Annotated in this window: 53 protein-coding genes and 4 pseudogenes (2 of these 57 cut by a window edge); 26 read left to right on the plus strand and 31 right to left on the minus strand. The window is 60.0% G+C overall.

The genetic code is table 11. The annotated features are described in order from the left end of the window. Both CES87_RS02235 and CES87_RS02240 read right to left on the minus strand, forming a co-directional pair. Window positions 1-992, minus strand: partial view of a class I SAM-dependent rRNA methyltransferase gene (locus CES87_RS02235; protein ID WP_017341306.1) — the 5' portion only. 205 nt of this gene lie to the left of the window's left edge; only the first 992 of its 1197 coding nucleotides appear in the window; the start codon lies at window positions 990-992; its stop codon lies off the left edge, out of view. Between the two features lie 162 nt (window positions 993-1154). After that, a complete protein-coding gene (locus CES87_RS02240; protein WP_128604774.1) occupies window positions 1155-1694 on the minus strand; it encodes a type 1 glutamine amidotransferase domain-containing protein in 540 nt (179 codons plus the stop codon). Window positions 1695-1897: 203 nt separating this feature from the next. Between CES87_RS02240 and CES87_RS02245 the strand changes: the two genes are divergently transcribed. After that, a complete protein-coding gene (locus CES87_RS02245) occupies window positions 1898-2713 on the plus strand; it encodes an HDOD domain-containing protein (RefSeq protein ID WP_178081365.1) in 816 nt (271 codons plus the stop codon). A gap of 25 nt (window positions 2714-2738) precedes the next feature. Further along, window positions 2739-3551, plus strand: a complete 813-nt coding sequence (gene mutM, locus CES87_RS02250; RefSeq protein WP_128604776.1) for a bifunctional DNA-formamidopyrimidine glycosylase/DNA-(apurinic or apyrimidinic site) lyase — start codon at window positions 2739-2741, stop codon at window positions 3549-3551. 191 nt (window positions 3552-3742) lie between these two features. On the opposite strand, the gene CES87_RS02255 is transcribed toward mutM, so the two are convergent. The 5 genes from CES87_RS02255 to CES87_RS02275 form a co-directional block, all read right to left on the minus strand. After that, on the minus strand, window positions 3743-3994 hold the full coding sequence (locus CES87_RS02255; protein WP_003195146.1) for a YfhL family 4Fe-4S dicluster ferredoxin: 252 nt from the start codon (window positions 3992-3994) through the stop codon (window positions 3743-3745). A 181-nt stretch (window positions 3995-4175) separates the two neighbouring features. Further along, entirely contained in the window at window positions 4176-4655 is a 480-nt protein-coding gene (coaD, locus tag CES87_RS02260; protein WP_128604777.1) for a pantetheine-phosphate adenylyltransferase, read from the minus strand. A 115-nt stretch (window positions 4656-4770) separates the two neighbouring features. Next, window positions 4771-6366 carry a GMC family oxidoreductase gene (locus CES87_RS02265; RefSeq protein WP_128604778.1) on the minus strand — a complete coding sequence of 532 codons (1596 nt, stop codon included), beginning with the start codon at window positions 6364-6366 and terminating at the stop codon, window positions 4771-4773. A gap of 128 nt (window positions 6367-6494) precedes the next feature. After that, window positions 6495-7040, minus strand: coding sequence for a twin-arginine translocation pathway signal protein (locus tag CES87_RS02270; protein ID WP_128604779.1), 546 nt, complete (start codon window positions 7038-7040; stop codon window positions 6495-6497). Between the two features lie 27 nt (window positions 7041-7067). Beyond that, window positions 7068-8498 (minus strand): coniferyl aldehyde dehydrogenase, encoded by a 1431-nt coding sequence (locus tag CES87_RS02275; RefSeq protein WP_128604780.1) that lies wholly within the window; start codon window positions 8496-8498, stop codon window positions 7068-7070. Between the two features lie 147 nt (window positions 8499-8645). Between CES87_RS02275 and CES87_RS02280 the strand changes: the two genes are divergently transcribed. After that, on the plus strand, window positions 8646-9317 hold the full coding sequence (locus CES87_RS02280; protein WP_128604781.1) for a TetR/AcrR family transcriptional regulator: 672 nt from the start codon (window positions 8646-8648) through the stop codon (window positions 9315-9317). 49 nt (window positions 9318-9366) lie between these two features. Beyond that, a pseudogene (locus tag CES87_RS02285) lies at window positions 9367-10220 on the plus strand (sulfurtransferase). A 101-nt stretch (window positions 10221-10321) separates the two neighbouring features. On the opposite strand, the gene CES87_RS02290 reads toward CES87_RS02285, so the two are convergent. From CES87_RS02290 to CES87_RS02310, 5 genes are all read right to left on the minus strand, one after another. Beyond that, window positions 10322-11164 carry an AraC family transcriptional regulator gene (locus CES87_RS02290; RefSeq protein WP_128604782.1) on the minus strand — a complete coding sequence of 281 codons (843 nt, stop codon included), beginning with the start codon at window positions 11162-11164 and terminating at the stop codon, window positions 10322-10324. A 3-nt stretch (window positions 11165-11167) separates the two neighbouring features. Further along, the gene (locus tag CES87_RS02295) at window positions 11168-12181 is read right to left on the minus strand and encodes a hydrolase (protein WP_128604783.1); all 1014 of its coding nucleotides are present in this window, start codon (window positions 12179-12181) and stop codon (window positions 11168-11170) included. Window positions 12182-12244: 63 nt separating this feature from the next. Next, the gene (gene rsmD, locus CES87_RS02300; protein WP_128604784.1) at window positions 12245-12859 is read right to left on the minus strand and encodes a 16S rRNA (guanine(966)-N(2))-methyltransferase RsmD; all 615 of its coding nucleotides are present in this window, start codon (window positions 12857-12859) and stop codon (window positions 12245-12247) included. Continuing rightward, on the minus strand, window positions 12859-14349 hold the full coding sequence (locus tag CES87_RS02305) for a pitrilysin family protein (RefSeq protein WP_128604785.1): 1491 nt from the start codon (window positions 14347-14349) through the stop codon (window positions 12859-12861). Before CES87_RS02305 ends, rsmD begins: the two co-directional genes overlap by 1 nt. Beyond that, window positions 14342-15697, minus strand: coding sequence for a pitrilysin family protein (locus CES87_RS02310; protein WP_128604786.1), 1356 nt, complete (start codon window positions 15695-15697; stop codon window positions 14342-14344). The genes CES87_RS02305 and CES87_RS02310 overlap by 8 nt, the downstream gene beginning before the upstream one ends. A 344-nt stretch (window positions 15698-16041) precedes the next feature. On the opposite strand from CES87_RS02310, the gene ftsY reads away from it, so the two are divergent. The 4 genes from ftsY to rpoH all read left to right on the plus strand — a co-directional run bounded on the left by ftsY (window position 16042) and on the right by rpoH (window position 20217). Beyond that, window positions 16042-17562, plus strand: a complete 1521-nt coding sequence (ftsY, locus tag CES87_RS02320) for a signal recognition particle-docking protein FtsY (protein ID WP_128604787.1) — start codon at window positions 16042-16044, stop codon at window positions 17560-17562. Continuing rightward, window positions 17559-18230, plus strand: coding sequence for a cell division ATP-binding protein FtsE (ftsE, locus tag CES87_RS02325; protein WP_128604788.1), 672 nt, complete (start codon window positions 17559-17561; stop codon window positions 18228-18230). The genes ftsY and ftsE overlap by 4 nt, the downstream gene beginning before the upstream one ends. Beyond that, window positions 18227-19249 carry a permease-like cell division protein FtsX gene (ftsX, locus tag CES87_RS02330; protein WP_128604789.1) on the plus strand — a complete coding sequence of 341 codons (1023 nt, stop codon included), beginning with the start codon at window positions 18227-18229 and terminating at the stop codon, window positions 19247-19249. Before ftsE ends, ftsX begins: the two co-directional genes overlap by 4 nt. 113 nt (window positions 19250-19362) lie before the next feature. Continuing rightward, window positions 19363-20217, plus strand: coding sequence for an RNA polymerase sigma factor RpoH (gene rpoH, locus CES87_RS02335; RefSeq protein WP_047534555.1), 855 nt, complete (start codon window positions 19363-19365; stop codon window positions 20215-20217). Window positions 20218-20395: 178 nt separating this feature from the next. Here rpoH and mtgA read toward each other — a convergent pair whose 3' ends face one another. Continuing rightward, window positions 20396-21118: a monofunctional biosynthetic peptidoglycan transglycosylase gene (gene mtgA, locus CES87_RS02345; RefSeq protein WP_128604791.1), complete on the minus strand. Its 723-nt coding sequence runs from the start codon at window positions 21116-21118 to the stop codon at window positions 20396-20398. 74 nt (window positions 21119-21192) lie between these two features. Between mtgA and CES87_RS02350 the strand changes: the two genes are divergently transcribed. The 4 genes from CES87_RS02350 to trmB all read left to right on the plus strand — a co-directional run bounded on the left by CES87_RS02350 (window position 21193) and on the right by trmB (window position 23435). Further along, entirely contained in the window at window positions 21193-21573 is a 381-nt protein-coding gene (locus CES87_RS02350) for a DUF423 domain-containing protein (RefSeq protein WP_128604792.1), read from the plus strand. A gap of 71 nt (window positions 21574-21644) precedes the next feature. Beyond that, the gene (thiS, locus tag CES87_RS02355; RefSeq protein ID WP_178081361.1) at window positions 21645-21845 is read left to right on the plus strand and encodes a sulfur carrier protein ThiS; all 201 of its coding nucleotides are present in this window, start codon (window positions 21645-21647) and stop codon (window positions 21843-21845) included. Between the two features lie 60 nt (window positions 21846-21905). Further along, window positions 21906-22700, plus strand: a complete 795-nt coding sequence (locus tag CES87_RS02360) for a thiazole synthase (RefSeq protein WP_096514398.1) — start codon at window positions 21906-21908, stop codon at window positions 22698-22700. A gap of 9 nt (window positions 22701-22709) precedes the next feature. Continuing rightward, on the plus strand, window positions 22710-23435 hold the full coding sequence (gene trmB, locus CES87_RS02365; protein ID WP_128604793.1) for a tRNA (guanosine(46)-N7)-methyltransferase TrmB: 726 nt from the start codon (window positions 22710-22712) through the stop codon (window positions 23433-23435). A 121-nt stretch (window positions 23436-23556) separates the two neighbouring features. Here the strand turns inward: trmB and CES87_RS02370 are convergent, their stop codons facing one another. The 9 genes and pseudogenes from CES87_RS02370 to CES87_RS02410 form a co-directional block, all read right to left on the minus strand. Beyond that, window positions 23557-23880: a DUF3392 domain-containing protein gene (locus CES87_RS02370; RefSeq protein ID WP_128604794.1), complete on the minus strand. Its 324-nt coding sequence runs from the start codon at window positions 23878-23880 to the stop codon at window positions 23557-23559. Window positions 23881-23902: 22 nt separating this feature from the next. After that, window positions 23903-25108, minus strand: coding sequence for a radical SAM family heme chaperone HemW (gene hemW / locus CES87_RS02375; RefSeq protein ID WP_128604795.1), 1206 nt, complete (start codon window positions 25106-25108; stop codon window positions 23903-23905). Then, the gene (gene rdgB / locus CES87_RS02380) at window positions 25105-25701 is read right to left on the minus strand and encodes an RdgB/HAM1 family non-canonical purine NTP pyrophosphatase (RefSeq protein ID WP_128604796.1); all 597 of its coding nucleotides are present in this window, start codon (window positions 25699-25701) and stop codon (window positions 25105-25107) included. The genes hemW and rdgB overlap by 4 nt, the downstream gene beginning before the upstream one ends. Further along, on the minus strand, window positions 25698-26132 hold the full coding sequence (locus CES87_RS02385) for a DUF4426 domain-containing protein (protein WP_128604797.1): 435 nt from the start codon (window positions 26130-26132) through the stop codon (window positions 25698-25700). Before CES87_RS02385 ends, rdgB begins: the two co-directional genes overlap by 4 nt. Window positions 26133-26157: 25 nt before the next feature. Beyond that, the gene (metW, locus tag CES87_RS02390; RefSeq protein ID WP_008063505.1) at window positions 26158-26778 is read right to left on the minus strand and encodes a methionine biosynthesis protein MetW; all 621 of its coding nucleotides are present in this window, start codon (window positions 26776-26778) and stop codon (window positions 26158-26160) included. A gap of 7 nt (window positions 26779-26785) precedes the next feature. Then, window positions 26786-27924: pseudogene (locus CES87_RS02395) on the minus strand (homoserine O-acetyltransferase). Between the two features lie 193 nt (window positions 27925-28117). After that, window positions 28118-28705: a YggT family protein gene (locus CES87_RS02400; RefSeq protein WP_128604799.1), complete on the minus strand. Its 588-nt coding sequence runs from the start codon at window positions 28703-28705 to the stop codon at window positions 28118-28120. A 24-nt stretch (window positions 28706-28729) separates the two neighbouring features. Continuing rightward, window positions 28730-29548, minus strand: coding sequence for a pyrroline-5-carboxylate reductase (gene proC / locus CES87_RS02405; protein ID WP_128604800.1), 819 nt, complete (start codon window positions 29546-29548; stop codon window positions 28730-28732). A 24-nt stretch (window positions 29549-29572) separates the two neighbouring features. Further along, a complete protein-coding gene (locus tag CES87_RS02410; RefSeq protein ID WP_128604801.1) occupies window positions 29573-30259 on the minus strand; it encodes a YggS family pyridoxal phosphate-dependent enzyme in 687 nt (228 codons plus the stop codon). A gap of 195 nt (window positions 30260-30454) precedes the next feature. Here CES87_RS02410 and CES87_RS02415 point away from each other — a divergent pair, with 195 nt between their 5' ends. Continuing rightward, entirely contained in the window at window positions 30455-31489 is a 1035-nt protein-coding gene (locus tag CES87_RS02415) for a type IV pilus twitching motility protein PilT (protein ID WP_128604802.1), read from the plus strand. Between the two features lie 112 nt (window positions 31490-31601). Here CES87_RS02415 and CES87_RS02420 read toward each other — a convergent pair whose 3' ends face one another. Next, window positions 31602-32222, minus strand: a complete 621-nt coding sequence (locus tag CES87_RS02420) for a C40 family peptidase (protein WP_128604803.1) — start codon at window positions 32220-32222, stop codon at window positions 31602-31604. Between the two features lie 249 nt (window positions 32223-32471). Between CES87_RS02420 and CES87_RS02425 the strand changes: the two genes are divergently transcribed. Further along, window positions 32472-32903 (plus strand): NINE protein, encoded by a 432-nt coding sequence (locus CES87_RS02425; protein ID WP_128604804.1) that lies wholly within the window; start codon window positions 32472-32474, stop codon window positions 32901-32903. 82 nt (window positions 32904-32985) lie between these two features. On the opposite strand, the pseudogene CES87_RS02430 reads toward CES87_RS02425, so the two are convergent. The 7 genes and pseudogenes from CES87_RS02430 to gshB all read right to left on the minus strand — a co-directional run bounded on the left by CES87_RS02430 (window position 32986) and on the right by gshB (window position 39007). Then, window positions 32986-34256 (minus strand): annotated as a pseudogene (locus CES87_RS02430) (dihydroorotase). Beyond that, entirely contained in the window at window positions 34253-35257 is a 1005-nt protein-coding gene (locus tag CES87_RS02435) for an aspartate carbamoyltransferase catalytic subunit (RefSeq protein ID WP_128604805.1), read from the minus strand. The pseudogene CES87_RS02430 and the gene CES87_RS02435 overlap by 4 nt, the downstream one beginning before the upstream one ends. Window positions 35258-35284: 27 nt before the next feature. Beyond that, window positions 35285-35788: a bifunctional pyr operon transcriptional regulator/uracil phosphoribosyltransferase PyrR gene (pyrR, locus tag CES87_RS02440; protein WP_128604806.1), complete on the minus strand. Its 504-nt coding sequence runs from the start codon at window positions 35786-35788 to the stop codon at window positions 35285-35287. A 94-nt stretch (window positions 35789-35882) separates the two neighbouring features. Beyond that, the gene (gene ruvX, locus CES87_RS02445; RefSeq protein WP_128604807.1) at window positions 35883-36320 is read right to left on the minus strand and encodes a Holliday junction resolvase RuvX; all 438 of its coding nucleotides are present in this window, start codon (window positions 36318-36320) and stop codon (window positions 35883-35885) included. Then, window positions 36320-36892, minus strand: coding sequence for a YqgE/AlgH family protein (locus tag CES87_RS02450; RefSeq protein WP_128604808.1), 573 nt, complete (start codon window positions 36890-36892; stop codon window positions 36320-36322). The genes ruvX and CES87_RS02450 overlap by 1 nt, the downstream gene beginning before the upstream one ends. A gap of 197 nt (window positions 36893-37089) precedes the next feature. Continuing rightward, entirely contained in the window at window positions 37090-37989 is a 900-nt protein-coding gene (locus CES87_RS02460; RefSeq protein WP_128604810.1) for an energy transducer TonB, read from the minus strand. A gap of 64 nt (window positions 37990-38053) precedes the next feature. After that, entirely contained in the window at window positions 38054-39007 is a 954-nt protein-coding gene (gshB, locus tag CES87_RS02465; protein WP_128604811.1) for a glutathione synthase, read from the minus strand. 332 nt (window positions 39008-39339) lie between these two features. On the opposite strand from gshB, the gene pilG reads away from it, so the two are divergent. The 6 genes and pseudogenes from pilG (at window position 39340) to CES87_RS02495 (ending at window position 49486) form a co-directional block, all read left to right on the plus strand. Continuing rightward, complete coding sequence (gene pilG / locus CES87_RS02470; RefSeq protein ID WP_128604812.1) at window positions 39340-39744, plus strand: twitching motility response regulator PilG; 405 nt, start codon at window positions 39340-39342, stop codon at window positions 39742-39744. 57 nt (window positions 39745-39801) lie between these two features. Then, the gene (gene pilH, locus CES87_RS02475; RefSeq protein ID WP_096514418.1) at window positions 39802-40167 is read left to right on the plus strand and encodes a twitching motility response regulator PilH; all 366 of its coding nucleotides are present in this window, start codon (window positions 39802-39804) and stop codon (window positions 40165-40167) included. Window positions 40168-40177: 10 nt separating this feature from the next. Continuing rightward, window positions 40178-40711, plus strand: coding sequence for a chemotaxis protein CheW (locus CES87_RS02480; protein WP_128604813.1), 534 nt, complete (start codon window positions 40178-40180; stop codon window positions 40709-40711). 129 nt (window positions 40712-40840) lie between these two features. Next, window positions 40841-42900: pseudogene (locus CES87_RS02485) on the plus strand (methyl-accepting chemotaxis protein). Window positions 42901-42963: 63 nt separating this feature from the next. After that, window positions 42964-49023 (plus strand): Hpt domain-containing protein, encoded by a 6060-nt coding sequence (locus CES87_RS02490; protein ID WP_128604814.1) that lies wholly within the window; start codon window positions 42964-42966, stop codon window positions 49021-49023. Continuing rightward, window positions 49016-49486 (plus strand): chemotaxis protein CheW, encoded by a 471-nt coding sequence (locus tag CES87_RS02495; RefSeq protein WP_128604815.1) that lies wholly within the window; start codon window positions 49016-49018, stop codon window positions 49484-49486. Before CES87_RS02490 ends, CES87_RS02495 begins: the two co-directional genes overlap by 8 nt. A 151-nt stretch (window positions 49487-49637) precedes the next feature. On the opposite strand, the gene CES87_RS02500 is transcribed toward CES87_RS02495, so the two are convergent. Next, a complete protein-coding gene (locus CES87_RS02500) occupies window positions 49638-49997 on the minus strand; it encodes a DUF6124 family protein (protein WP_128604998.1) in 360 nt (119 codons plus the stop codon). 684 nt (window positions 49998-50681) lie between these two features. Here CES87_RS02500 and CES87_RS02505 point away from each other — a divergent pair. The 6 genes from CES87_RS02505 to mdcE form a co-directional block, all read left to right on the plus strand. Beyond that, a complete protein-coding gene (locus tag CES87_RS02505) occupies window positions 50682-51716 on the plus strand; it encodes an RHS repeat-associated core domain-containing protein (protein WP_128604816.1) in 1035 nt (344 codons plus the stop codon). A 201-nt stretch (window positions 51717-51917) separates the two neighbouring features. After that, complete coding sequence (gene mdcA / locus CES87_RS02510) at window positions 51918-53588, plus strand: malonate decarboxylase subunit alpha (RefSeq protein ID WP_128604817.1); 1671 nt, start codon at window positions 51918-51920, stop codon at window positions 53586-53588. After that, window positions 53588-54463, plus strand: coding sequence for a triphosphoribosyl-dephospho-CoA synthase (locus CES87_RS02515; protein WP_128604818.1), 876 nt, complete (start codon window positions 53588-53590; stop codon window positions 54461-54463). The genes mdcA and CES87_RS02515 overlap by 1 nt, the downstream gene beginning before the upstream one ends. After that, a complete protein-coding gene (locus tag CES87_RS02520) occupies window positions 54463-54762 on the plus strand; it encodes a malonate decarboxylase subunit delta (protein ID WP_077048439.1) in 300 nt (99 codons plus the stop codon). Before CES87_RS02515 ends, CES87_RS02520 begins: the two co-directional genes overlap by 1 nt. Then, complete coding sequence (locus CES87_RS02525) at window positions 54755-55606, plus strand: biotin-independent malonate decarboxylase subunit beta (RefSeq protein WP_128604819.1); 852 nt, start codon at window positions 54755-54757, stop codon at window positions 55604-55606. Before CES87_RS02520 ends, CES87_RS02525 begins: the two co-directional genes overlap by 8 nt. Then, a protein-coding gene (mdcE, locus tag CES87_RS02530) for a biotin-independent malonate decarboxylase subunit gamma (RefSeq protein ID WP_128604820.1) crosses the window boundary here: on the plus strand, window positions 55603-55848 show its 5' portion. 558 nt of this gene lie beyond the right edge of the window; only the first 246 of its 804 coding nucleotides appear in the window; its start codon is at window positions 55603-55605; its stop codon lies off the right edge, out of view. Before CES87_RS02525 ends, mdcE begins: the two co-directional genes overlap by 4 nt.

Below are 55848 nucleotides of genomic sequence, written 5' to 3' on the forward strand. Positions count from 1 at the left end.
TCCTTGCTGAGCAGGCGCATGGCTTGCTCGTTCAGGCGACGGTAGGCGCCTTCACCGTTTTTCATGTCTTTCTTGCGTTTGATGAACGCCGGCGGGTCGGCCACGATCACGTCGAAACGTTCTTCGCTGGCTTTCAGCTCTTTGAGGGCTTCGAAGACGTCGCCTTCGATGCAGGTCATTTTCTCGGCAAAACCGTTCAGTGCGGCGTTGCGCTCGACGCCGTCGAGGGCGAAGGCCGATGCATCGACGCAGAACACTTCGCTGGCGCCAAACGCAGCCGCTTGCACGCCCCAGCCGCCGATGTAGCTGTACAGGTCCAGTACGCGTTTGCCTTTGGCATATGGCGCCAGGCGTGCGCGGTTCATGCGGTGGTCGTAGAACCAGCCGGTTTTCTGGCCCTGAATGACCGGCGCTTCGAATTTCACGCCGTTCTCTTCCAGCGCCACCCACTCCGGCACCAGGCCGAACACGGTTTCGACGTAGCGGTTGAGGCCTTCGGCGTCACGGGCAGCGGAGTCGTTCTTGAACAGAATGCCGCTTGGCTTGAGCACTTGGGTCAGCGCCGCGATCACGTCGTCCTTGTGGGCTTCCATGGTCGCCGAAGCGATCTGGACCACCAGAATGTCGCCGAAACGGTCGACCACCAGGCCCGGCAGCAGGTCGGAATCGCCGTAAACCAGACGATAGAACGGCTTGTCGAACAGGCGATCGCGCAGTGACAGGGCCACGTTCAGGCGATGCACCAGCAGCGACTTGTCCAGCGGCAGCTTGATGTCGCGCGACAGCAGGCGGGCGCAGATCAGGTTGTTCGGGCTCATGGCGACGATGCCCAACGGCTTGCCGCCGGCGGCTTCGAGAATCGCCTGATCGCCGGCCTTGAAACCGTGCAAAGGGGTCGCCGCTACATCGATTTCGTTGCTATAGACCCACAAATGACCGTTGCGCAGACGGCGGTCGGCGTTGGCTTTGAGGCGCAGGCTAGGCAGGGACATGACGTCGCTCCGGAAAAAAGAGCGGGAGTATAGCGTGTTGAGGCTAGTGGCGGGCCGGGTGGGCGATGAAACGCAACAGACGCCTTCGCGGGCAAGCCCTGCTCCTACGGGACACACCATCCCCGTAAGAGCGGGGCTTGCCCGCGAAGGCAGTTTCGAACGCTACGCCGATAACATCTCGATCAACTCACGATTGAAAGCCGGGATGTCATCCGGCTGACGGCTGCTGATCAGTTTCCCGTCCGTGACAACTTCCTTGTCGACCCAGTTGGCACCGGCATTCACCAGATCATCTCTGAGTGTTTTGTAGCTGGTCATTGTCTTGCCGTTGACCAGCCCAGCCGAAGCCAGCAACCAGCCGCCATGGCAGATCACGGCGATCGGTTTGCCGGCAGAGGTGCCCATCCTGACCAGATGCTGGGCATCCTGATCAATGCGGATGGTGTCGGAGTTCTGAACACCGCCGGGCAGGACTACGGCATCGTATTCCTCGACGCTGGCCGACCGGAACGTGCGGTCTACCTTGAAGTCATCCGCCGGTTTATCGTGGTTCCAGCCAGTGACCTGACCTTCCTTCGCAGAAAGTATGTCGACCTGAGCGCCTGCCTGCTCCAGCGCTTCTTTCGGGCCGGTCAGTTCGACTTGCTCGAAACCATCGGTCACCAGCATCGCAATGCGCTTGCCATTCAAGGAAATGGACATGGATAAACTCCTGACTCGTGATTGATTCGCCCGTGGGCATTACAGAGTCCGAAGCCGGGGCTTGAATGAAAGTTCCTGTCAAATGCTCGCTGGCATGTCGGATCCAACTTTTAGAAGCTAGAATCCCGCCTTGCCCAGAGTGTGTACTTATGTCCCAAGAGTTGACTCCCGAACAGATCCAGCAATCCCTGCAAGGCATCAGTGTGCCGTCCCAACCGCAGATCATGGTGGATCTGCAGATGGAGCAATACATGCCCGATCCGGATCTGGATGTGATCGCGAAGCTGATTTCCCAGGATCCGGGTCTTTCCGGATCCTTGTTGAAAATCGTCAACTCGCCGTATTACGGTTTGACCAACAAGATCGCCTCGATCCAGCGCGCGGTGAATCTGCTTGGCAGCCGGTCGATCATCAACCTGATCAACGCGCAGTCGATCAAGGGCGAGATGAACGACGAAACCATCGTCACGTTGAACCGCTTCTGGGATACCGCTCAGGACGTGGCAATGACCTGCCTGACGCTGGCCAAGCGCATCGGTGCTCAGGCTGGCGACGAAGCGTACGCCCTGGGCCTGTTCCACGACTGTGGTGTGCCGCTGATGCTCCAGCGTTTTCCCAACTACATGACGGTGCTGGAACAGGCCTATGCCAACGCCGGTCCCGATTGCCGGGTGGTGGACACCGAGAATCAGGCGTTCAACACCAATCATGCAGTGGTCGGGTATTACACGGCCAAGTCCTGGCGCCTGCCGGACCACGTCACGGCCGCGATCGCCAATCATCACAATGCCCTGGCGATCTTCAGCGATGAGTCCTCGTGCAACAGCTCGCTGAAGAACCTGCTGGGGATACTGAAGATGGCCGAGCACATTTGTGCGTCTTATAGGGTGTTGGGTAACCAGACCGAAGACCATGAATGGGACAGCATCGGGCCTCTGGTGCTCGATTATGTCGGTCTCTCGGATTACGATTTCGAAACCCTGAAGCAGACAATCCGAGACCTCGGCACCCATCGCTGAATGCCGGACCGATTCGAGAACCGCCATGCCTGAACTCCCGGAAGTCGAAACCACCCGCCGCGGCATTGCCCCGCACCTGGAAGGCCAGCGCGTCAGCCGGGTGATCGTGCGTGATCGTCGGCTGCGCTGGCCGATCCCCGAAGACCTCGATGTACGTTTGTCCGGCCAGCGCATCGTGCTGGTGGAACGGCGCGCCAAATACCTGCTGATCAATGCCGAAGTCGGCACCTTGATCAGCCACTTGGGCATGTCGGGAAATTTGCGTCTGGTGGAAGTCGGCCTGCCGGCGGCCAAGCACGAGCACGTGGACATCGAACTGGAGTCGGGCCTGGCCCTGCGCTATACCGACCCGCGCCGGTTTGGTGCGATGCTCTGGAGCCTCGACCCGCTCAACCACGAATTATTGATTCGCCTGGGGCCGGAGCCTCTGACCGACCTGTTTGACGGCGACCGTTTGTTCCAGCTGTCCCGCGGGCGTTCGATGGCGGTCAAGCCGTTCATCATGGACAACGCGGTGGTGGTTGGCGTCGGCAACATCTATGCAACCGAAGCGTTGTTCGCCGCGGGTATCGACCCGCGTCGCGAGGCCAAGAGCATTTCCCGGGCGCGATATCTGAAACTGGCGATCGAGATCAAACGCATCCTGGCTGCCGCCATCGAGCGTGGCGGCACCACGCTGCGGGACTTCATCGGTGGTGACGGTCAGCCGGGCTACTTTCAGCAGGAACTGTTCGTGTATGGCCGCGGTGCTGAACCTTGCAAGGTCTGCGGCACGGAGTTGCGGGAAGTGAAACTCGGGCAGCGCGCCAGCGTCTTTTGCCCGCGCTGCCAGAGCTGAAACCCCGACGGTCTATGCGTTCGTGTGGTGTCCAGGGTGTATCGGGGAGGGGTTTTAGCCGCGGGAGTGAAGGTAATTACATGTTCGCTTTGTTTGAAGGCCTCATCGCGGGCAAGCCCGCTCCCACAGTCACCGCTCTCCCTGTGGGAGCGGGCTTGCCCGCGAAGGCGTCCGCCCAGACGCCAAATGAATCAAGCCTTACCGGTAATCTTCCGGTACTTCTCCATCAACTGCTCTTCAGTCTCCGGATGGGCTTCGTCCAGTGGAATGCAATCTACCGGGCAGACCTGTTGGCACTGCGGTTCGTCGTAGTGGCCGACGCACTGCGTGCACAGGTTCGGGTCGATCACGTAGATCTCTTCGCCTTGGGAAATGGCGGCGTTCGGGCACTCGGGTTCGCAGACGTCGCAGTTGATGCAATCGTCGGTGATGATCAGGGACATGCTAACTCCAGCCTGGGCGGCAGGCCCAGGCGTAATAAATCAATGCGCGTAATTGTGCCGCATTGGCGCTGTAGGAGCCAGCTTGCTTGCGATGGACGAGAGGGTACCGCGTTCATGCAGGCAGCCCGCGTCTTCGTTGACGTCCATCGCGAGCGAGCTCGCTCCTACACAGTTGCGGGGATTACTTCTTGAAGCGTTCGGTCAAGGCATCCGCCACCACAGGGTGTACGAACTTGGCGATATCGCCGCCCAGGGCTGCAATTTCACGGACCAGCGTCGAGGAAATGAACGAATAACGCTCGGATGGGGTAAGAAACAGACTTTCCACATCCGGGGCCAGTTGCCGGTTCATGTTGGCCAGCTGGAATTCGTACTCGAAGTCCGACACCGCGCGCAAACCACGCAGGAACACGTTGGAGTTCGTCTCTTTGGCAAAATGCGCCAGCAGTGTCGAGAAACCGACGACTTCAACGTTCGGCAAATGTTTAGTGACCTCGCGGGCCAGCTCCACACGCTGTTCCAGAGGAAACAACGGGTTTTTCTTCGGGCTGGCGGCGACGGCAATGATCACGTGATCGAACAGGCGCGAGGCGCGTTCGACCAGATCGCCATGGCCCTTGGTAATAGGGTCGAAGGTACCTGGGTACAACACTCGGTTCATCGCGGCGTCCTGGCGGGAGTGCGTTGGGGAGTCGGATGGTATCGCAGCCTTACCGGTCGGGAAAGTCGCCTGTTGGGTAAGAAAGCACTATTGACGATGGGAATGTTCGCCGTTTTCATGGGTTTTTTAAACGTCCGGCGAGAGAAGTCGCCAGTTGCGCCGTCAGCCCGTAGACCGACAACTGCGGGTTTGCGCCAATGCTGGTGGGGAAAAGCGAGCCGTCATGAATCGACAGATTGCCCAGCTGATGATGCCGGCCGAGGCTGTCGGCCACGGCGTTTTTCGGGTCTTCGCCCATGGCACAACCGCCCATCACATGGGCGCTGCCCAGCCGCGTGCGGTACAACTCCAGGCTCAGGCTGTCGATCAGCGTGCGCGCTTCGCCCAGGGTTTTCACATAACGCGCATCGGCGTGCATCGGCATCACGGCCTTGGCGCCACCGGCGAACTGGATCTCGGCCATGCTGTGGAATGCCCGGCGCAAACCGTCCCAGACATAGAGTGAAACCTGGTAATCGAGTACCGGCGTGCCGTCACCGCGCAGCTCAACGCTCCCGCCGGGGCTGTCCGGATGAAAACCGTCGCGCAGCAGCGCGAGCATGGCGTGGGTGTGCGGCAGGTTGGACATATGTTGCGCACTTTCCTCACCGAAGCCACCGAGCAGTGTTGCCGCCAGCGCCGGGTGCAGCGGTGGAACCTCCAGTTTGTAGGCCATTTTGCCGGTGGTGCCGTCCAGCCATTGGAAATGGTCGGAGTAAATTGACTGCGGCGCACCGTAGAAAGGGTTGATCACCTCGTCGAACAGCCCTGCGGACATGTTCACCACATGCAGAAACGTCCGTTTGCCCAGCCGTTTGTGCGGATCCGGTGCGTCGGAACGCAACAGCAGCGCGGGGCTGTTGATCCCGCCGCCGGCCAGCACGTAATGCCGTGCCTTGACCGTAATGCTGCGGCCGGTGGGTTCAACGCAGCGTTCGTCCATTGCCACGCATTGCAGTCCGGTGACCTTGTCGCCGCTGATGATGAGTTTTTCGGCGCGGGCCAGGTAGAGCAGTTCGCCACCTTTTTCCAGTGTGGCCGGAATGGTCGTGACCATCATCGATTGCTTGGCGTTGGTCGGGCAGCCCATGCCGCAGTAGCCGAGGTTCCAGCAACCGCGCACATTGCGCGGGATGACATGCCAGCTGTAGCCGAGCTTTTCGCAGCCCTTGCGGATCACGTCGTTGTTGGCGTTGGGCGGAACCATCCACGGCGCGACGCCCAGGCGCTGTTCCATTTTTTCGAACCAGGGCGCCATGTCGGCCGGGGAGTGACCCTTGACGTTGTGCTCCTTGGCCCAGTGCTCCAGGGTAGGCTCCGGGGTGCGGAAACTGGAGGTCCAGTTGATCAGCGTGGTACCACCCACAGCCCTTCCCTGGAGAATGGTGATCGCGCCATCCTTGCTCATGCGGCCGATGCCTTCCTGATAAAGGCTGGTGTAGGCCTGGTCTTCGAGCAACTTGAAATCGCTGCTGGTCTTGAGCGGGCCTTCTTCGATCAGCAGTACCTTGTAGCCGGCTGCGCTGAGGATTTCGGCCGTGGTCCCGCCACCGGCACCGCTGCCGATGATCGCTACATCCGCTTCGAGGGTCAGGTTCTGGGTCAGTTGCGAGCCGTCGTGGGTTTTCCAGCCACGGGCCATGCCTTCGCGGAACGGGTCGGGTACGGGCATCTTCAGGTTCTCTTATTGTTTTAGGTTCGGTGGTGAGGCAGCTGACGCCTTCGCGAGCAAGCCCGCTCCCACAGGGTTACGCGGTCAATGTGGGAGCGGGCTTGCTCGCGAATGGGGCGCCGCAATTCTTAAACGGTTGGCGGCCCGGGATACCCGCAATGCGCCCACGATTCCCTGCGTCCGTACCAGGCCATCATCACCAGTTGCAGCAATGAGCTGTGACCCATGCGCAGCAGGCTCAGCGAACTGTTTTCCCAGCGCTTCAGAAAATGCCGGATCTCATCGACGCTGGCGTTTTCCCAACTGCCCCAAATGCCGGTCAATGGCCCACGGGTCACCGCCATGCCCAGGACATCGAACAATTGCCGGGTCAACTTGAGCATTTCCGGCGACAGGTGATTCAGACTCTCATCCAGACCTTTCAGGGTGCCCTCGACAGAACCAGGCAAGCGTTCGGCGGCCACGGCACCGTCGAGCATCACCGGGATCAGCGCCCGCAGAAACAGCAGATCGGCGCTGCGCAGCGCCGCGAAACCGCTGGCGGAAATGTTCGACGAACAGCCGCTGAGACTGGCGCCTAACCCGGCAGTGGCGAGAAAGGCGCTGGCGCCCAGGCTGAATTTGAGCAGGCCGCGCCGTGACAGCGCGGGAGTATCGGACAGGCTTGGGCTCATTATTGTTCTTACCCAGGGTGATGATCGTTAGCGGATGAACAGCTTCTGGATCAGCTTCTGAATGGATTTGCCGTACGGCGGATAGATCAGTTTCGCCGCGTTGAAGCGCTGTTTGATCAGCACACCCTTGGCCTTGCTGAAGGTCAGGAAGCCTTCATGGCCGTGGTAATGGCCCATGCCCGAGGCGCCGATACCGCCGAAGGGCATGTCGTCCTGGGCCACGTGCAGCAGCGTGTCGTTCAGGCACACACCACCGGAATGGGTTTCGTGCAGTACACGGTTCTGCTCGCGCTTGTCGTAGCCGAAGTAATACAGCGCCAATGGACGAGGGCGCTGGTTGATGTAGGCAAATGCCTGATCAAGACCCTTGTAGGGCACGATTGGTAGCAGCGGGCCGAAGATTTCGTCCTGCATCACCGTCATGTCGTCGCTGACATTGAGCAACAGGCTATGCCCCATGCGGCGTCCCTGGCCTTGTTCGAACAGTGGAATCAACAGCGCGCCTTTGCTGGTGGCGTCGCTGAGGTAGCCGTTGAGTCGCGCCAGTTGTCGGTCATTGATGATCGCGGTGTAGTCCGGGTTGTCAGCCAGCGTCGGATAAAAGCCGCGAACCGCCTGACGGTAGGCCTCGACGAACGAACCGACACGGTCTTCCGGCACCAGGACGTAATCCGGAGCCACGCAGGTTTGCCCCGCGTTGAGGGTCTTGCCGAAAGCGATGCGTTCGGCGGCATCCTTGAGCGGCACGTCATTGGACACAATGGCCGGTGACTTGCCACCCAGTTCCAGGGTGACCGGTGTCAGGTTTTCCGCCGCCGCGCGCATCACGTGCTTGCCGATGCTGGTGGCGCCGGTGAACAACAAATGATCGAAACGCAGCTTTGAAAAGGCCACGCCGATATCGGCCTCGCCCAGCACTACGCAAACCAGGTCTTCGGGAAAGATGCGCCCAAGCAGCTCCTTGAGCAGCAAACCGGTGACAGGGGTCGATTCGCTCAGCTTGAGCATCACCCGATTGCCTGCCGACAACGCGCCGACCAGAGGCCCGATGGCCAGGTACAGCGGGTAGTTCCACGGCACGATCACCCCTACCACGCCCAGCGGCTGGTAAACCACTTTGGCCGAGGCCGGCTGGAAGGCCACGCCGACCTTGCGCCGTGACGGACGCATCCAGCCTTTGAGGTGCTGGCTGGCGTAATGAATGCCGTGCAGGCTGGGCATCAGCTCGGCGAGCAGCGTTTCATCGGCGCTGCGGTGGCTGAAGTCCTGGCTGATAGCGTCGATCAGGGCCTGACGTTCGCTGTTGAGCAGGTCGCGCAATGCCTTGAGCCATTGCTGGCGCTGGGCGGCGGGTGGCATCGGGTTGGCGGCGTAGGCGGCGCGTTGCGCGTCAAACAGGGTTTGGAGTTCTGCCAGAGGTTGCTGCAGATCTTGCAGGTAGGAGATATCAGCAGTCATGGTCAGCTCCGGATTTTATTGTATTTAGGCACTTTTTAGAGTCTATGCTCTATACAGTCAAATGACATCCTGGCGCAGCTTTGTTTTATCTGAATCCGGATAGGTCGTAAGATGCCCGTCAACGCACTCTGAATTTAAGCTCAAGCCATGGCCCCAAGAATAAAAACCAGCGAGCGTATCGTGCAGAACAGCCTCGAACTGTTCAATCAGCAGGGCGAGCGCAGCATCAGTACCAACCACATCGCTGCCCACATGGAAATTTCTCCGGGCAACCTGTACTACCACTTCCCTAACAAGCAGGCGATTATCGCCGTGCTGTTCAGTGAGTACGAAAGCCTGGTGGACAGCTTCCTGCGCCCGCCTCAGGGGCGGGCGGCAACAGTGGAAGACAAGCGCTTCTACCTCAAGGAATTGCTGGCGGCGATGTGGCGCTACCGGTTTTTGCATCGCGACCTTGAGCATCTGCTTGACAGCGATCCGGATCTGGCCGGGCGCTATCGGCGCTTTTCCCAGCGTTGCCTGATCCAGGGCACGCACATCTACGAAGGCTTCGTCGACGCTGGCATCCTGAAGATGGACCGGGTGCAGATTGAATCCCTGACCCTCAATGCCTGGATCATCCTCACCTCCTGGGTGCGTTTTCTGTGCACCACGCGGGAAAATTCCAGCCACCTCAGCGAGCAGGCAATCAAGCGCGGGGTCTATCAGGTGCTGGTACTGGAGGCCGGGTTCGTCACGGATCAGGCGCGAGAGGCGGTCAAGGCATTGTTCGAAGAGTTTTACGTGCCGCTGGCCCAGGCGCTTGAAGAAAAGCTGTGAACTAGAAAGTGAAGTAGGATCGACACCCGGTAAATCACAGGAGCCCGTTATGCCCATTGCGCAACTGATCAGCCCGCAAGCGTTGGACCTGAAAAAGGAACAGCCGGGGCTGGTGATTCTGGATTGTCGTTTTGCCCTCGAAGACCCGGATTACGGCCAGCGCAGCTATGCAGAAGGCCACATCGCCGGGTCGGGTTTTGCCGATCTTGAGCGTGATCTCAGCGGGAAAGTTGTCAAGGGTGTGACCGGGCGTCATCCGTTGCCCGAGCCGGCCAACCTGATCGAGCGCCTGCAAGCCTGGGGCATCAACAACGACAGTGAAGTGGTTTTGTACGACGACGGCCCAGGTGCCTACGCCGCGCGGGCCTGGTGGTTGCTGACCTGGCTGGGTAAGCGTGATGGCGTGTTCATCCTTGATGGCGGGCTCAAGGCCTGGCATGCGGCGGGGTTGCCTCTGAGCCTTGATTCGCCTTCGATCACCCGCGGCGCTTTTACCGGAACCGCTGACGCTTCGTTGTTACTCAGTGCCGAGCAGTTGCAGAAACGTCTCGGCCAACCTGCACTGACCTTGCTTGATGCCCGCGCCTTGCCGCGTTTCAAGGGCGAAGTTGAGCCGATTGACCCGATTGCCGGGCACATTCCTGGCGCGCAATGCGCGGCGTTTACCGACAACTTGGGCAGCGATGGGCGTTTTCTGCCGGCTGATCAGCTCAAACAGCGGTTTGCTGCGAAACTGAGTGATCGATCCCGAATGATCTGGTGGCGTATTGCGGTTCCGGCGTGACGGCTTGCCATAACCTGTTTGCGTTGTGCCTGGCGGGTTATCCGTTGGGGGCGTTGTATGCCGGGTCGTGGAGTGAGTGGATCAATGATCCTGCGCGCGGGATCGCCACCGGCGAGTAAACGCAATTTAAATGTGGGAGCGGGCTTGCTCGCGAAAGCGGTGGGTCAGTTGACATCAAAATTGACTGACCACCGCTTTCGCGAGCAAGCCCGCTCCCACATTAGAGGTGTGTTGTTAGTGATTGCCGGGCGTTTCGATACGCCCCCGGCCCCACGCCATACACCTGCTTGAACTGCCGACTCAGATGACTCTGGTCCGCAAACCCCAACTGCGTCGCAACCTCCAGCGGCAAACACCCTCCCTTCAATAACGCCCGCGCGCGTGCGATGCGCTGTTGCATCAGCCAGGTGTGCGGCGGCATGCCGGTGGCGCGGCGGAACACCCGGGCGAAGTGAAACGGTGACAGATTCACCGCTGTGGCCAATTCTTCCAGCGAAGGCGGCGCCGCCAATTTCGCGTGCAGCAGCTCCTTGGCCAGCGTCACCGCCCGATGTTCCTTGCCTGGTTTGCCGGCCTCTGCAACCGCTGCATGACGCTGCAATAACGACAGCATCAGTTCCCGCCAGGTCGTCTGCTGTTGCAGGGCCGTGGCCGGGCTTTCCAGTAAACGATGCAATTGGCAGAAACCGTTCACTAGGTCCGGGTCGCGGTACAACGTGGCCCCGAACGCCGGCAGGTGGTGGGTCGACAGTTCTAGTTCGGCCAACAGCGACAGAATCTGCCCGCTGTCCGGATAAAACGCCCGATACAGCCAACCGTCCTCCGTGCCCTTGTGGCCAGTGTGCAGTTCGTCAGGATTGATCACCAACGTGCCACTGCCCGCCAGATGCTCGGCGCCGCGATAGCGGTATCGCTGGGCACCGGCCATGATCATGCCGATCACGTAGCCGTCATGCACATGGGGCGCGAAGCGGTGCTCGATGTAGCGTGCCGACAGCAATTCAACCCCTGTCAACGGCGCCGTTTGCCAGAAGTGGATCGATTCGCCCTGATCGACATCCATGGGCTAGCCGAGCTCCACGAAGCCTGGCCCCACAGTGGCCAGCCATTGGGGAATGCGCCGTTCCAGGTAGTAACCAGGTTGCCTGACCGTACCGTCGACAAATCCGACATGCCCGCCTCTGGCCTGCAATTCGAGTTGCGTACATGTGGACAATTCATCGGCTTGCGGCAGGCTGTAGGGAAAGACGAAGGGATCGTCGGCCGATTGAATGATCAGGGTCGGCGTGCGAATTTCCCCAAGAAAGTAACGGCTCGACGCGCGGCGATAGTAGTCCTCGGCATCGGCGAAGCCATTCAACGGCGCGGTTACCCGGCCATCGAAATCCCAGAACGTGCGCAAATTCTCCAACGAGCCGAGAGCCGCCAGTGCCGCGAGGCCTTCCTCGCGCCCATCATGCTGGAATTGGCGCTGCTTGTTCTTGATGTAGGCCAGCATCTCGCGCATGAAATGCGCCTGATAGACCTTTGAAAATCCCTGACCGATGCGATCGGCGCACTGGTCCAGTCGAAACGGCACCGACACCGCCACCGCGCCGAGCACGCCACTTTCATTGCCCGTCTCGCCCAGATGCTTGAGCAGGACATTACCGCCCAGGGAGTAACCCACCGCATACAGCGGCGCGAGCGGCCGTTTGGCCCGCAGGTGTTTGATGGTTTCGGCCAGGTCTTCGCTGGCGCCGGAATGGTAGCTGCGCGGCAATAGATTGGGTTCGCCGGAGCAGCCGCGCCAGTTCAGCGCGACGCTGGCCCAGCCCCGGTCACCCAAGGCTTTTTGCATCCCGGCCACGTAAGGCGAATTCGATGAACCAGTCAATCCGTGCAGCACCAGCACCAAAGGCGCATCGACGCTGTGCGGGCCGTGCCAGTCGAGGTCGAGGAAATCGCCATCCTCAAGCCACAAGCGTTCACGCTCACGTTGGATATGGGTGGTTTTGCGCCACAGCGGTCCCCACAAGGTTTGCAAGTGCGGGTTGCCGAGGCCGAAGGCGGGGGTGAAGCGTTCTGACGGATGGGACACGATTGTTCTCGGAGCAGTGGCGCACGCCCGGGTTGAGGCGCGCGCCTTGTTCAGGCCGGTCGATTAACCGGCGATCTCTGCCATACGTTGCCACAACGAATAATAGACCCGCCCGGATTTTTGCTCCCGGTGCAGGCGCCAGTTACCTGGCAGGCCGAGCGTCGACGGCGCGGTTTCGCTTTCGGTGTACACCCAGGCATCCTCGGCCAGCCATTGGCGCTCTTCGAGCAGCTTGCAAACGGCGGGCAGCAGGTTCTGGTTGAACGGCGGGTCGAGAAACACCAGGTCATAAGTTGTTGCTGTCTGGGTTTCCAGATAACGCAGGGCATCGGCGGTCTGAACCTGGCCAGTGGTGCAACGCAGTGTGCCCAGGTGTTCCTTGAGGCTGGACACCGCAAGGCTGCTGGCATCCAGCGCCTGGCCCATGGCTGCGCCACGGGACAAGGCTTCAAGAAACAGCGCGCCGCTGCCGGCGAACGGGTCGAATACCTTGGCGCCGGCAACGTAAGGCGCGAGCCAGTTGAACAGGGTTTCCCGCACCCGGTCCGGCGTCGGACGCAGACCCGGGGCATCGGGGAAGCTCAGCTTACGGCTGCGCCATTCGCCGCCGATGATGCGCAGTTGATTCACGCCGTTATGGACGTTGTGAACGGGTTTTTTCGGACGAGAACTTGCCATTAGTGCTCCGGAACCCCGAGCGGTTGCTCGGCAGGTTTATCAGTAGGGGCCGGTAACGGCTTTTGCGGCACGGTCGGGCCAGCGCTGACGATGACCATTTTGTCCGTGCTCAAGTGTTTGTTCAGTGCAGCTTTGACTTGCTCGACGGTCAGGTTCTGGGACTGTTGCATGAAGTCTTCCAGATGACTCAACGGCAGGTTGTAGAAGCCAATCGCACCCAACTGGCCGACGATATCGGCGTTGCTGGCGGTGGACAGCGGGAAGCTGCCGGCCAGTTCGCGCTTGGCGTCGTCGAGTTCTTTTTCGGTCGGGCCGCTTTGAAGGTAGTCGGCCAGTACATCTTGCACCAGTTTCAGGGTGCCTTCGCTCATTTCGGCACGGGTCTGCAGGTTGATCATGAACGGTCCGCGCGCCTGCATCGGGGAGAAGCCCGAGTACACGCCGTAAGCCAGGCCACGCTTCTCGCGCACTTCGCTCATCAGCCGCGTGCCGAAACCGCCACCACCGAGGATCTGGTTACCCATGGATAGGGCCGCATAGTCCGGGTCATCACGGTCGATGCCCAGTTGCGCGATCATCAGGTTGGTCTGCTTGGACGGGAACTCGATGTGGCCGATGCTGGCCTTGGGTTCGGCCGGTTGCGGGATTTTCGGCAGGGCCGGGCCTTTGGGCAGGGCGGCGGAAACCTGGGCGGCAATGGCTTGGGCTTCGGCGCGGGACAAGTCGCCAACCAGTGCGATCACCACGTTGCCGGCCGCATAGGCTTTCTCGTGGAACGCGCGCAGCTGCGCCAGGGTGACGGCTGGAACGGTTTTCGCCGTGCCATCGCTGGCATGCGCGTACGGATGATCGCCATACAAGCGGTTCATCAATTCAAGGCTGGCCAGTTTGCCGGGGTTCTGTTTCTGGTATTCGAAGCCGGCGAGCATCTGGTTTTTGATGCGGGTCAACGAGTCGGCGGGGAAGGTCGGTTTGCCGACGACTTCAGAGAACAGCTTCAAGGCCGGTTCCCGCTTGTCCACGGCGCTGAGGCTGCGCAGGGATGCAACGGCCATGTCTTTGTAGGCACCGTTACCGAAATCGGCGCCCAGGCCTTCGAATCCCTGGGCGATGGCGCTGACGTCTTTGCCGGCCACGCCTTCGTTGAGCATGGCATTGGCCAGCAACGCCAGACCCGGGGCGTCACCGTCCTGGCTACTGCCGGCGGCAAAGATCAGGCGCATGTCGAACATCGGCAGCTCCCGGGCTTCGACGAACAGCACCTTGGCGCCTTCGGCGGTGTTCCAGGTCTGCACGTCGAGTTTGCGGTGGCTTGGTGCCTTGCCATCGAGTTCGGTCAGCGATTGCAGCTTCTGGCTGGCCTTGGCCTTGTCCAGCGCTTCGCTGGCCACGGACTCACCTGTTCTGGAGAAATAGAACGCAGCAGACCCGATCACGGCCACAGCGATCAGGCCGAGCAGGGCCAGGCGTGGTTTTTTATATTCACTCATGAGTCGTCTCCTCCGGCAGAACATGGGCGACGCTGAGACGTTCGCGGGTGAAATACAGCTTGGCGGCTTTCTGGATATCTTGCGGTGTCACGCTTTCCAGGTCGGCGAGCTCGGTGTCCATTAACTTCCAGGACAGGCCAACGGTCTCCAGTTGGCCGATGGCGGTGGCCTGGCTGGTGATCGAATCGCGCTCGTAAACCAGCCCGGCGATGACCTGCGCGCGCACGCGTTCCAGCTCTTCAGCGGACGGCGCGGTAGTTTTCAACTGTTCGAGCAGTTTCCACAAACCGGCTTCTGCCTGGGCAATGGATTTGTTTTTCTGGCTGTTGGGCGTTGCCGACAGGGTGAACAGGCTGTCGCCGCGGGTATAGGCGTCGTAACCCGATGAGCCACCGGACACCAGTTCCTCGCCGCGCTCCAGTTGAGTCGGGATGCGCGCGCTGTAGCCGCCGTCGAGCAGGGCCGAGATCAGTCGCAAGGCATTCACCGAACGCTTGTCTTCGGCGGTAGCGATGCTCGGCACGTTGAAGGCCAGCATCAGGCTCGGCAATTGAGTCTTCACGTGCAGGGTGATTTGGCGCTCGCCGGGCTCCGCCAGTTCCAGCGGGATCTTGGCTGGCGGCACGTCGCGTTTGGCGATCGGGCCGAAGTAACGCTGGGCCAGGGTTTTGACTTCGTCCGGAGTCACGTCGCCGACCACCACCAGCGTGGCGTTGTTCGGCACGTACCAGGACTGGTACCAGTGGCGCAGCTCTTCGACCTTCATGCGGTCCAGATCCGCCATCCAGCCGATGGTTGGCGTGTGATAGCCGCTAGCCGGGTAGGCCATGGCCTTGAAACGTTCGTAGGCCTTGGACATCGGCTTGTCGTCGGTACGCAGGCGACGTTCTTCCTTGATGACTTCGATTTCCCTGGCGAATTCGTCGGCCGGCAGACGCAGGCTGGCCATGCGGTCAGCTTCCAGCTCGAAAGCCACGCCCAGGCGATCACGGGCCAGCACCTGGTAGTACGCGGTGAAATCGTCGCTGGTGAAGGCGTTCTCTTCGGCGCCGAGGTCGCGCAGGATCAGTGACGCTTCGCCAGGGCCGACTTTCTCGCTGCCCTTGAACATCATGTGTTCCAGGGCGTGGGACAAACCGGTTTGCCCCGGTGTTTCGTAGCTGGAGCCAACCTTGTACCAGACCTGGGAAACCACCACCGGCGCGCGATGGTCTTCGCGCACGACGACCTTCAAGCCGTTGTCGAGGGTGAATTCGTGAGTGGGTTGTGGATCGGCAGCCAGGGCCGAAAGGGGCAGACAAACTGTGCCGAGCAGCAGGCCTGCGGCGCGGCGGGCTAGAGCATTCATTCGTTTTTAAACCTGTTGGGCTGCCCGCTTGTTCTTAGCGTCAGCGGGCGAGAGGGTGCTAGGATACTGATCCGTTTTACTGGCGGCCACGCCTATCAGGCCTTTGATCGGCCGGAAGGTTGTATGGGTTCCCGGCAGAAGCTTTTAATTTGTCAGCTAAACTCTGTGTTTTCGCCGACGATGCCGTTCCAGTCCTTCGTATTAGTCGACCTTTGAGGTGCCGTCGGTACCTCGACAAAATGTTGCGCGTGAACAAGCTGGGTCAATCACAGTCTGTTCTGCATCGAATATTTATTTGCCGGGGCGCCCGTTGGCGCGTCGCTACCGTGAGATAGCCGTCCTCCATGTTTGGTTCCAACGACGACAAGAAGACCCCAGCTGCGGCTGGCGAGAAAAAAAGCCTGTTCGGATGGCTGCGCAAAAAGCCGCAGGAACCCGTCGTCGAACAGCCACAACCACTTCCTGAGCCAACTCCCGCGCCAGTAATAGAAGCAGAGCCTGCACCGGTTGTGTTGCCGATCGCCGAGCCGGTGCTGCAATCGGTCGTCGAGGCAGAGCGTGAAGTCGTGGCCCCACAGCCACTTGCACCCGTCGCCGAGCCGTGGCTGACCTTGCCCGTGGCGGAAGAGCCGGTGGCACTGGTCGAAAACGAACTGGCGCCGCACGTTACGCCGCCGATTCCAGCACCTACAGCGTTTACGCCTGAGCCGGTTCAAGCTCCGGTGGTTGAACCAGTTGTTGAACCGGTTGTTGCACCGGTTGTTGCACCGGTTGTGGTGGCTGAGCCTGCGCCAATTGCTCCAGAACCAGTGATTCCTGCCTTCATTGCTCCGGCCGCTCCGGTTGTTCAACCGCCAGCACCTGCACCGGTTGCTGCGGCCCCCATCGTTCCCGTCGAAACCCCGGTCGAGCCGCCGCGCACTGAAGAAGCCAAAGCCGGTTTCTTTGCCCGCCTCAAGCAAGGTCTGTCCAAGACCAGCGCCAGCATCGGCGAAGGTATGGCCAGCCTGTTCCTGGGCAAGAAAGCCATCGATGACGAGCTGTTCGATGATCTTGAAACCCGTCTGCTGACTGCTGACGTCGGTGTGGAGGCCACTTCGGCGATTATCCAGCGCCTGACGCAGAAGGTCGCGCGTAAAGAGCTGGCCGATTCCGATGCGCTGTACAAATCCTTGCAGGGTGAGCTGGCGGCGATGCTCAAACCCGTCGAGCAACCGCTGAAAATCACCTCGCAGAACAAGCCGTTCGTGATTCTCGTCGTTGGCGTCAACGGTGCTGGCAAGACCACCACCATCGGCAAACTGGCGAAGAAGCTGCAACTGGAAGGCAAGAAAGTCATGCTCGCCGCCGGCGACACCTTCCGTGCTGCCGCAGTCGAGCAATTGCAAGTCTGGGGCGAGCGCAACAAGATACCGGTCATCGCCCAGCACACTGGCGCTGATTCGGCGTCGGTGATTTTCGACGCCGTGCAGGCTGCCAAGGCCCGTGGCATTGACGTGCTGATCGCCGATACCGCAGGTCGACTGCATACCAAAGACAACCTGATGGAAGAGTTGAAAAAGGTTCGTCGGGTGATCGGCAAGCTCGACGCCGACGCGCCCCATGAAGTGCTGCTGGTTCTCGACGCCGGCACCGGCCAAAACGCAATCAACCAAGCCAAGCAGTTCAACCAGACTGTCGAGCTGACCGGCCTGGCGTTGACCAAGCTCGATGGCACTGCCAAGGGTGGAGTAATTTTTGCCCTGGCCAAGCAGTTTGGCCTGCCGATCCGCTATATCGGCGTCGGTGAAGGCATCGACGATTTGCGTACTTTTGAAGCTGAACCCTTTGTCCAGGCACTTTTTGCCGAGCGGGAGCGTTCATGATTCGTTTCGAACAGGTCGGTAAACGCTACCCGAACGGTCACGTCGGCTTGCATGAGCTGAGCTTTCGAGTCCGACGGGGCGAGTTTCTGTTTGTCACCGGCCATTCCGGCGCCGGTAAAAGCACATTGTTACGGCTGTTGCTGGCCATGGAGCGCCCGACCAGCGGCAAGCTGCTGCTGGCCGGGCAAGATCTGAGCACCATCAGCAACGCGCAGATCCCGTACCTGCGTCGGCAAATCGGCGTGGTGTTCCAGAATCACCAGTTACTGTTTGATCGCACGGTGTTCAATAACGTCGCGCTGCCGTTGCAAATTCTGGGTCTGTCCAAGGCCGAGATCGCTAAGCGTGTGGACTCGGCCCTTGAGCGCGTGGCTCTTTCGGATAAAACCGATCTGTACCCCGGCGACCTGTCTACCGGTCAGCAACAGCGCGTCGGCATCGCTCGCGCAATCGTTCACCGTCCGGCCTTGCTGCTGGCGGACGAACCGACCGGTAACCTCGATCCGCGTCTGGCGGCCGAAATCATGGGAGTGTTCGAAGATATCAACCGCTTGGGCACTAGTGTGCTGATCGCCAGTCACGACCTGGCACTGATTGCGCGCATGCGCCACCGCATGCTGACCTTGCAACGCGGTCGATTGATCGGCGACGGGGAGGCTGCCGTATGAGTGCGACACGCAGTCCAAAGGTTTCCGAGCGCGTGGCCCCCAAGCCCGCCGATCCGCAACCGAAGAAGAAAAAAAACGACGATGACGACGGGCCAGACTTTGCCACGTTGTTCCGTGCCTGGATCGAAAGTCATCGCGCCAGCATGGTGGACAGTTTGCGTCGGCTGGGCAAACAACCCATCGGCAGTTTTTTCACCTGTATGGTGATGGCAGTGGCCCTGAGTTTGCCCATGGGGCTGTCACTTTTGCTAGGAAACGTCGAGCGTCTGGGTGGTTCCTGGCAGCGCGCGGCGCAGATTTCCCTGTACCTGCAACTTGAAGCCAGCCCAGCCGAAGGCGAGGCGCTGCGCGAGCAGATCAAGGGCATGCCCGGCGTGGCCGATGCCGAATATGTTGGTCGTGATCAGGCGCTGGAAGAGTTCCAACAACAGTCCGGTCTGGGCGAAGCGCTCAAGGAACTGCCGGAAAACCCGCTGCCTGGTGTAATCCTGGTGACTCCGAATGAAGTCGACAAGCCCGCGCTTGAAGCATTAAGACAAAAACTTTCCGAGTTGCCGAAGGTACAACAGGCGCAGCTTGATCTAGTCTGGGTCGAGCGTCTGGCAGCGATCCTCAAGCTGGGTGACCGTTTTGTATTTGGTCTGACCGTGCTTTTGGTTTCTGCATTACTTTTGGTGATAGGCAATACCATTCGTCTTCATATTGAAAACCGCCGCACAGAGATAGAAGTGATTAAACTCGTCGGCGGCACTGACAGCTATGTGCGCAGGCCCTTCCTATATATGGGTGCGCTTTATGGTTTTGGTGCGGGGATTCTTTCCTGGGGCGTATTGGCGTTCGGCCTCAACTGGCTGAATGACGCGGTGGTCGGGCTGGCCGGCTTGTACGGCAGTAATTTCGCACTGGCCGGCGTGCCGGTTGCCGACGGTCTGTCTCTCTTGCTTGGCGCGGTGCTGTTGGGGTATATCGGTGCATGGATAGCAGTCGCACGCCACCTGCGGGAGCTTGCGCCAAAGTAATATCATTTTGCTCGTATTGACCTTTCAGCGTATATGGGAACTTGTCCTACGGTTTCCGGTCAATTTTCGCAGTGCTGAACTGCACGAGTTATGTAAGTCGGAGGTTTTTTCGTATGACCAATTCTTTGCAGCCTGCATATGCTCTGGTCCCGGGTGCGAACCTGGAGGCCTATGTGCACACGGTGAACAGCATTCCATTGCTGACGCCGGAGCAGGAGCGTGAACTGGCCGAGAGTCTCTATTATGAGCAGGATCTTGAGGCGGCTCGGCAGATGGTGCTCGCCCACCTGCGTTTTGTCGTACATATCGCCCGTAGCTATTCCGGCTACGGTCTGGCTCAGGCTGACCTGATCCAGGAAGGTAACGTTGGCCTGATGAAGGCCGTGAAGCGCTTCAACCCCGAGATGGGCGTGCGCCTGGTGTCCTTTGCCGTGCACTGGATCAAGGCTGAAATCCACGAATTTATCCTGCGTAACTGGCGGATCGTGAAAGTCGCGACCACCAAGGCCCAGCGCAAACTGTTCTTCAACCTGCGCAGCCAGAAGAAACGTCTGGCCTGGCTGAACAACGAGGAAGTCCATCGCGTGGCGGAAAGCCTCGGCGTAGAGCCGCGGGAAGTGCGTGAGATGGAAAGTCGCCTGACCGGCCATGACATGGCTTTCGACCCGGCTGCTGAAGCCGACGACGACAGCGCTTTCCAGTCGCCGGCCAACTATCTGGAAGACCACCGGTACGACCCGGCCCGTCAATTGGAAGATGCCGACTGGAGCGACAACTCCAACCACAACCTGCACGAAGCGCTGGAAGTACTGGACGACCGCAGCCGTGACATTCTTTACCAGCGCTGGCTGGCAGAAGAAAAAGCCACGCTGCACGATCTGGCGCAGAAGTACAACGTGTCGGCCGAGCGTATTCGTCAGCTTGAAAAGAGCGCGATGAACAAGCTCAAATTGTCGATCGCCGCATAACCTTCGCGAAGGCAATAAAAAACACCCCGATCATTGATCGGGGTGTTTTTATATATGCCCGAGAATCTCAAATCCCACGCTGCTCCCTGTAGGAGCTGGCTTGCCAGCGAAGCAGGCGGCGCGGTGTGTCAGGCAAATCGCCTTCGCTGGCAAGCCAGCTCCTACATTAGGGGTGGTGTTATTGAGACCACGGCGCCCGGCGCGAATCGTTGAGACCCAACAGGTAACTGTCTCCACCGAGCTGGCTCATCTGCTGCCGTATCCAGCCCGCACGCCGCGCCACGTAAGAGGTCGGATGGCTGGCGCTCCATACTCGCGGGTTCGGCAGTACTGCCGCCAGCAAGCTTGCCTGCTGCCGAGACAGTGATTTGGCGCCGACGCCAAAGTGATGCCTGGCCGCTGCCTCTGCACCAAACACCCCGTCATCCCACTCGACGCTATTGAGATAAACCTCAAGAATCCGCTGCTTGGGCCAGAACACTTCAATCAACCCGGTAAACCACGCTTCCAGGCCTTTGCGCAGCCAGCTTCGACCGGACCACAGGAACAGGTTTTTCGAGACTTGTTGACTCAGGGTGCTGGCGCCACGGACTGTCCCGCCGAGTTCGTTATGGGCCAGTGCAGCCTGAATCGCGCCGAAGTCAAAGCCCCAGTGCTCCGGGAATTTTTGATCTTCGCCAGCAATCACCGCGACTTTCAAGTCGTCGGAGATTTCATCCCAGGGCTTCCAGGTGCGTTGCAGGTCAATGGGCTCGCCATCGAACCAGGATTCGATCTTGCGTTCGACCATCAGGGCTGTTCCCGGTGGCGGCACCACGCGAAAAATCAGCACCAGCAATACGCTGCCGCCCATGAACCAGAGCACGGCCTTCGTGAAACGACGGAAATATAAACGCAGCATAGAGATGGCTTGGCCGAACCCGTTGAGCGGGCCATTATACAGACCCTGTTGATCGAGACTGACTGGAGTTCTTCATGCTGCGTGGCTTTCTGATGCTGGCCGCTTTTTTCGGCTTCACCGGTGTCGGTCTTGGGGCGTTTGCCGCCCATGGCCTGAAAAACCGTCTGACACCTGAGTACCTCGCCATCTTCCATACTGGTGTCACCTATCAACTGGTACATACCCTGGCGCTGCTGGGCGTGGCGCTGCTGGCCACGCATATGCCCGGTCGGTTGGTCACCTGGGCAGGCGGATCCTTTGCCATCGGCATCCTGCTGTTCTCCGGCAGCCTGTACGTGCTCACGCTGACCGGTGTCGGCAAGCTTGGCATCATCACGCCATTCGGCGGCCTGGCGTTTCTGGTGGGCTGGTTCTGCCTGGGGCTTGCCGCCTGGCGCTTGCAACTTACCGCTTGACGCTTGTTGCTGACCTTTAGGTCATGAACGGGCTAGAATGCCAGCCCCTAAAAATGATGGCGGCATTGCGCATGCGCATTCAGTTGAACGGCGAATCCTTTGAACTGCCCGACGGTGAAACCGTTGCGGCCCTGCTGACCCGTCTGGACCTGACCGGACGCCGCGTGGCAGTAGAACTCAATCTGGATATCGTCCCGCGCAGTCAGCATGCAGACACGACATTGAATGACGGCGATAACATCGAAGTCGTGCACGCCATCGGCGGCGGCTAGCCGTCAGGCCTGCATGGGCCGAAAATTCTGCAAGACCCTCACCCCTATAGAGGATTTCCCATGAGCATCGTTCGTAGCGACAAGCCTTTCGTTCTGGCCGGTCGTACTTACCAGTCGCGTTTGCTGGTCGGTACCGGCAAATACCGTGACATGGAAGAAACCCGTCTGGCCATCGAAGCCTCGGGTGCCGAGATCGTCACGTTCGCCGTGCGCCGTACCAACCTCGGCCAGAACCAGGGCGAGCCGAACCTGCTGGATTTCCTGTCGCCGGATCGCTACACCTTCCTGCCGAACACCGCTGGTTGCTACGACGCTGTCGAGGCCGTGCGCACCTGCCGCCTGGCCCGTGAGCTGCTCGACGGCCACAATCTGGTGAAGCTGGAAGTGCTGGCGGATCAAAAAACCCTGTTCCCCAACGTGATCGAAACCCTCAAGGCCGCCGAGTCCTTGGTCAAGGAAGGTTTCGACGTGATGGTCTACACCAGCGATGACCCGATCATTGCCCGGCAACTGGCGGAAATCGGCTGCATCGCGGTGATGCCGCTTGCCGGTCTGATCGGTTCGGGGCTGGGGATCTGCAACCCGTACAACCTGCAGATCATCCTCGAAGAAGCAAAAATTCCAGTGCTGGTGGATGCCGGTGTCGGCACGGCTTCCGACGCCACCATCTCCATGGAGCTGGGCTGTGACGCGGTGCTGATGAACTCGGCTATCGCCCACGCCCAACAGCCGATCATGATGGCTGAAGCCATGAAACACGCCATCGTTGCGGGCCGCCTGGCCTACCTTGCCGGCCGCATGCCGAAAAAACTCTATGCCAGCGCCTCTTCGCCGCTGGATGGTCTGATCAAGTAAGAGCCATTGATGACTGAATCGAACGACACGCCAATCCAGACGGAAGAAGGCGACGAGCGCCAACACCGCCGCATCAAGAGTTTCGTGATGCGCGCCGGGCGCATGACCGAAGGCCAGCAAAAAGGTCTGGAGCAGGGCACACCGCTGTTCGTGCTGCCATTGGCTGACGCACCGGTGGATTACGACCAGGTGTTCGGCCGCTCAGCACCGCGCTCGCTGGAAATCGGTTTCGGCATGGGCCATTCGCTGCTGGAAATGGCCGCCGCTTCGCCGGAGCAGGATTTTATCGGCGTCGAGGTACACCGTCCGGGTGTTGGTGCGTTGCTCAATGGCGTGCTGACCCAGGGCCTGACCAACCTGCGGGTTTACGATTGCGATGCAATCGAAGTCCTCAACCGTTGCATCGCCGACAACAGCCTCGATCGCCTGATGCTGTTTTTCCCGGACCCGTGGCACAAGAGCCGTCACCACAAGCGTCGTATCGTTCAGGCATCGTTCGCTGAGCTGGTGCGCAGCAAGTTGAAGGTTGGCGGCGTTCTGCACATGGCCACCGACTGGGAGCCGTATGCCGAATACATGCTGGAAGTGATGAATGTCGCGCCGGGTTATCGCAACCTGGCCGAAGACGGCAAGTGCGTGCCACGCCCGGCCGAACGCCCGATCACCAAGTTCGAACGCCGCGGCGAACGTCTTGGGCATGGCGTTTGGGATTTGAAGTTCGAAAAGCAGTCCTGACCGACCTGAAACCTGTAGGAGCGAGGCTTGCCCGCGAAGAACGATAACTCGGTGTATCAGCTACACCGTAGCGTCGCCTTCGCGGGCAAGCCTCGCTCCTACAGGATTTTTTTTGCTCGGATCAGCGGCGGTCAGCGACGACCCCGATAAGCACCAACACCACCAACAACACCGGCGCCAGGCTGTAGTTGTTGAACTGGCTCAAGCCCTTGACGATCCACGGCGTGGCGTAGATAAGCGCGGCGCCGCTTCCGATCATGCACAGCAGGGCCATCAGCGGGACGCGCAAGGCGCCGGCGATGCTGCCCAGGCGTTGATCGACCCAGCCTTTGAAATCCGCGCCAAACAGCACCAGCAGGCAACCCACCAGGGCCAGGGCGATTTCCGAGAGATTGCTGCGGCTCCAGCGAGACACGGTGGCGAGCAGGTCGAGTATCAAATCCATTCGTTTTCCCTTTGGTCTGAGATCAGCCCAGAAATTTCTGCAGCAAGTCGTTGAGGAAGAGTTGTCCGCGCTCGGTGGCCGCCAGACGTGACGGTTCGACCTGCAACAGGCCACTTTGTTCGGCTTCACGGCGGGCTTCGGCAAGGCTTTCCAGAGTCAAACCTGTACGTTCCGAATACAGTCGAGCCTCGACGCCCTCGGTCAGACGCAAGGCGTTCATCAGGAACTCGAAAGGCATTTCTTCATTGGTCAGCGCTTTCTCGCCGGCCTGAAAGCGTTTCGCCGGGTTCAGGTAGTCCTTCGGCAGACGGGTTTTCCAGGTACGGATGATGCGCCCGTCTGGATGGCTGAGTTTGCCATGGGCGCCGGCACCGATGCCGATGAAATCGCCAAAGCTCCAGTAATTGAGGTTATGCCGCGCCGGACGACCGGGCTGGGCATAGGCCGAGACCTCGTATTGCGCGTAGCCGTGCTCGGCCAGCAGCGCCTGACCGGCCTCCTGAATGTCCCACAGCGTGTCGTCTTCCGGCAGCGTCGGCGGCTGGTTCCAGAACACCGTGTTCGGTTCCAGGGTCAGCTGATACCAGGACAAATGGGTCGGCTTCAAGTCGATGGCCTGGCGCAGGTCGCTTAGCGCGTCATCCAGGGACTGATCGGGCAAACCGTGCATCAGATCCAGATTGAAGTTGTCGAACCCGGCCTGACGCGCCATGCCGGCGGCTCGCACGGCTTCGTCGCCGTTGTGAATCCGCCCCAGCGCCTGGAGCTTTTCTTGTTGAAAACTCTGGATGCCAATCGACAGCCGATTGATGCCCAGTGCGCGGTAGGCCACAAACTTCTCTTGCTCGAACGTCCCCGGATTGGCTTCCAGGGTGATTTCGATGTCGCTGGCAAACGGGATGCGTTGTTCGACGCCCTTGAGCAAACGGCCCAGGGCTTGGGCACTGAACAGGCTTGGCGTGCCACCACCGAAGAAGATCGAACTCAGTTCGCGGCCATAGACAGCGTGCAGGTCCTGATCAAGGTCAGCCAGCAGTGCGTCCACATACTCTTCTTCCGGCAGCACTTTGCTGGCGGTGTGGGAGTTGAAGTCGCAGTAAGGGCATTTGCGTACGCACCACGGAATGTGGATGTACAGCGCCAAGGGCGGCAGCACAGGCAAGGCCGCCCGAGGCGGTTGTGCGTCGCCGCCGAAAATCAGCGGCGAGGCGGATGATTCGCGGGTCATTTCAAGCCCAGACGCTGGCGCAGCAGATCCATTGCACGGGCGCGGTGACTGATCTGGTTCTTGTCGCTGGGGCTCAGCTCGGCGCTGGAGCATTCGCGTTCAGGAACCCAGAACAACGGGTCGTAGCCAAAGCCGTGTTCGCCGCTGGCCTGCGTCAGAATGCGCCCCTGCCACAGACCTTCGCAGAGAATCGGCAGTGGATCGTCAGCATGTCGTACCAACGCCAGCACGCAGACGAACTGCGCGCCGCGTTCGGCTTGCGGCACGTCCTTCAACACATCGAGCAGTTTGGCGTTGTTCGCCGCATCGCCTTGGCCGTCGGCATAACGCGCCGAGTAGATGCCAGGCGCGCCGCCGAGGAAGTCCACCGCCAGTCCGGAATCGTCGGCCAGTGCCGGCAGGCCGGAAATGCGCGCGGCATTGCGGGCCTTGAGGATGGCGTTCTCGACGAACGACAAACCGGTTTCTTCAGGCTCCACGCTGCTGAACTCGCCAATCGAGCGCAGTTGCACCGACTCGCCGAGCATGGCCTGGAGTTCCTTGAGTTTGCCGGCGTTATGGCTGGCCAGTACGAGTTGCGTGAAGTTGATCATTCGCCGGGGAAGAGCTCTTGGTTAAAGTTGATGGTGTTGATTTTGTCACCCGTTTGCACCTTGATATCGAAGGTGCGGGTTTCCTGCTGTTCAACCGGGTATTGGGCGATGTAGTAGATCGCGCCTTGCTCGGTGATCTGGCGGAAATTCAGATTCACGCTCTGGCTGGTCAGGTCTTTGATTGTGCCACTGACCTGGGCCATCTGCGGCTTGCCGTCCTTGATCACCGAAATATTGATCACGCCCTGGTTCTTGCTGCGGGTGAGCTCCGCGGCCTTGGCGATGTCCGGTGTCAGGAACGTGGAGTTGAAGGTGTTGTAGTGCACCGTCGTATCACCAAAGACTTCCTTGCGGTCACCTTTGATCGCATCAGCGGACATGGCCGTGACGCTCAGGCAGGCAGTGAGTAGAAACAGCGCTAGACGACCCATGATCGTTCTCCTCGAAATAAGGTGTTCAGACCGCGACCTTGTGGTCTGCAAGCCCCGGGCTGCTGACGCGGTAAATGCCGATCTCACCTAACAGATTAGGCCATAGCTTACTGGCCCACCCGTGTCGATGCTGTTGATCCACGGCAAGCCGATCAATGACCTTGGCTTCACGTTCGAGGCACAACGCTTCAAAGTCCGCGAAGGTGCAGAAGTGAATGTTCGGCGTGTTGTACCAGGTGTAGGGCAGAAACTCGGAAACCGGCATCCGGCCCTTGCTCGCCAGGTACCAGCGGCAACGCCAGTGACCGAAATTCGGGAAAGTAATGATGCACTGGCGGCCGACCCGCAGCATTTCGTCGAGGATCTTGTCCGGGTAGTGCACTGCTTGCAGCGCCTGGGTCATGACCACAATGTCGAAACTGTTGCTGGCGAAGTTGCCCAGGCCCTTGTCCAGGTCCTGTTCGATGACGTTGATGCCCTTGGCCACACATTCGGCGATGTTGTCCGCATCGTTTTCCAGGCCGTAACCGGTGACCTGCTTGTTGTCGCGCAGCCAGGTCAGCAATTCGCCGTTCCCGCAACCGAGGTCGAGCACGCGGCTGCCGGCGGGGATCCATTCCTGGATGATTTCCAGATCAGCTCTCATGGCTATCTCACAACGTAATGCGGTTCATGTAATTGCCGAACGCCTGCAAGTATCGCGGGATCGGAATCAGGAAGGCGTCGTGGCCTTGCGGCGCGTCGATTTCCAGGTAGCAGACGTCCTTACGCGCAGCCATCAGCGCATCCACCAGTTCCCGCGAGCGGGCCGGGGAGAAGCGCCAGTCGGTGGTGAACGACATCACGCAGAACTTGGCGGTGGCGCCGGCGAAGGTCTTCGCCAGGTCATCGTCGAAGTTGGCTGCCGGATCGAAATAGTCCAGGGCCTTGGTCATCAGCAGGTAGGTGTTGGCGTCGAAACGCCCGGAGAACTCTTCACCCTGATAGCGCAGATAGCTTTCGACCTGGAACTCGACGCTGTGGAAGTCGTAGTTGAGCTTCTCGCTTTTCAGGCCGCGCCCGAATTTCTCGCCCATGGAGTCGTCGGACAGGTAGGTGATGTGCCCGACCATCCGCGCCAGCATCAGCCCGCGCTTGGGGATCACGTTGTGTTCCTGGAACGAACCGCCGTGGAACTCAGGGTCGGTGAGGATGGCCTGGCGCGCCACTTCGTTGAAGGCGATGTTCTGCGCCGACAGCTTGGGTGCCGAGGCGATGGCCAGGCAGTGACGGATGCGGTCAGGGTAAGTGATGCTCCATTGCATCGCCTGCATGCCACCGAGGCTGCCACCGATAACGGCGGCCCATTGGCCGATGCCAAGGCGGTCTGCCAGGCGCGCCTGGCTGTGCACCCAGTCTTCCACGGTCAATACCGGGAAATCGGCGCCGAACGGCTTGCCGGTCTCCGGGTTGGTGCTGCTCGGGCCGGTTGAGCCGTTGCAGCCGCCGAGGTTGTTCAGGCTGACCACGAAGAACTTGTTGGTGTCGATTGGCTTGCCGGGGCCGATGCAGCTGTCCCACCAACCGGGCTTACGGTCGTCAGGGCTGTGGAAACCGGCTGCGTGATGGTGGCCCGACAAAGCGTGGCAAATCAGCACGGCGTTGCTCGCCGTGGCGTTCAGCGTGCCGTAGGTCTCGAAAATCAGGTCATAGGCCGGGAGCGAACGCCCGCAGGCCAACGCCAGGGGTTCGCTGAAGTGCGCCACTTGCGGCGTCACCAGACCAACAGAATCGGGGGAAAGGCAGCTGGCATCGACCCTGCTCTCATTGAAATGAGGCGTAAGTCTAAAGACCGCTGGGGTTAGCGGCAAGCAAAGGCCGGGCCTGATTTCATCCAGTCAGACCGCGGCGCGGCATTCGCGGGCAAGCCTCGCTCCTACAGGACTTATGCGATCCCTGTAGGAGTGAGGCTTGCCCGCGAAGAACGATGACGCGGTGCAGCAGAATCAGATAAGCCCGAACAGTTCCTTGGGCATCAGCGCGTAGTACGCAAGGCGCGGAATCACCCAGCTTTGCAGCAACTGCAGTGCGATGAACGCGAAGATCGGCGAGATGTCGAGGCCGCCCAGGTTCGGAATGATCCGGCGGAACGGCGCGAGTACCGGTTCAGTGATCTGCTGGACCAGTTCTGCGCCCGGGTTATGGCTCCCCGGAGCGACCCAGGACAGGATGACGCTGATGATCATCGCCCAGAACAGGATCTTCAAAAACAGCGCGAAGATGCCGATCAGTGCCCATGGCGCGAGAAACAGCACATTGACCTGGTAGCCGTTGAGCAGCAGGATGACCGCGAACAGCACCATCTGCACCAGCAGCGCCAGTACCAGCGAGGACATGTCCAGGCCGAACATGCTCGGGATAACCCGGCGCAGCGGCTTGAGCAGCGGTTGAGTGGCCTTCACGGCAAACTGGCACAGCGGGTTGTAGAAGTTCGCCCGCACCAATTGCAGGATGAAACGCAACAGCACAATCAGCAGATACAGGCTACCCAGGGTTTGAATCACAAAAATGGCAGCGTCATTGAGTCCGAGCATTATTGATTCCTTTTTAAGTGCTGATTAGCGACCGAGTTGCTCAGCCATCTCGGCGGAGCGGTGCGCAGCGGCGCCGAGTGCTTTTTCGACCAGTGCTTCGAAGCCATCGGCCTGGAACGACTTGATGGCCGCTTCCGTAGTGCCTGCAGGGGAAGTGACGCGGCGACGCAACTCGGCGGCGTCAACGTCACTGGCCACTGCCATGTGCGCGGCGCCCAGCGCAGTTTGCACGGTCAGTTGGGCGGCGATGTCCGCTGGCAGGCCGAGCTTCACGCCAGCGGCGGTCATGGCTTCGATCAGCAGGAAGAAGTAAGCAGGACCGGAACCTGAAACCGCGGTGACCGCGTCCAGTTGCTGTTCCTCGTCCAGCCACAAAGCGATACCGACCGCAGATAGCAGCTCCTGGGCTTGCTGGCGCTGTTCGCTGCTCACCTGGGCGGTGGCGTACAAACCGCTAACGCCCTGACGCAGCAACGCTGGGGTATTGGGCATGCAACGCACGATTGGCTGGGCACCGAGCCAGTTGTTCATGCTGGCGCAGGTGATGCCGGCGGCAATCGAAACCACCAATTGCTCGGGGTTCAGGCTTGGGCGAATGGCTTCGCAGACAGCCTTCATCGCCTGGGGTTTGACCGCCAGCACGACCACATCGGCGCCTTGAATGGCTTGGGCGTTGTCAGCGAACACCTCGATGCCATGCTCTGCGCTAACGCGGGTACGGGTTTCTTCACCCGGATCGCTGGCGCGGATCTGCGCGGCGTCCAGTCCTTTGGCCCGCAGTCCACCGATCAGGCTGGCGGCCATGTTGCCGGCACCGATAAAGGCAATACGCGTCTTGCTCATGTCAGGTCCTTATAAAGAAAGTATTCAAGGCTGGCCGTAGCTGCGGGCGCCAAATAGGGCCGTACCGATGCGGACCCAGGTGGCGCCCATGGCGATGGCCGACTCGAGATCGTGGCTCATGCCCATGGAAAGTGTGTCGAGCGGCAGATTCAAACTGGCTTGCAGGCTTTGCACGGCAGCAAAAGCAGCATCCTGGGCGGCGCGATCATCCGTCGGCTCGGGAATGGCCATCAGCCCGCGCAACTTCAAGCGCGGCAAAGCGCTGATGGCGTTGGCCAGGGCCGGCAGGTCGGCCGGAGTGCAGCCGGACTTGCTGGCTTCACCGCTGACGTTAACCTGGATGCAGATATTCAATGGCGGCAGATCGGTAGGGCGTTGCTCGGACAAGCGTTGTGCAATTTTCAGGCGATCCACGGAATGCACCCAGGCGAAATGCTCGGCGATAGCGCGAGTCTTGTTCGATTGAATGGGGCCGATGAAGTGCCAGATCAAGGGCAGGTCGGCCAATTCGAGCTGCTTGCCCAAAGCCTCCTGCAGGTAGTTTTCACCAAAGTCGCGCAGGCCGGCGGCATAGGCTTCGCGCAGATCTTGTGCGGGTTTGGTCTTGCTCACGGCCAGCAGCTGGACGCTGTTTTCATCGCGGTGGGCGGCGAGGGCGGCGGCACGGATGCGTGAACTAACCCGTTCGATGTTCTCTGCTATCGTGGACATTCAATCCTGCCTGAAAAATGCCTGCACTCGATCATGCGGCGTTAAAAGTCGTCTCAGAATGCTCATTGACTAACGTCAACTCTGCTTCTTCGCCGACTTTTGCCTTGCCTGATCATCGTTCGGCGACTTTTCAGGCAGGATTGAGGCGCCAGCGGGTCTGAGGTTGGCGGCATTCTACTGGAATTGAGGAGTGCTATGGATATCACTGAATTGCTGGTTTTCAGCGCCAAACAAGGAGCTTCGGACCTGCACCTGTCTGCCGGCCTGCCGCCGATGATCCGCGTCGACGGTGATATACGGCGTATCAACCTGCCGCCCTTGGACCATAAGGAAGTGCAGGCGCTGATCTATGACATCATGAACGACACCCAGCGAGTAAATTTCGAAAAGCATCTGGAAACCGACTTTTCCTTCGATGTTCCCGGTGTGGCGCGTTTTCGGGTCAACGCGTTCAACCAGAGTCGCGGCGCTGGCGCGGTATTGCGCACGATCCCGTCCAAAGTCCTGAGCATGGAAGAACTGGGCATGGGCGATGTGTTCCGCAAAATGACCGACGCGCCCCGGGGTTTGGTGTTGGTGACCGGGCCGACCGGTTCCGGCAAGTCCACCACGCTGGCGGCGATGATCGACTACCTGAACAACCATCGACATCACCATATCCTCACCATTGAAGACCCGATCGAATTCGTCCACGAGTCGCGCAAATGCCTGATCAATCAGCGTGAAGTCCACCGCGATACCCGCAGCTTCGCCACAGCCCTGCGCTCAGCCCTACGCGAGGACCCGGACGTGATTCTGGTGGGCGAGATGCGCGATCTGGAGACCATTCGCCTGGCACTGACTGCCGCCGAAACGGGTCATTTGGTGTTTGGCACCCTGCATACTACGTCGGCGGCGAAAACCATCGACCGGATCGTCGACGTATTTCCGGGGGACGAGAAGTACATGGTGCGCTCCATGCTCTCCGAATCACTGCTCGCGGTGGTGTCCCAGACGCTGGTCAAAAAAATCGGCGGCGGGCGCATTGCCGCCCACGAGATCATGCTCGGTACGTCGGCAATCCGTAACCTGATCCGCGAAGACAAGGTGGCGCAGATGTACTCATCGATTCAGGCAGGCGGATCGCTGGGCATGCAGACGCTGGATATGGGCTTGAAAGATCTGGTGACCAGGGGATTGGTCACCCGCGATCAGGCGCGGGAGAAGGCGCGGTCGCCGGATAATTTTTGATCAGGTCCAGAAACGCCTTCGCGGGCAAGCCTCGCTCCTACAGGTTATGCGTAACCCTTGTAGGAGCGAGGCTTGCCCGCGAAGGGGGCCTCACAGGCGACGGGGCTTCAACTCAGCGCTGAACAACCCGCATTGCGTTGTGTTCTTTCGGCAGAACCCGCTTGGCAACAACGTAATGTTGTTCCCAGTACGGTTTCTTCAAGGTATCGATACTCACCGACTTGCCACGGCGAGGCGCGTGGATGAAGCGGTCGTTGCCCAAATAGATAGCAACGTGATTGACTCGACGGCTCTTGATGTTGAAGAAAATCAGGTCGCCCGGTTTGAGGTCGTTGCGATCGACTTTCTGACCGTGACCACTGGCCATGGCGTTGGAGGTTCGTGGCAGGTCGAATGTCGCGTCGTTAAACGCGTATTTCACCAGGCCGCTGCAATCGAAGCCTTTGCTCGGGCTGCTGCCGCCCCAACGGTATGGTGTACCGAGGACGTTAACAGCGCGGCTCAGCACATTGCTGCTTTCCTTGGTCGCCATTGGCGGAACAAGACCGCTTTTATTGCTGACCAACTGTGGAGCGTGTTTGGTCGACTTTTTGCTTTTGCTCGACGGAGCAGAAGCATGGGATTTGTGGGTGTAACCATTAACGTTCGGAAGACGTTGCTCACGATTGGTGGCGTGGGCGGCCAGTGGCAATAATAGGCAAATGGTTAGCCATGTCTTGAAAAAAGGACGCATTAGGCAAGGCTCGTATGGGTTAGCGCGAAACTTTATAACAGCTTTTTTTGGCATCTCGAGGCCGTTGGTCGATTCCACTTGGGTCTAACGGAACCAAATAAGCGAAAAATTGACGCAATTGCCGGACAGAAGTCAGGTGCTATAAGGCTTTGATGAGAGACAACGTAGCATTTGCCATACGTCGGCTGCCTGTAAAAAAGTCACAAAGATTTAAAGAATATTTATCTATCGTGTGAATCGAGGTCATCAATGAACACCTATCAACCTCCCGTCCCGCACCAAGACACGCACAGTAAAGTGATCGGTTACTTGCTGTGGATTTTCGGTTTTACCGGTGCTCATCGTTTTTATTACGGCAAGCCGGTGACCGGGACGATCTGGTTCTTCACCTTCGGTTTGCTGGGAATTGGCTGGTTGATCGACCTGTTCCTGATCCCTGCCATGGACCGTGAAGCGGACCTGCGGTTCAACGCCGGACCGATCGAATACAACGTTGCGTGGATTCTGCTGACGTTTCTCGGGGTGTTCGGCGTACACCGGATGTATCAGGGGAAATGGATCAGTGGGTTGCTTTACCTGCTGACGGGTGGGTTGTTCTTCGTGGGAGTGCTGTATGACTTCTGGACGTTGAATGATCAGGTTTCGTTGCGCAACGCGCAGAATCGAGGCGCCTTCCAGTAAATCTTCGCTGGCAAGCCAGCTCCTACAAGGACGGTGCACATCCTGTAGGAGCCGGCTTGCTGGCGATGCGCTTGATGCGGTCTTACGCCTGGTGGCTGATTCGTCCATCCACCAGGGTGTAACGCACCACGCCCGGCAGGCTGTGACCAATGAACGGGCAGTTCTCACCCTTGGACAGCCAGGTCTCACCGGCAACGGTCGAGGCTGCAAGGTCGAACAGTACGATGTCCGCCGCACCACCCACCGCCAGTTTGCCCGCCGGCAGGCGCAACGCCTCGGCAGGGCCAGCGCTGAGGCGTGCCAGCAACGTCGGCAAGTCCAGCAGACCGTCCTCCACCAATGTCATCGCCAGCGGCAGCAGCAACTCAACGCTGCTGATGCCCGGCTCCGTGGCCCCGAACGGTGCCAGTTTCGCATCCCGTTCGTGGGGTTGGTGATGGCTGGAAATGGCCGAGATCACCCCTGATTTCACCGCTTCACGGAGGCCATCGCGGTCGGCGCGGGTGCGCAGCGGCGGCTGGACGTGATAGAGGCTGCTGAAGTCGATCAGCGCTTCGTCAGTCAGGATCAGCTGATACAGAGCCACATCCGCCGTGACCTTCAAGCCACGGGCCTGAGCCTGGGCGATCAGGGCTACGCCGCGCGCGCTGGTGAGCTGGCTGAAGTGCGCGCGCACGCCGGTTTGCTCGACCAACAGCAGATCCCGGGCCAGGGCCACGGTTTCGGCGGTTTCCGGAATGCCCGGCAAGCCGAGGAAGCTCGCAGTCGGGCCTTCATGGGCCAGTCCGCCTTCGGCGAGGTCGTGATCCTGGGAGTTGAAAATCACCGTCAGGTCGAAGGTTGCCGCGTAGTCCAGCGCCCGGCAGAGAGTGCGGGTGTTGCGGAAACTTTCCAGACCGTTGCCGAAGGCCACGCAACCGGCATCGCGCAGGGCGACCAGCTCGGCCAGCTGTTCGCCATCCAGACCTTTGCTCAGTGCGCCGATCGGGAACACTTTGGTGTTGCCGGCCTCACGGGCGCGGTCGAGGATCAATTCGGCCACGGCCGAGGTGTCCAGCACCGGTTTGGTTTTGGCGGGCAGCACAGGCTGGTCACGCCACCGGCAGCGGCGGCGCGGGTTTCGCTGATGATCGAGCCTTTGCGGCTGTAGCCCGGTTCGCGCAGGGCGACGTTCAGGTCGACCAGGCCAGGGGCGGCCACCAGGCCTTTGGCGTCGATGGTGTCGACGGCGACAAAACCGGCCGGAGCGGCGCCAATGGCGACGATCTTGCAGGCTTCGACGTGGATATCGGTGACTTGATCCAGGCCGCTGGCCGGATCGATGACGCGGGCGCCGAGAATGCTGAGCTTCACTGAACTTTCTCCTGCTCGAATTGGCGCTGCGCAGTCTGCCCGCTCATGGCCATGGACAAAACGGCCATGCGAATCGCGATGCCGTAGGTCACCTGGTTAAGGATCACCGAGTGCGGGCCGTCGGCCACCGCCGACTCGATCTCCACGCCGCGGTTAATCGGCCCCGGGTGCATGACGATGGCATCGGGCTTGGCGCCGGCCAGGCGCGCGGTGGTCAGGCCGAACAGGCGGTAGAACTCGCCTTCGCTTGGCAGCAGGCCACCGGTCATGCGCTCACGCTGCAGGCGCAGCATGATCACCACGTCGACGTCTTTCAGGCCTTCGGCCATGTCGGTGTAAACCTTCACGCCGTATTGCTCGATGCCGATCGGCAACAGGGTTTTCGGCGCGATCACGCGGATGTCCGGGCAACCGAGGGTTTTCAGCGCCAGCATGTTCGAACGCGCGACCCGCGAGTGCAGGATGTCGCCAACGATAGCCACCGACAGGTTTTCGAAGCCGCCCTTGTGCCGGCGGATGGTGAGCATGTCGAGCATGCCCTGGGTCGGGTGGGCGTGACGGCCATCGCCGCCGTTGATGATCGCCACTTGTGGGCACACGTGTTCGGCGATGAAGTGCGCGGCGCCGGAATCACCGTGGCGCACAACGAACATGTCGGCGGCCATGGCTTCCAGGTTGCGCAGGGTGTCGAGCAGGGTTTCGCCCTTGCTCGCCGACGACGTCGACACGTTCAGGGTGATCACGTCCGCCGACAGGCGCTGGGCCGCCAGTTCGAAGGTGGTGCGGGTGCGGGTGGAGTTCTCGAAGAACACGTTGCACACGGTTTTGCCGCGCAACAAAGGGACCTTCTTCACCGCCCGGGCGCCGACTTCAAGGAAGGAGTCGGCGGTGTCGAGGATTTCCGTCAGCAACTCGCGGCGCAAACCGTCGAGCGAGAGGAAGTGGCGCAGCTGGCCCTGATCATTGAGCTGCAGCGGGCGCTTGGTTTCTAGAGGCGTCATCGCAAGGGGAACTCTCAATAGGGCGGATTAAAGGGCGAGGTCTTGCAGTTCGAGCGCAAGCTCCGGGCCGGACAGTTTCACCCGTTCGTTGGCGGCCAGGGACAGGGTTGCGCCCAACACGTTCGGGCGGATCGGCAGCTCGCCGGCGTCCAGGTCCAGCAGGCACACCAGCGTCACGCTGGCCGGGCGGCCATAATCGAAGAGTTCGTTCATGGCGGCGCGGATGGTTCGGCCGCTCATCAACACGTCGTCGATCAGCACCAGATGCTGGCCTTCGATTTCGAATGGCAGGGCGGATGGGCGCACTTGTGGGTGCAGGCCGTTCTGGCTGAAGTCGTCGCGGTAAAAGGAAACATCGAGCGTGCCGAGGGGCTCATCGCTGCCCAGCTCTTTGAGCAGGGCCTGGGCAACCCAGACGCCGCCGGTACGGATACCGATGTAACGCGGTTCGCTGATGCCACGTTTGGCCAGATAGGCGTCAAGCCGGATCGCCATCTGGCTGATCAGTTCGGCGGGATTTGGCAGGCTCATGGTTGCTCCTTCTTGGGCCCGAACCGGTTTACGCGTGAGGTGGCTCGGGTTGTAGCTAAAAGAGACGCTTGGCGGCTCTTCAGGATTAGGTGCTTCAGGATTCGAACAGCGCGCTGTTTTCGTCGAGCCAGCCTTGCAGCAGCAGGGCGGCGGCGATGGCGTCGACCGGGTTGTCACGGTAGCTGCCTTTCTGCCCGCCACGGGCCAGGCGTTCGCCCTTGGCTTCGTAGGTGGTCAGGCGTTCATCATGGGTATAGAAGGGCAGGTTGAAGCGGCCGTTCAGGCGGCGGGCGAATTTTTCCGCACGCAGGCACATGTCGCTGGGCGTGCCATCCATGTTCAGCGGCAGGCCGACCACCACGGCGTCGGGTTTCCATTCCTTTATCAGCGCTTCGACCTGATCCCAGTCGGGAATGCCATTCTGCGCTTTCAATGTGCACAGCTCGCGGGCCTGGCCGGTAATCACTTGGCCGACCGCAACGCCGATCTGTTTAGTGCCGTAGTCAAAACCCAAAATCAACCGCAGGGCCATCAGGAGTGCCCCGCCTGGCTGGTGAGCAGGCTGAGATTGACGCCCAGGTGCTTGGCCGCCGCTTCGAGGCGCAGCTCGCTACTGGTGTTGAACAGGATGTCGGCGTCGAACGGGCAAGTCAGCCAGGCGTTCTGGGCCAGTTCGGCTTCCAGCTGCCCGGCTTCCCAGCCGGCGTAACCGAGAGTGATCACACTTTTCGACGGGCCGACGCCATCGGCGATGGCGAATAGCACGTCCTGGGAGGTCGACAAGGACAAGTCGCTTTCCAGATCAACGGTCGCCTGAAAGGTCTTGCCCGGCGGATGCAGAACGAAACCGCGATCAGTCTGAACCGGCCCGCCGATGAAGATCGGCACATGCTGGCAGAGGACTGGTGGTTCGATATCGGGGCGTAATTGCTCAAGGATATCGGCCAGGTTCAGGTCTTGCGGACGGTTGACCACCAGCCCCATGGCACCATTGGCCGTGTGCTCGACGATGTAGGTCAAGGTGTGCGCAAAGTTCGGGTCGACCATGTGTGGCATGGCGATCAGGAAGTGATGCTTGAGGTAGCTGGGGATGACGTTCTTCATGATCGCTAGTGTGGCGTTCGAGGGGCGAACTGACAAGCTGGGGATGCACAGGAAATGCCTGTGCAAGGGTCTTTTTGATCTGGGTTTGCTTGAGGGACTCTTCGCGGGCAAGCCTCGCTCCTACAGGAACACGGGGTCATCTGTAGGAGCGAGGCTTGCCCGCGAAGGCGTCGCCCCAATCACCACAAATCAATCGATCAGTTGCTTGAGAGTCTATCCCCGCGCGCAAACTTCCAGGTCCGGATGATTTCCAGTCGATCGATATCCGACAGATCCCCGGTAAACGGTGCAAACGGCGCAGCCAGGCGCACGATGCGCTGGGCGGCCTGATCCAGTAGCGGTTGCCCGGAGGATTCCAGCACCAGCACCTCATACAGCGAGCCGTCGCGGTTGATCGACACCATCAGGCGCAAGTTGCCGTAGATCTGTTGGCGCCGGGCTTCGTCGGGATAATTGAGGTTGCCGATGCGTTCGACCTTCTTGCGCCATTCGTCTTTATACCAGGCACCTTTGTCGCGCATGGTCGAGGCGGCGCTCAGGCGGTGGATGCGCGGGCGTTTGGCGTACAACTGTTGTTCGTTGGCCAGTTCCGCTTCCAGGCTGGCAATGTCGCTGGACAGCTGTTCAGTGTCGAACGTCGGGGCGGCTACGGCAGGCTTGTTGGCGGGCTTGGGTTCTTCGGTTTTGGCGGCGGCTTTTTTCGGCTTCGGCGCAACGGTGGTCACGGCAGCCTTGGGCGCCGCTTCCTGGACTTCAGGCTTGGCCGCTGGCGGTGGCGTGACTTTCTGCACCTTGTTGTCCTGGAAAGGCGCGACCTCGGTGGTCTTGGGGATTGCCTTTTTATCCAGAGTGCCGCTGCCTTGCTGATTCTCCTGAGCGAGAAAATCGGCTTTCTCCGGCTTTTTTTCGCTTTTGAAAGTGGCGAGGGTGATTTCCAGGGTTCTGCTGATCTGCTTGGGTTCGACCACCGTAAAACCGACGCCCAGTAGCAAGGCCAGGTGCACCAGCGCCGCCAGGAACAGGGTAAAACCGAGGCGATCGGCCGGGCGCACGCCGTAGTGGGCGAGTTCGGGAGGCAGATCGGACGGGAGGGTCATGACAAGGAAACCAACATCGCGTTTTCACAGGCCGCGCATGATAACGCAATGTTGGTTTGGCTTATCAACGCGCCTTGAGCTTCTGATCGATGGCATCCATCAACAGGCCGCCGATGTCAGTGCCGAAGGCATTATCGATTTCGCGGATGCAGGTCGGGCTGGTGACGTTGATTTCCGTCAGGTGTTCGCCGATCACGTCGAGGCCAACGAACAGCAGGCCTTTTTCGCGCAGGGTCGGGCCGACTTGCGCGGCAATCCAGCGGTCCTTCTCGGTCAGCGGACGCGCTTCGCCACGGCCACCGGCGGCGAGGTTGCCACGGGTCTCGCCAGCGGCGGGGATGCGCGCCAGACAGTAGTCTACGGGCTCGCCGTCGATCATCAGGATGCGTTTGTCACCATCGACGATGGCCGGCAGGTAACCCTGGATCATGATCTGTTGTTGACCGTGCAGGGTCAGGGTTTCGAGGATCACCGACAGGTTCGGGTGGCCCGCGGTGTGGCGGAAGATCGAGGAACCGCCCATGCCGTCCAGCGGCTTGAGGATCACATCACCATGGTGATCGGCGAATTCACGCAGTACATCCGGGCGGCGGCTGACGATGGTCGGCGGCGTGCACTGCGGGAACAGCGTGGCGAACAGTTTCTCGTTGCAGTCGCGCAGGCTCTGCGGCTTGTTGACCACCAGCACGCCAGCGCTCTCGGCCTGTTCCAGCAAATAGGTGGAGTAAACGAACTCCATGTCGAATGGCGGATCCTTGCGCATCAGGATCACATCCAGATCGCTGAGCAGCGCGTCTTGCTCGGCTTCCAGTTCGAACCATTTTTGCGGGTTGGCGAACACCTTCAACGGACGCATCCGCGCCCGAGCCTGGCCTTCGGCCTGGTACAGGTCACGCTGTTCCATATAGAACAGTTCCCAGCCGCGCTTCTGCGCAGCCAGCAGCATGGCCAGCGAGCTATCCTTTTTATAGGAGATGCTGGCGATAGGGTCCATGACAATCCCGACGCGAACGCTCATGGGTCTTTCCTCGAAATTTGGGGGCAATGACGACCTGTGTAGGAGCGAGCTCGCTCGCGATGGAGTGTCAGTCGACACCAATGCAGCTGGTACACCATCGCGAGCGAGCTCGCTCCACAACAAAAGATCAGCGTATAAAAGTGGCGTCAGAGTGGCGCTGAGTGTGTTCCCGGTCAAGGAAAAACCACCGTGCCGGTCGCCCGATAGATTGGTTCCGGAGACTGTGCTAAAAAGACTGCCAAGTTGTACTGGCCCTTGAGTATCAAGGGTTTCGAGCCGCCGTTAACCGGCAAACGGACAAATTGTTTCGCAAAGGCGACGGTAGAGCATTTATGGAACAGCAATCCAGCGCCTTGACGGTCATGGTGATCGACGATTCGAAGACGATTCGCCGCACCGCCGAAACGCTGCTCAAGAACGTGGGTTGTGAAGTCATCACGGCCATCGACGGTTTCGATGCCCTGGCCAAGATTGCCGACAATCACCCCGGCATCATCTTCGTCGACATCATGATGCCCCGTCTGGATGGCTATCAGACCTGCGCTTTAATCAAGAACAACAGTGCATTCAAGTCCACGCCAGTGATTATGCTGTCGTCCAAGGACGGGCTGTTCGACAAGGCCAAGGGGCGCATCGTTGGCTCCGACCAATTTTTGACCAAGCCTTTCAGCAAGGAAGAACTGCTGAACGCGATCCAGGCCCATGTTCCGGGCTTCGCCGCCGTTCTGCCGCAGTAAGACACCTACAGTGACGCTCGGCCAGCGGGCCTTGCGTCGACAAGAATGGGGAAGACCATGGCACGTATTCTGATCGTCGACGATTCGCCGACTGAAATGTACAAACTGACCGGCATGCTGGAAAAACACGGTCATGAAGTATTGAAAGCCGAAAACGGCGCCGACGGCGTGGCCCTGGCCCGCCTGGAAAAACCCGATGCGGTGCTGATGGACATCGTCATGCCCGGCCTCAACGGGTTCCAGGCAACCCGTCAGTTGACCAAAGACCCGGAAACCGGGCACATCCCGGTGATCATCATCACCACCAAGGATCAGGAAACCGACAAGGTCTGGGGCACGCGCCAGGGCGCCAAGGACTACCTGACCAAGCCGGTCGATGAAGAGACCCTGCTCAAAACCCTCAACAATGTGCTGAACGGTTGATCGTCCGGCCATGACCGAGTCGCTGACGGCCTTCGAGCTGCTGCTGCAGATCGACCAGCGCTGTCGCCTGCTGGCGGCCGACTTGCCGTCCCAGCCAACCCGGCAGGACAGCTGGAGCGGCATTGGCTTTCGCCTGGGCGATCACTGGTACGTCGCGCCCATGGGCGAAATCAGCGAAGTGCTGCACGAACCGCGCTTTACCCAGGTGCCGGGGGTGAAAACCTGGGTCAAGGGCGTGGCTAACCTGCGTGGGCGATTGCTGCCGGTCATGGATTTGTGTGGTTTCTTTGGCCACGAAGTTTTGGCAGCGCGCAAGCAGCGGCGAGTGTTGGTCGTGGAACATAACGAAGTGTTTGCCGGGTTGTTGGTCGATGAGGTTTTCGGCTTGCAGCATTTTGCCCAGGACAGCCTGGAGCCGGCAGATCAATCGAGTGGACCGATTTCGGCATTTATCAAAGGCCGGTTCCAGCGTGAGCAAACCTGGCAGGTGTTCAGTCCGTTTGCGTTGGCGAGATCACAAGGCTTCATGAGTATCGCGGTGTAAACACGTCAACTTGTAGGAGCGAGGCTTGCCCGCGAAGAACGATGACGCGGTCTTCCAGGCACACCACGTTATCGTTCTTCGCGGGCAAGCCACGCTCCTACGGGGCGTATTGGTGAATTGGGCAAACCGATGATAAAAGCAAAAACAGGCAAGCCAATGGAAGGGTCACGCAGTCGTTCGCAGATCATCGCGCTGTTCATCGCGCTGATCGTCTTCATCATGCTGTTGTTCGCCAACTTCGCGTACCTCAACACCCAGGCCACGTACGATAAACAGTACATTGGTCACGCCGGCGAGCTGCGCGTGCTGTCCCAGCGCATAGCCAAAACGCCACCGAAGCTGCCGCCGGCAAGGCGGCGGCGTTCAAGTTGCTCAGCGATGCGCGTAACGATTTTGCCCAGCGCTGGAGCTATCTGAAAAAGGGCGACCCTTCCACTGGCCTGCCACCGGCACCGGCCACCGTGCGCCCGGAAATGCGCGCCGTGCAGCTGGACTGGGAACGGCTGCTGAAAAACACCGACGCCATCCTCTCCAGCGAGCAGACCGTGTTGTCGCTGCATCAGGTCGCGGCGACCCTGGCCGAAACCGTGCCGCAGTTGCAAGTCGAGTACGAGAAAATAGTAGAGATCCTCCTGCAACGCGGCGCCCCGGCCGCCCAGGTGGCGATGGCTCAGCGTCAATCGCTGCTGGCCGAGCGCATTCTGGGTGCGGTAAACACAGTGTTGTCCGGCGACGAAAACTCTCAACAGGCTGCCGACGCCTTCGGTCGCGACGCGGCGCGTTTCGGCCAAGTGCTAAACGGCATGCTTCAGGGCAATGTGGCGCTGCGGGTCAGCCAGGTCGAAGACCACGATGCGCGGGCGCGGTTGATGGAAATTTCCGAGCTGTTCGAATTTGTCTCCGGTTCCGTGGATGAAATCCTCGAAACTTCGCCGGAGCTGTTCAAGGTCCGCGAGTCGGCCACCAACATTTTCAGCCTGTCACAAACCCTGCTCGACGAAGCCTCGCACCTGGCCGGTGGTTTCGAAAACCTCGCCGGCGGGCGCAACACCGACACCATCGGCGGTTACGTACTGGGCCTGGCAGCGCTGATGTCGATCATCCTCATCGGTATGGTGATGGTGCGCGAAACTAATCGCCAGTTACGGGAAACCGCCGAGAAGAACGAGCGCAACCAGAACGCGATCATGCGCCTGCTCGACGAAATCGAGGACCTGGCCGACGGCGACCTGACAGTGACCGCCTCGGTGACCGAAGACTTCACCGGCACCATCGCCGACTCGATCAACTATTCCGTGGACCAGTTGCGCGACCTCGTGGCGACCATCAACCTGACTGCTGGCCAGGTCGCCGCCGCCGTGCAGGAAACCCAGGCCACCGCCATGCACCTGGCGCAGGCCTCGGAACATCAGGCCCAGCAGATCTCCGAGGCCTCCACCGCGATCAACGACATGGCCGAATCCATCGATCAGGTGTCGGCCAACGCCGCCGAATCCTCGGCGGTGGCCGAGCGCTCGGTGGAAATCGCCAACAAGGGCAATGAGGTGGTGCACAACACCATCCATGGTATGGACAACATTCGCGAACAGATTCAGGACACCGCGAAGCGGATCAAGCGCCTGGGCGAGTCCTCCCAGGAAATCGGCGATATTGTCAGCCTGATCGATGACATTGCCGATCAGACCAACATTCTCGCCCTCAACGCAGCGATCCAGGCGTCCATGGCCGGTGATGCCGGGCGCGGTTTCGCGGTGGTCGCCGATGAGGTGCAACGACTGGCGGAGCGTTCTTCAAAGGCCACGCGGCAGATCGAAACCTTGGTGCGGGCGATTCAGACCGACACCAACGAAGCAGTGATTTCCATGGAGCAGACCACCACCGAAGTGGTGCGCGGCGCACGTCTGGCGCAGGATGCCGGTGTGGCCCTGGAAGAAATCGAAGGAGTTTCCAAAACCCTTGCGGCGCTGATTCAGAGCATTTCCAACGCCGCACAACAACAGACGTCGTCTGCCGGTCAGATTTCCCTGACGATGAACGTGATCCAGCAGATCACCACGCAGACCTCGTCCGGCTCCACCGCCACCGCCGAGAGCATCGGCAACCTGGCGAAAATGGCCAGCCAGCTGCGGCGCTCGGTGTCCGGTTTCACCTTGCCGGCCACCAAGGCCCAGGTGACGGACAAAGCTTGAACCGCCCGCGGGCGCATGCAATTTGACTGATGCAACGTGACTGAAGCGAAAACTGGAGTGGTTATGGGTGATCGGCACGACTATGTGGCCCTCGAATGGGTCAAAGGCGAGATTACCGAAACGCTGAAGCAGGCTCATCACGCGATCGAAATCCAGCTGGATGATCCGCAGGCGACGCATGCCCTGAGCGATTGTCTGGCGTGCATCCATCAGGTTCACGGTAGTTTGCAGATGGTCGAATTCTACGGCGCGGCCCTGCTTGCCGAAGAGATGGAGCAACTGACCGCGGCCTTGCAACACAATCGCGTCAGCCATCGCGACGAAGCGCTGCATCTTTTACTGCAAGCGCTGGGACAGCTGCCGATCTACCTCGACCGGGTGCAAGGCGCCCGCCGCGACTTGCCGCTGGTGGTGCTACCGTTGATCAACGATCTGCGCAGCGCCCGTGGTGAAAGCCTGTTGTCGGAAACCAGCCTGTTCAGCCCGCAATTGCCGGACTTGCTACCCCTGGGCGAAGAATCGCTGGCGCTGCTGGAGCCGGCGGATTTGCCGAATGTGCTGCGCAAGTTACGGCAGATGTTGCAGATGGCCCTGGTCGGCTTGCTGCGCGAGCAGGATGATGACACCCACCTCGGTTATTTGGCCAAGGTGTTTTCCCGCCTTGAAACTTTGTGCGGCGATGCGCCCCTGAGCCCGTTATGGCAGGTCGCTTCGGCGCTGGTCGAAGGCATGCGCGGCGGTGCGATCGCCAACAGTCCGGCCTTGCGCAGCCTGTTCAAAGACGCCGACAAAGAACTCAAGCGCCTGCTTGAGCAGGGTATGCCCGCGATTAATCAGCCGGCGCCGCCGGAGCTGCTCAAGAGTTTGCTGTTCTACATAGCCAAGGCCGAACACCCCACCGGGCAGATGCTGACCATGAAAGATCGCTACGGACTGGATGACGCGCTGCCCGACAACGCGATGGTCGATGAAGAACGCGCACGGCTGGCCGGTCCCGACCGCGACGCCATGCGTTCGGTATTGGCGGCGCTGTGCGAGGAGCTGGTGCGGGTCAAGGAGCGCCTGGATCTGTTCGTGCGCAGCGACCGGCAACACGCCTCGGATCTCGACAGTTTGCTCGCGCCGCTACGGCAAATCGCCGATACCCTGGCGGTGCTGGGTTTCGGTCAGCCGCGCAAAGTCATCATCGATCAACTGGCGGTGGTGCTGAGCCTTGCCCAGGGCCAGCGGGTGCCCGATGACGCAATTCTCATGGACGTCGCCGGGGCTTTGCTCTACGTCGAAGCGACCCTGGCCGGCATGGTCGGCACCGTGGAGCCCGAGAGCCAGGAAGAAGGTCGCTTGCCAACCACCGATCTGACGCAGATCCATCAGATCGTGATCAAGGAAGCTCGCATCTGCCTTCAACAGGCCAAAGACATGATCGTCGACTACATCGACGCCGACTGGGACCGGCAGCATTTGCAGGCACTGCCGGCATTGTTGACCCAGGTGCGTGGCGCACTGGCAATGATTCCGTTGAGTCGGGCGGCGGGCCTGATCGAAACCTGCAATCACTTCATCCGCGAACATCTGCTGCTCGATCCGGGCCAGCCCGGCTGGCAGGAACTGGACAGCCTGGCTGACGTCATCGCCAGCCTCGAATATTACCTGGAGCGCCTCAACGATGACCCCGAAGCACCCGGTGAACAGCTGCTCGACATCGCGGAAAAAAGCCTGGCGTCACTCGGCTTCTTCCCTAACGAACAGCCCAGTGAACAGCATGTGCCCATGCTTGGGGATGTGCTGAGCCCCAGCGAAGCGCAGACCCTGCAGCACCAGCAGGAGCTGGATGCCCCGGCCGTCGTCCAGACTCTGGCCGATGTGCTGGCCAACCCGGTGTCCGCCCTCAATCCTCCGGCCCTGACCACGCCGGGCAGTCTGTTGCCGCCGCCCGCGGGTGAAGAACCAGTGGACGATGAGCTACGCGAAGTATTCCTCGAAGAAACCGAGGAGGTGCTGGAGATCCTTCGCGAATACTTGCCGCGCTGGTCGAGCAACCCCGACAACCGTTCAGCCCTCAGTGAACTGCGCCGCGCCTTCCATACCCTCAAGGGCAGTGGCCGGATGGTTCGCGCACTGGTGCTTGGCGAACTGGCCTGGGCCGTTGAAAACCTGCTCAATCGCGTACTGGAAAACAGCGTGGAGCCGGGCGCAACGGTGCAGCAGCTGATCGGTGATGTGCTGCATTTGCTGCCGGAACTGGTGGCGGAATACGCCGCCAATGCCCAGCGCCAGCGTAATGATGTCGACCAGTTGGCCGTCCGCGCCCATTCTCTGGCCAAGGGTGATGAGTCGGCATCCGACGAGGACACGCAAGACGTCACGGCACTCGATCCGCTGTTGCTGGAGATCTTCCGCAAAGAAGCGCAAACCCATTTGAGCAGTCTGAACCGCTTCCTCGACCGGGCCGCCGAACACGTCCCGCTGCAAGCCAGTGACGAACTGCTGCGCGCCTTGCACACCCTCAAGGGCAGTGCGTCGATGGCCGGGGTCTTGCCGATTGTCGAGCTGGCCGCGCCGCTGGACCAACTGGCCCGGGAGTACAAAGCCCATCAAATCGCCCTCGACCTCGACGAAGTCGAAGTGCTGCTCGAAGCCGAAGGTTTGTTCCGTCTCGGTTTACGCCAGCTCAAGACGGATCCGCTGGCCGAAATCCCCGACGCTACTGAATTGATCGAGCGTACCCGGGCATTGCTGTCGGAACGTCTGACCAGTCTGTCGAACACACCGAATACCGCGCTGCGGGTCAAGCGCGATCCGCAGTTGATCAACAACTTCCTGGCCCAGGGCATGGACATCCTGCTGGACGCTGAAAGCCTGTTGCAGCGCTGGCAGCAACACCCCGGCGAACGTCAGGAACTCAGTGCACTGCTGGACGAATTGACCACCCTCGGCGAGGGCGCGCACCTGGCGGATCTGCATCCGGTGGATGAACTCTGCGAAGCCTTGCTCGATCTCTACGGTGCCGTGGAAGAAAGCAGCCTGGCCGTCAGCGAAGCGTTTTTCCTCGAGGCACAAGGCGCCCACGAAGCGCTGATCAACATGCTCGACGAACTGGCCGCCGGCCAGGAAGTCACCCCGCGCCCGGACCGGGTTCGCGCCTTGAACGGCTTGCTCGACGAGAGCCTTGATCCCTCGGCCATGGGCCTGATCCGCAGTGACGGCAGCCGCTCCCTGAGCATTCGTGAACTGGGCGATGCCACCGCTGAACTGGCCCAAACCGCATCGCTAACGCGGTCCCCTGTAGGAGCTGGCTTGCCAGCGAAGGACTCACAGGCGCCGCGTATATCCAATGAAAACGCGTCATCGTTTACGTCCATCGCTGGCAAGCCAGCTCCTACAGAGGATCGTGTTCCCCCGCAATCAGAGCGCGCGGTTGAGGTAGACGATGAAATCGTTTCTATCTTCCTCGAAGAAGCGGTCGACATCCTCGACAGCGCCAACCAGGCCTTGCAACGCTGGTTGAATGAGCCGCAAAACGCGGCGCCGTTGTCGTCCTTGCAACGCGACTTGCACACCCTCAAGGGCGGCGCGCGGATGGCCGCGGTCGAGCCGGTCGGTGACCTGGCCCATGAACTGGAAAGCCTTTACGAAGATTTGGTGGACCGCCGTTACAGCTACAGCGAAGCGCTGGCGCAGTTGCTGCAGCACAGCCATGACCGGTTGGCGCAGTTACTTGAGCAGATGCAGAACCACCAGCCGTTGGGCGACCCGAGTGAACTGATCGAGGCGATTCGCGCGTTTCGCCAGGGCCACGCTGTTCACGTCGATATGGCCGCGCCGGCGGCCGGCGACGACTCGACCCATCATGACAGCGAGCTGCTGGATATCTTCCTCGAAGAGGGCTTCGACATCATCGAAAGCTCCGGCGCGGCGCTGGTGCGCTGGCAGGCCGAGCCTTCGAATCGTCAGGAAGTGGAAACTCTGCTGCGCGACCTGCACACCCTCAAGGGCGGTGCGCGCATGGTGGAAATCACCCCGATCGGCGATCTGGCCCATGAGCTGGAATTTCTCTACGAGGGTTTATCAACAGGCGTACTGAAACCCACAGGCGCGTTGTTTGAATTGCTGCAACGCAGCCATGACCGACTGGCGCAGATGCTTGACGCGGCTCGGGCCGGGGAGCCGTTGCCGCCGGCCGATCGATTGCTCGAAGCGATCAGGAATTTCAGCCACCCGACGCTCCCTGAAGCCCCGGCTCCGATTGCGCTGCCTGGTGCGGTAAAAACCGAGGCGCCGCTGCTGCAACCGGACCCCGGCGCAGACATGGTCAAGGTCTCGGCGGAACTGCTCGACGACCTGGTCAACCTGGCTGGCGAAACGTCGATCTTCCGTGGACGGATCGAACAGCAGGTCAGCGATGCGCAAGTGGCCTTGAACGAGATGGAAACCACCATCGAGCGGATGCGTGACCAGTTGCGTCGCCTCGATACCGAAACCCAGGGCCGGATCCTCAGCCGGCAGCAAGACGCCGAGCGCCTGGGCTACGAAGAATTCGATCCGCTGGAAATGGACCGTCACTCGCAGTTGCAACAACTGTCCCGGGCCTTGTTCGAGTCCGCCTCCGACTTGCTCGATCTCAAGGAAACCCTCGACCGGCGCAATCAGGACGCAGAAAACCTGCTGCAACAACAGGGCCGCATCAACACTGAATTGCAGGAAGGCCTGATGCGCACGCGCATGGTGCCGTTTGAAAGGATGCTCCCGCGATTGAAGCGCATCGTGCGTCAGGTGTCCGAGGAGCTAGGCAAAGACGTCGAGTTCATCGTCGGCAACGCCGAAGGCGAAATGGATCGCAACGTGCTCGAACGCATGGCAGCACCGCTGGAGCACATGCTACGCAACGCCTTGGACCATGGCCTTGAATCCGCCGAGGTGCGCATCGCGGCGGGTAAACCGGCGCAAGGGCGGATCACCCTTGACCTGTCTCGCGAAGGCGGCGACATCATTTTCGATATCCGCGATGACGGTGCAGGCGTGCCGCTGGATGCCGTACGGCGCAAGGCGATCAAGCGCGGCTTGCTCGATCCGAACAGTGAAATCAGCGACCGTGACGTGTTGCAGTTCATCCTGCAACCGGGTTTTTCCACTGCGGAGAAAATCACCCAGATATCCGGTCGCGGCGTCGGCATGGACGTGGTGCACGAAGAGGTGCGGCAACTGGGCGGCAGCATGAGCATCGACTCTGTGCCTGGGCAGGGCGTGCATTTTCGTATCCGTCTGCCGTTCACCGTGTCGGTCAACCGTGCGCTGATGGTGCAGTGCGGGGAGGACCAGTACGCGATTCCGCTGAACACCATCGACGGTATCGTCCGTGTGTTGCCCAACGAGCTCGAAGGGCATTTCCGTCTCGATCCGCCGACCTATGAATACGCCGGCCAACGCTATGAACTGTGCTATCTGGGCGAGCTGCTGAAAACCAGCCCCCGGCCAAAGCTCTTGGGCCAAAGCCTGCCGTTGCCGGTGCTGCTGGTGCAATGCAACGAGCGCCATATCGCGGTGCTGGTCGACGCCATGGCCGGCACCCGGGAGATCGTGGTCAAGAGCCTCGGCCCGCAGTTTGCGGCGGTGCAGGGTGTCTCCGGGGCAACGATTCTGGGGGACGGCCGGGTGGTGCTGATTCTCGATCTGCTGGCGCCGATCCGCGCCCTGCAAGCCCATGTGCCGCAGCGCACCTCGGGCCAGGAAAGCGAATTCGAACCGCAAAAACCATTGCTTGTGATGGTGGTCGATGACTCCGTTACCGTGCGCAAGGTCACCAGCCGTTTGCTCGAACGCCACGGCATGAACGTGCTGACCGCCAAGGATGGTGTCGACGCTATGCTGCTGCTCGAAGAACACATTCCCGACATCATGCTGCTGGACATCGAAATGCCGCGCATGGACGGCTTCGAAGTGGCGAAGCAAGTGCGCAGCGACGAGCGTTTGCAGCGCCTGCCGATCATCATGATCACCTCCCGCACCGGCCAGAAACACCGCGACCGGGCCATGGCCATCGGCGTCAACGACTACCTTGGCAAGCCGTACCAGGAATCGGTACTGCTCGAAAGCATCGCCCTGTGGAGCAAAACCCATGCTTGAGCGGCGTATCAACCAGCGCAGCATCAACCTCACCGGCCTGCTGCTGCCTTTGGCCGACCGCAACCTGATCCTGCCCAACGTCGCAGTCGCCGAGCTGATCGATTACCAGAGCGCGGCGTTCGATCTCGATGCTCCGCCGTGGTACCTCGGTCGAGTTGCATGGCGAAACCGGCAGATTCCCCTGATCAGTTTCGAGTCGGCGTGCGGCAACAAAATCGTCATTGGCGAGCGCGCGCGAATCGTCATTCTCAATGCGCTGGGTGGTCGGGCTGAACTGAAGTTCATTGCGATGCTGGTTCAGGGGATTCCGCGGTCGTACAAGCTCGACAGTCAGTTGAGTTATGTGGACGTGCCGTTGTGTTCGCTGGAGAAAGCGGCGGTGCAGGTGGCTGATCAGGTGGCGAAGGTGCCGGATTTGTTGGCGCTGGAGGAGTTGCTTGTAGATGCCGGATTGGCCAACTAGGCCAGGTTTTTTGGTGATTGCACCGGCCCCATCGCGGGCAAGCCCGCTCCCACAATGCCCGCGTCGGACACAAATTTTATGTACGACACGAGCCCTGTGGGAGCGGGCTTGCCCGCGATGGCGGCCTTCAATTCACTAAATACCTGTGGTTCTAAATCCTGGCCTCAGCCAACGCCTCATGCTGATCCAGCGCCCGCTCCACCAACAAATGCACGCCATCGGCCATTCTGCTGAGCGCCAAGGCTACAGAGCGCCGCGAGCCTTCCACATCGTCCGCCAGATCGGCTGCAATGGCACTGATGGACAGCAGGTCTTCGGAGGCGTTGGCCAGAAGCGCTTCGGTGCCGATATCGGGAGAGACGGTGAAGAGCTGAAATTTTCGGCGCTTGGCGGGCTTTTCGTCGGCAGGCGGGAAGTAATGGGAGAAGGCGCGATCGGCGGCTTCCTTGAGTTTCTCAGCTTCGAGGGGATCGGTGCCGAATTCCGGGGGATTGGGTGTGACTTTGAACATACTGAATCTCCGCATAATGAGTTTCAGCTGCTCCATTCGATTTCCAGGCGAAGGGGTGGCAGCTGTACGCAGGCTGGAAATCCGGGGTGCGGATAACCCGGCAGACACTAGGTCTCCCGCGCACAGCCGCCATAACGGAGTGCACACAATAAAGGCGTGCAAGCATACGTTAAGAATGGCGCTATTGCGTTATCTGCACCTCGGGTTTCCAGGCCCGTTCGCTGAGTTGACAGCGACCCACAAACGATAAAGATCACCGCAAAAGCCCGCTAGTCAGCGGGTTCCGGCATTGTTGTAGGTAGCGACGCAAGACTGCGTAGCCGCACGCCGTTCCTACGGACAAGCTTTTAAACAAAAACCTCAGTTTGAAGATTCCCAAATTGGGACCGATCGGTCCTCTTTTGGGACCTGTCTGATTCCTGCATGGAGAACTGTGGGTACTGTTCTGGCCCCATCGCGAGCAGGCTCACTCCTACAGGTTTTTGGGTCTGGCTCCGAATTTTGAGTTGTGCACGAACATTGTAGGAGTGAGCCTGCTCGCGATTGCATTCGCATAGACACCGAAGTAGATGAGCCAGATTATTTACCTGTGGCCGCACCTACCTATCAGTTCTGCTAGTAGACGCATCCAGCTCAATGGCCGAAGCTCAATGCCATCAGCAAGGAGCAGCAGGAGCCCTGCCAATGACTTCCCAAAACGAAGAAGTACGCTGCACTTATCACTATGATCCGATGGATCGTCTGATCGGCTTGAAGTCGGCGGGACAAGACGACCTCCAGCGCTTTTACTGCAAAAGTCGCCTGGCCACGGAAGTTCAAGGCCAAACCCAATTCTCAATCATGCAGCACGGCGATCGGTTGTTGGCACAACAGCAACGCCTGGGCGATACCGTGGAAGCTGATTTATTGGTCACAGATCAGCAGCGTTCGGTACTGTATACGGTTAGCCAGTCGACACGCCCTCCCATTAAATATTCACCCTATGGATATCGTTCCGCCGAGAGCGGTTTAACTAGCTTGTTGGGGTTTAACGGTGAGCGGCAGGATGCAATCACCGGACGTTATTTATTAGGTAATGGACATCGGGCGTTTAATCTGGTTTTGATGCGATTTAATAGTCCGGATCATTTAAGTCCGTTTGATGAGGGTGGGGTAAATGCTTATAGCTACTGCTCCGGGGATCCCGTAAATAGAAGCGACCCGTCCGGGGAAAGTTGGTTTTCAATGACTACTAAGAAACTCCATGGGCTATGGTTGAGTTATACAAATAAATCACTTGGAAAATTTGATCTAGCAGCGGCAACGACGTCATATGTAAAAACATCAAGAGATCTGCCAAGAGCTAGAAGAGTGGATGATGCATGGAGATATCCTGAGCTATCTGAGGAAATGAGTGGTCGCGCAGCAGTAAGTGCTAATAAACGCGTGTTTTCTGAAATTGAGGTTGGAACTTTGGTTGAGCCGGGTCTGGCATATATCAAAGATCATAGTAAAAAGCACATTATTATTATGGATGATCTAAGGCGTACTGTTAGCGACGCAGTTATTACTCCGTGGAAGACTGATTCGGTGCTTTCTCCGGCGAGAGCCAAGCTAAAATCAGAATACTTAAGTATAAAATTACATGGAAAATCTCTAATAAAGCAGAAGGCTGAGGCTGAGGCAGCGTTGATCGAGATTAAGGCAAGGGAAATTAGGATGGGTGCCTATTTTAAATAGATTCCATTCGTTCAAATGAGTGTGTCAGCAGCATTTTGCCGATTTGCAGTGAGTCGCCGCTACGTTCATAAACAGGTCTTTGTGTGTCATTGAGGTTATATTCGATTACCCTAACCGTAACAATCCACCACCCTGCTTGATTGATCCCCCCACCCAACCCTCCTACTGTGACCCCCACGACAGCGAACCCGTGGAGTGGTCATGACAACAACAATATCCCCCGACTCGCGATGGACGCGGCGGCGCAGCGAGAAGCAGCGGCGTCTGGAGTTGGTCAAGGGCCTTGCCGACGGTGTGGTGTTGCCCACCGAAAATATCGTGGCGGCGCTTGAGGCGTTGATCCTGCCTGGTGACCGTGTGGTGCTCGAAGGCAACAACCAGAAGCAGGCGGACTTTCTGTCCCGCTCGCTGGTCAAGGCCGATCCGGCAAAGCTGCACGACCTGCACATGATCATGCCCAGCGTCGGTCGCGCCGAGCACCTTGACCTGTTTGAACGCGGCATCGCCCGCAAACTCGACTTCTCCTTTGCCGGCACCCAGAGCCTGCGCATCAGCCAGTTGCTGGAAGACGGCCTGCTGGAAATCGGCGCGATCCACACCTACATCGAGCTCTACGCGCGGCTGGTGGTCGACCTGATTCCCAACGTCGTGCTCTCGGCCGGTTTCATGGCCGACCGCGCCGGCAACATCTACACCGGGCCCAGCACCGAAGACACGCCTGCCCTGATCGAACCGGCAGCCTTCAGCGACGGTATTGTCATCGTTCAGGTCAACCAATTGGTGGATGACGTCAGTGACCTGCCCCGCGTCGATATCCCGGCGTCCTGGGTCGACTTTGTGGTGGTGGCGGACAAGCCGTTCTACATCGAACCGTTGTTCACCCGCGATCCTCGACACATCAAGCCTGTGCATGTGCTGATGGCGATGATGGCGATTCGCGGGATCTACGAAAAACACAACGTGCAGTCGCTCAACCACGGCATCGGTTTCAACACTGCCGCCATTGAACTGATCCTGCCGACCTACGGCGAATCCCTTGGCCTGAAGGGCAAGATCTGCCGCAACTGGACGCTCAATCCCCATCCAACCTTGATCCCGGCCATCGAAAGCGGTTGGGTCGAGAGCGTGCACTGCTTCGGCACTGAACTGGGCATGGAAAACTACATCGCCGCCCGACCCGACGTGTTCTTCACCGGGCGCGACGGCTCGCTGCGGTCCAACCGGATGTTCAGCCAACTGGCCGGGCAATACGCGGTGGACCTGTTCATCGGTGCCACGCTGCAAGTCGATGGCGACGGCCATTCCTCCACCGTGACCCGTGGAAGACTGGCCGGTTTTGGCGGGGCACCGAACATGGGCCATGACCCGCGTGGTCGACGTCACAGCACGCCGGCCTGGCTCGACATGCGCCACACCGACGTCGCCGAACCGATGCTTGAACGTGGCAAGAAACTCGTGGTGCAGATGGTCGAGACGTTCCAGGAGGGCGGTAAACCGACTTTCGTCGAGACCCTCGACGCCATCGATGTGGCGAAGAAAAGCGGCATGCCGCTGGCGCCGATTATGGTCTACGGCGACGACGTCACTCACCTGTTGACCGAAGAAGGCATCGCCTACCTGTACAAGGCCCGCTCCCTCGAAGAGCGTCAGGCGATGATCGCCGCCGTCGCCGGGGTGACCGCCATCGGTCTGCGCCACAACCCTAAAGACACTGCGCGCATGCGCCGCGAAGGCTTGATTGCCTTGCCCGAAGACCTCGGCATCCGCCGCACCGACGCCACCCGCGAACTGCTCGCCGCTAAAAGCGTGGCCGATCTGGTGGAGTGGTCCGGAGGTCTCTACAACCCGCCCGCCAAGTTCAGGAGCTGGTAATGCACGCATTCAACCTGCAACCGAAAACCATAAGCCTGGCCGAACGGCTGGCGGACCTGGCGGTGGACGCGCTGATCGACGAAGCGGATCTGTCGCCGAAACCGGCACTGGTAGACCGTCGCGGCAGCGGCGCTCACACCGATTTACACCTTGGACTGATGCACGCGTCGGCGTTGGCCTTGTGGCCGGCGTTCAAGGAAATGGCCGAAGCCGCTATCGAAATCGGCGAGATCGGCTTGCCGCTGCGTGAAGCCATTGGCCTGATCGGTCGTGAGGGCGAGCAGGCAATGCTCGCCACTACCAACGGTGTGAACACTCATCGTGGCGCGATTTGGGCCTTGGGTTTGCTGGTCGCTGCGGCAGCCCTTGAACCTCAAGCCAACGCCGCGGGTTCAGTCGCTCTACGTGCCGCTCGCCTGGCTTTGCTTGATGACCGTTATATGCCGCGTCCGCTCAGCCATGGTGCTCAAGTCGCTCAACGCTACGGCGTGCGTGGTGCTCGCGAAGAAGCGCAACTCGGCTTCCCTGCTGTTACCCAGCGCGCACTGCCGCAACTCAAACGCAGCCGGGCTCAAGGGAATGGCGAGCAGAACGCCCGACTCGATGCGCTGCTGGCGATCATGACTGAACTGGCCGACACCTGCGTGCTGTACCGCGCCGGGGAACAGGGCCTGCACACCATGCAACGCGGCGCCCAGGCGGTACTCGATGCGGGTGGCAGCGCCAGCCTCACCGGCCGTCGTCGTCTACATGAGCTCGACCAACAATTAATCGCGTTGAATGCCTCGCCCGGTGGCGCTGCCGACCTGCTCGCAGCCTGCCTGTTCATAGACCGTATTGAGTCGGGCGACAGCCTTATTCAGGGAGCATTTTGATGGAAACCTTATCCTTTGAATTCCCCGCCGGGCAGCCTCCACGCGGTCGTACGCTGGTGGGTTGTGTCGGCTCTGGCGATCTGGAAGTGCTGATCCAGCCGGGTCAGCCCGGCAAGCTGACAATCACCGTGCAGACCTCGGTCAACGGCAGCGAACAACGCTGGCAGCATCTGTTTGCGCGGATGTTCGACGGCCAGACGCCGTCGGCGATGGACATCGATATCCACGATTTCGGCGCCACTCCCGGCGTGGTTCGCCTGCGTCTGGAACAGGGCTTCGAGGAGATCGGCCATGACTGACAGCGCCGCGTTGCTCAACAAACACAGCTTCATCGAACTCGGTGCCCGGCAGCGGGCCAAGGCCTTGCTTGATGCCGGCACTTTTCGCGAATTGCTCGACCCGTTCCAACGCATCATGTCGCCATGGCTGGCGCGTCAGGGCGTGGTGCCGCAGGCCGATGACGGCGTTGTGATCGCCAAGGGCAATCTCGATGGTTTGCCAGTGGTGATCGCCGCTATCGAAGGCGCCTTCCAGGGCGGCAGTCTCGGTGAAGTCGGCGGGGCGAAAATCGCCGGCGCGCTGGAACTGGCTGCCGAAGACAACCGCAATGGCATCCCGACCCGCGCCGTGCTGCTGCTGGAAACCGGTGGCGTGCGTTTGCAGGAGGCCAACCTTGGCTTGGCAGCGATTGCCGATATCCACGCGGCGATTGTTGAGCTGCGCCAATACCAACCGGTGGTGGGCGTGATTGCGGGCAGCGTCGGCTGCTTCGGTGGCATGTCAATTGCCGCCGGGTTGTGCAGCTATTTGCTGGTGACCCAGGAAGCACGGCTCGGTCTGAACGGTCCGCAGGTGATCGAACAAGAAGCCGGGCTCGAGGAATACGACTCCCGCGACCGTCCCTTCATCTGGAGCCTGACCGGTGGCGAGCAACGCTATGCCACGGGGCTGGTGGATCGCTACGCAGGCGATGACGTCGCACAGATCCGCCAGCAGGTCGGTGAATTGCTCCAGCAAGGTTTGCCGACGCAGCAACGCAGCGGGCAGGCCGAACTGTACCTGCAACGGCTGGCGCGTCTGGATGCCGAACCGCAAATCGAGCCGGCCACGGTTCGCGATCTGTATCAAGGAGAGCGCTCATGAGTTCGTATTCCGTCAGAGGCTTGCACTGGTTCAACGCCTTGAGTTCCGATGCCAAACCGGTCGAAGGATTGCCGGCGTCGCTGAAAGTGGCCGATGGCTTTTTGGGCGAGCAGCCTGTGCGGTTTATCGCCGTGGTGGCCGACCCCGACAACCGTTTCGCCCGCGCCCGTAACGGTGAGGTCGGTTTGCTCGAAGGCTGGGGCCTGGCCAAGGCTGTGGATGACGTCATCATGGCCGACCAG

This window comes from Pseudomonas sp. ERMR1:02 (assembly GCF_002277815.1).
Taxonomy (GTDB): domain Bacteria; phylum Pseudomonadota; class Gammaproteobacteria; order Pseudomonadales; family Pseudomonadaceae; genus Aquipseudomonas.

What these genes read in the sequence shown, in the direction of transcription:
- CES87_RS02240 (WP_128604774.1), bottom strand. Translation starts at nt 1,694, where the DNA reads ATGTCCATTTCCTTGAATGGCAAGCGCATTGCGATGCTGGTGACCGAT.
- mutM (WP_128604776.1), top strand. Translation starts at nt 2,739, where the DNA reads ATGCCTGAACTCCCGGAAGTCGAAACCACCCGCCGCGGCATTGCCCCG.
- CES87_RS02255 (WP_003195146.1), bottom strand. Translation starts at nt 3,994, where the DNA reads ATGTCCCTGATCATCACCGACGATTGCATCAACTGCGACGTCTGCGAA.
- coaD (WP_128604777.1), bottom strand. Translation starts at nt 4,655, where the DNA reads ATGAACCGAGTGTTGTACCCAGGTACCTTCGACCCTATTACCAAGGGC.
- CES87_RS02265 (WP_128604778.1), bottom strand. Translation starts at nt 6,366, where the DNA reads ATGCCCGTACCCGACCCGTTCCGCGAAGGCATGGCCCGTGGCTGGAAA.
- CES87_RS02270 (WP_128604779.1), bottom strand. Translation starts at nt 7,040, where the DNA reads ATGAGCCCAAGCCTGTCCGATACTCCCGCGCTGTCACGGCGCGGCCTG.
- CES87_RS02275 (WP_128604780.1), bottom strand. Translation starts at nt 8,498, where the DNA reads ATGACTGCTGATATCTCCTACCTGCAAGATCTGCAGCAACCTCTGGCA.
- CES87_RS02280 (WP_128604781.1), top strand. Translation starts at nt 8,646, where the DNA reads ATGGCCCCAAGAATAAAAACCAGCGAGCGTATCGTGCAGAACAGCCTC.
- CES87_RS02290 (WP_128604782.1), bottom strand. Translation starts at nt 11,164, where the DNA reads ATGGATGTCGATCAGGGCGAATCGATCCACTTCTGGCAAACGGCGCCG.
- rsmD (WP_128604784.1), bottom strand. Translation starts at nt 12,859, where the DNA reads ATGGCAAGTTCTCGTCCGAAAAAACCCGTTCACAACGTCCATAACGGC.
- CES87_RS02305 (WP_128604785.1), bottom strand. Translation starts at nt 14,349, where the DNA reads ATGAGTGAATATAAAAAACCACGCCTGGCCCTGCTCGGCCTGATCGCT.
- CES87_RS02310 (WP_128604786.1), bottom strand. Translation starts at nt 15,697, where the DNA reads ATGAATGCTCTAGCCCGCCGCGCCGCAGGCCTGCTGCTCGGCACAGTT.
- ftsY (WP_128604787.1), top strand. Translation starts at nt 16,042, where the DNA reads ATGTTTGGTTCCAACGACGACAAGAAGACCCCAGCTGCGGCTGGCGAG.
- ftsE (WP_128604788.1), top strand. Translation starts at nt 17,559, where the DNA reads ATGATTCGTTTCGAACAGGTCGGTAAACGCTACCCGAACGGTCACGTC.
- ftsX (WP_128604789.1), top strand. Translation starts at nt 18,227, where the DNA reads ATGAGTGCGACACGCAGTCCAAAGGTTTCCGAGCGCGTGGCCCCCAAG.
- rpoH (WP_047534555.1), top strand. Translation starts at nt 19,363, where the DNA reads ATGACCAATTCTTTGCAGCCTGCATATGCTCTGGTCCCGGGTGCGAAC.
- mtgA (WP_128604791.1), bottom strand. Translation starts at nt 21,118, where the DNA reads ATGCTGCGTTTATATTTCCGTCGTTTCACGAAGGCCGTGCTCTGGTTC.
- CES87_RS02350 (WP_128604792.1), top strand. Translation starts at nt 21,193, where the DNA reads ATGCTGCGTGGCTTTCTGATGCTGGCCGCTTTTTTCGGCTTCACCGGT.
- thiS (WP_178081361.1), top strand. Translation starts at nt 21,645, where the DNA reads ATGCGCATTCAGTTGAACGGCGAATCCTTTGAACTGCCCGACGGTGAA.
- CES87_RS02360 (WP_096514398.1), top strand. Translation starts at nt 21,906, where the DNA reads ATGAGCATCGTTCGTAGCGACAAGCCTTTCGTTCTGGCCGGTCGTACT.
- trmB (WP_128604793.1), top strand. Translation starts at nt 22,710, where the DNA reads ATGACTGAATCGAACGACACGCCAATCCAGACGGAAGAAGGCGACGAG.
- CES87_RS02370 (WP_128604794.1), bottom strand. Translation starts at nt 23,880, where the DNA reads ATGGATTTGATACTCGACCTGCTCGCCACCGTGTCTCGCTGGAGCCGC.
- hemW (WP_128604795.1), bottom strand. Translation starts at nt 25,108, where the DNA reads ATGACCCGCGAATCATCCGCCTCGCCGCTGATTTTCGGCGGCGACGCA.
- rdgB (WP_128604796.1), bottom strand. Translation starts at nt 25,701, where the DNA reads ATGATCAACTTCACGCAACTCGTACTGGCCAGCCATAACGCCGGCAAA.
- CES87_RS02385 (WP_128604797.1), bottom strand. Translation starts at nt 26,132, where the DNA reads ATGGGTCGTCTAGCGCTGTTTCTACTCACTGCCTGCCTGAGCGTCACG.
- metW (WP_008063505.1), bottom strand. Translation starts at nt 26,778, where the DNA reads ATGAGAGCTGATCTGGAAATCATCCAGGAATGGATCCCCGCCGGCAGC.
- CES87_RS02400 (WP_128604799.1), bottom strand. Translation starts at nt 28,705, where the DNA reads ATGCTCGGACTCAATGACGCTGCCATTTTTGTGATTCAAACCCTGGGT.
- proC (WP_128604800.1), bottom strand. Translation starts at nt 29,548, where the DNA reads ATGAGCAAGACGCGTATTGCCTTTATCGGTGCCGGCAACATGGCCGCC.
- CES87_RS02410 (WP_128604801.1), bottom strand. Translation starts at nt 30,259, where the DNA reads ATGTCCACGATAGCAGAGAACATCGAACGGGTTAGTTCACGCATCCGT.
- CES87_RS02415 (WP_128604802.1), top strand. Translation starts at nt 30,455, where the DNA reads ATGGATATCACTGAATTGCTGGTTTTCAGCGCCAAACAAGGAGCTTCG.
- CES87_RS02420 (WP_128604803.1), bottom strand. Translation starts at nt 32,222, where the DNA reads ATGCGTCCTTTTTTCAAGACATGGCTAACCATTTGCCTATTATTGCCA.
- CES87_RS02425 (WP_128604804.1), top strand. Translation starts at nt 32,472, where the DNA reads ATGAACACCTATCAACCTCCCGTCCCGCACCAAGACACGCACAGTAAA.
- CES87_RS02435 (WP_128604805.1), bottom strand. Translation starts at nt 35,257, where the DNA reads ATGACGCCTCTAGAAACCAAGCGCCCGCTGCAGCTCAATGATCAGGGC.
- pyrR (WP_128604806.1), bottom strand. Translation starts at nt 35,788, where the DNA reads ATGAGCCTGCCAAATCCCGCCGAACTGATCAGCCAGATGGCGATCCGG.
- ruvX (WP_128604807.1), bottom strand. Translation starts at nt 36,320, where the DNA reads ATGGCCCTGCGGTTGATTTTGGGTTTTGACTACGGCACTAAACAGATC.
- CES87_RS02450 (WP_128604808.1), bottom strand. Translation starts at nt 36,892, where the DNA reads ATGAAGAACGTCATCCCCAGCTACCTCAAGCATCACTTCCTGATCGCC.
- CES87_RS02460 (WP_128604810.1), bottom strand. Translation starts at nt 37,989, where the DNA reads ATGACCCTCCCGTCCGATCTGCCTCCCGAACTCGCCCACTACGGCGTG.
- gshB (WP_128604811.1), bottom strand. Translation starts at nt 39,007, where the DNA reads ATGAGCGTTCGCGTCGGGATTGTCATGGACCCTATCGCCAGCATCTCC.
- pilG (WP_128604812.1), top strand. Translation starts at nt 39,340, where the DNA reads ATGGAACAGCAATCCAGCGCCTTGACGGTCATGGTGATCGACGATTCG.
- pilH (WP_096514418.1), top strand. Translation starts at nt 39,802, where the DNA reads ATGGCACGTATTCTGATCGTCGACGATTCGCCGACTGAAATGTACAAA.
- CES87_RS02480 (WP_128604813.1), top strand. Translation starts at nt 40,178, where the DNA reads ATGACCGAGTCGCTGACGGCCTTCGAGCTGCTGCTGCAGATCGACCAG.
- CES87_RS02490 (WP_128604814.1), top strand. Translation starts at nt 42,964, where the DNA reads ATGGGTGATCGGCACGACTATGTGGCCCTCGAATGGGTCAAAGGCGAG.
- CES87_RS02495 (WP_128604815.1), top strand. Translation starts at nt 49,016, where the DNA reads ATGCTTGAGCGGCGTATCAACCAGCGCAGCATCAACCTCACCGGCCTG.
- CES87_RS02500 (WP_128604998.1), bottom strand. Translation starts at nt 49,997, where the DNA reads ATGTTCAAAGTCACACCCAATCCCCCGGAATTCGGCACCGATCCCCTC.
- CES87_RS02505 (WP_128604816.1), top strand. Translation starts at nt 50,682, where the DNA reads ATGACTTCCCAAAACGAAGAAGTACGCTGCACTTATCACTATGATCCG.
- mdcA (WP_128604817.1), top strand. Translation starts at nt 51,918, where the DNA reads ATGACAACAACAATATCCCCCGACTCGCGATGGACGCGGCGGCGCAGC.
- CES87_RS02515 (WP_128604818.1), top strand. Translation starts at nt 53,588, where the DNA reads ATGCACGCATTCAACCTGCAACCGAAAACCATAAGCCTGGCCGAACGG.
- CES87_RS02520 (WP_077048439.1), top strand. Translation starts at nt 54,463, where the DNA reads ATGGAAACCTTATCCTTTGAATTCCCCGCCGGGCAGCCTCCACGCGGT.
- CES87_RS02525 (WP_128604819.1), top strand. Translation starts at nt 54,755, where the DNA reads ATGACTGACAGCGCCGCGTTGCTCAACAAACACAGCTTCATCGAACTC.